Annotated in this window: 75 protein-coding genes (1 of these 75 running past the window's edge); 7 read left to right on the plus strand and 68 right to left on the minus strand. The window is 67.2% G+C overall.

What is annotated here, in order from left to right; all coding sequences use genetic code 11:
* The 3 genes from RZ1_RS20000 to RZ1_RS20010 form a co-directional block, all read left to right on the plus strand.
* Positions 1 to 615, plus strand: the 3' portion of a protein-coding gene (locus RZ1_RS20000; RefSeq protein WP_169918017.1) for a helix-turn-helix domain-containing protein. It extends 222 nt beyond the left edge of the window; the window shows 615 of its 837 coding nt (coding positions 223-837); its start codon lies beyond the left edge, outside the window; its stop codon occupies positions 613 to 615.
* Positions 616 to 770: 155 nt separating this feature from the next.
* Positions 771 to 1,304, plus strand: coding sequence for a hypothetical protein (locus tag RZ1_RS20005; protein WP_072814257.1), 534 nt, complete (start codon positions 771 to 773; stop codon positions 1,302 to 1,304).
* Between the two features lie 23 nt (positions 1,305 to 1,327).
* Complete coding sequence (locus RZ1_RS20010) at positions 1,328 to 1,627, plus strand: hypothetical protein (protein WP_072814258.1); 300 nt, start codon at positions 1,328 to 1,330, stop codon at positions 1,625 to 1,627.
* Positions 1,628 to 1,765: 138 nt separating this feature from the next.
* On the opposite strand, the gene RZ1_RS20015 is transcribed toward RZ1_RS20010, so the two are convergent.
* Positions 1,766 to 1,960 (minus strand): hypothetical protein, encoded by a 195-nt coding sequence (locus RZ1_RS20015; RefSeq protein WP_072814259.1) that lies wholly within the window; start codon positions 1,958 to 1,960, stop codon positions 1,766 to 1,768.
* Positions 1,961 to 2,101: 141 nt separating this feature from the next.
* On the opposite strand from RZ1_RS20015, the gene RZ1_RS20020 reads away from it, so the two are divergent.
* Positions 2,102 to 2,338 carry a hypothetical protein gene (locus tag RZ1_RS20020; RefSeq protein WP_072814260.1) on the plus strand — a complete coding sequence of 79 codons (237 nt, stop codon included), beginning with the start codon at positions 2,102 to 2,104 and terminating at the stop codon, positions 2,336 to 2,338.
* A gap of 232 nt (positions 2,339 to 2,570) precedes the next feature.
* On the plus strand, positions 2,571 to 2,966 hold the full coding sequence (locus RZ1_RS20025) for an Aca2/YdiL-like domain-containing protein (RefSeq protein WP_072814261.1): 396 nt from the start codon (positions 2,571 to 2,573) through the stop codon (positions 2,964 to 2,966).
* Between the two features lie 131 nt (positions 2,967 to 3,097).
* Here the strand turns inward: RZ1_RS20025 and RZ1_RS31685 are convergent, their stop codons facing one another.
* The 62 genes from RZ1_RS31685 to RZ1_RS20315 form a co-directional block, all read right to left on the minus strand.
* Positions 3,098 to 3,232 (minus strand): hypothetical protein, encoded by a 135-nt coding sequence (locus RZ1_RS31685; RefSeq protein ID WP_280522834.1) that lies wholly within the window; start codon positions 3,230 to 3,232, stop codon positions 3,098 to 3,100.
* 10 nt (positions 3,233 to 3,242) lie between these two features.
* Positions 3,243 to 5,009 (minus strand): hypothetical protein, encoded by a 1,767-nt coding sequence (locus RZ1_RS20030; protein WP_072814262.1) that lies wholly within the window; start codon positions 5,007 to 5,009, stop codon positions 3,243 to 3,245.
* Position 5,010: 1 nt separating this feature from the next.
* Positions 5,011 to 5,445 (minus strand): hypothetical protein, encoded by a 435-nt coding sequence (locus tag RZ1_RS20035; protein ID WP_072814263.1) that lies wholly within the window; start codon positions 5,443 to 5,445, stop codon positions 5,011 to 5,013.
* Between the two features lie 30 nt (positions 5,446 to 5,475).
* On the minus strand, positions 5,476 to 5,886 hold the full coding sequence (locus RZ1_RS20040) for a hypothetical protein (RefSeq protein ID WP_072814264.1): 411 nt from the start codon (positions 5,884 to 5,886) through the stop codon (positions 5,476 to 5,478).
* A gap of 62 nt (positions 5,887 to 5,948) precedes the next feature.
* Positions 5,949 to 6,827, minus strand: coding sequence for a hypothetical protein (locus tag RZ1_RS20045; protein ID WP_072814265.1), 879 nt, complete (start codon positions 6,825 to 6,827; stop codon positions 5,949 to 5,951).
* A complete protein-coding gene (locus RZ1_RS20050) occupies positions 6,824 to 7,561 on the minus strand; it encodes a hypothetical protein (protein WP_072814266.1) in 738 nt (245 codons plus the stop codon). Before RZ1_RS20050 ends, RZ1_RS20045 begins: the two co-directional genes overlap by 4 nt.
* A 1-nt stretch (position 7,562) precedes the next feature.
* Complete coding sequence (locus RZ1_RS20055; RefSeq protein WP_072814267.1) at positions 7,563 to 7,871, minus strand: hypothetical protein; 309 nt, start codon at positions 7,869 to 7,871, stop codon at positions 7,563 to 7,565.
* Positions 7,871 to 8,278, minus strand: a complete 408-nt coding sequence (locus RZ1_RS20060) for a hypothetical protein (RefSeq protein WP_072814268.1) — start codon at positions 8,276 to 8,278, stop codon at positions 7,871 to 7,873. Before RZ1_RS20060 ends, RZ1_RS20055 begins: the two co-directional genes overlap by 1 nt.
* Complete coding sequence (locus RZ1_RS20065) at positions 8,275 to 8,613, minus strand: hypothetical protein (RefSeq protein WP_072814269.1); 339 nt, start codon at positions 8,611 to 8,613, stop codon at positions 8,275 to 8,277. The genes RZ1_RS20060 and RZ1_RS20065 overlap by 4 nt, the downstream gene beginning before the upstream one ends.
* Positions 8,610 to 8,918 (minus strand): Acb2/Tad1 domain-containing protein, encoded by a 309-nt coding sequence (locus RZ1_RS20070; protein ID WP_218020472.1) that lies wholly within the window; start codon positions 8,916 to 8,918, stop codon positions 8,610 to 8,612. The genes RZ1_RS20065 and RZ1_RS20070 overlap by 4 nt, the downstream gene beginning before the upstream one ends.
* Before the next feature lie 115 nt (positions 8,919 to 9,033).
* Positions 9,034 to 9,774 (minus strand): peptidoglycan-binding protein, encoded by a 741-nt coding sequence (locus RZ1_RS31425; RefSeq protein ID WP_072814270.1) that lies wholly within the window; start codon positions 9,772 to 9,774, stop codon positions 9,034 to 9,036.
* Positions 9,771 to 9,956 carry a hypothetical protein gene (locus RZ1_RS20080; RefSeq protein ID WP_072814271.1) on the minus strand — a complete coding sequence of 62 codons (186 nt, stop codon included), beginning with the start codon at positions 9,954 to 9,956 and terminating at the stop codon, positions 9,771 to 9,773. The genes RZ1_RS31425 and RZ1_RS20080 overlap by 4 nt, the downstream gene beginning before the upstream one ends.
* A complete protein-coding gene (locus tag RZ1_RS20085) occupies positions 9,956 to 10,555 on the minus strand; it encodes a phage gene 29 protein family protein (protein ID WP_072814272.1) in 600 nt (199 codons plus the stop codon). The genes RZ1_RS20080 and RZ1_RS20085 overlap by 1 nt, the downstream gene beginning before the upstream one ends.
* Positions 10,556 to 10,580: 25 nt before the next feature.
* A complete protein-coding gene (locus RZ1_RS20090; RefSeq protein WP_072814330.1) occupies positions 10,581 to 12,242 on the minus strand; it encodes a Gp37-like protein in 1,662 nt (553 codons plus the stop codon).
* Complete coding sequence (locus RZ1_RS20095; protein ID WP_072814273.1) at positions 12,239 to 13,162, minus strand: hypothetical protein; 924 nt, start codon at positions 13,160 to 13,162, stop codon at positions 12,239 to 12,241. The genes RZ1_RS20090 and RZ1_RS20095 overlap by 4 nt, the downstream gene beginning before the upstream one ends.
* A 1-nt stretch (position 13,163) precedes the next feature.
* The gene (locus RZ1_RS31430; protein ID WP_072814274.1) at positions 13,164 to 17,552 is read right to left on the minus strand and encodes a transglycosylase SLT domain-containing protein; all 4,389 of its coding nucleotides are present in this window, start codon (positions 17,550 to 17,552) and stop codon (positions 13,164 to 13,166) included.
* The gene (locus RZ1_RS20105; RefSeq protein ID WP_139281905.1) at positions 17,552 to 17,920 is read right to left on the minus strand and encodes a hypothetical protein; all 369 of its coding nucleotides are present in this window, start codon (positions 17,918 to 17,920) and stop codon (positions 17,552 to 17,554) included. The genes RZ1_RS31430 and RZ1_RS20105 overlap by 1 nt, the downstream gene beginning before the upstream one ends.
* Positions 17,921 to 17,982: 62 nt before the next feature.
* A complete protein-coding gene (locus tag RZ1_RS20110) occupies positions 17,983 to 18,396 on the minus strand; it encodes a hypothetical protein (protein WP_072814276.1) in 414 nt (137 codons plus the stop codon).
* Between the two features lie 115 nt (positions 18,397 to 18,511).
* Positions 18,512 to 19,414 (minus strand): Ig-like domain-containing protein, encoded by a 903-nt coding sequence (locus tag RZ1_RS20115; protein WP_072814277.1) that lies wholly within the window; start codon positions 19,412 to 19,414, stop codon positions 18,512 to 18,514.
* 99 nt (positions 19,415 to 19,513) lie between these two features.
* On the minus strand, positions 19,514 to 19,948 hold the full coding sequence (locus RZ1_RS20120; protein ID WP_072814278.1) for a phage tail termination protein: 435 nt from the start codon (positions 19,946 to 19,948) through the stop codon (positions 19,514 to 19,516).
* Positions 19,945 to 20,259, minus strand: coding sequence for a hypothetical protein (locus tag RZ1_RS20125; protein ID WP_072814279.1), 315 nt, complete (start codon positions 20,257 to 20,259; stop codon positions 19,945 to 19,947). Before RZ1_RS20125 ends, RZ1_RS20120 begins: the two co-directional genes overlap by 4 nt.
* Positions 20,256 to 20,591 carry a hypothetical protein gene (locus RZ1_RS20130; protein ID WP_139281906.1) on the minus strand — a complete coding sequence of 112 codons (336 nt, stop codon included), beginning with the start codon at positions 20,589 to 20,591 and terminating at the stop codon, positions 20,256 to 20,258. Before RZ1_RS20130 ends, RZ1_RS20125 begins: the two co-directional genes overlap by 4 nt.
* Positions 20,588 to 20,977, minus strand: coding sequence for a Gp19/Gp15/Gp42 family protein (locus RZ1_RS20135; protein ID WP_072814281.1), 390 nt, complete (start codon positions 20,975 to 20,977; stop codon positions 20,588 to 20,590). Before RZ1_RS20135 ends, RZ1_RS20130 begins: the two co-directional genes overlap by 4 nt.
* Positions 20,978 to 20,980: 3 nt before the next feature.
* On the minus strand, positions 20,981 to 21,238 hold the full coding sequence (locus RZ1_RS20140; RefSeq protein WP_072814282.1) for a hypothetical protein: 258 nt from the start codon (positions 21,236 to 21,238) through the stop codon (positions 20,981 to 20,983).
* Positions 21,238 to 22,140: a major capsid protein gene (locus RZ1_RS20145; protein WP_072814283.1), complete on the minus strand. Its 903-nt coding sequence runs from the start codon at positions 22,138 to 22,140 to the stop codon at positions 21,238 to 21,240. The genes RZ1_RS20140 and RZ1_RS20145 overlap by 1 nt, the downstream gene beginning before the upstream one ends.
* A 16-nt stretch (positions 22,141 to 22,156) precedes the next feature.
* Complete coding sequence (locus RZ1_RS20150) at positions 22,157 to 22,531, minus strand: capsid cement protein (RefSeq protein WP_072814284.1); 375 nt, start codon at positions 22,529 to 22,531, stop codon at positions 22,157 to 22,159.
* A gap of 15 nt (positions 22,532 to 22,546) precedes the next feature.
* Positions 22,547 to 23,188 (minus strand): hypothetical protein, encoded by a 642-nt coding sequence (locus tag RZ1_RS20155; RefSeq protein ID WP_072814285.1) that lies wholly within the window; start codon positions 23,186 to 23,188, stop codon positions 22,547 to 22,549.
* 108 nt (positions 23,189 to 23,296) lie between these two features.
* The gene (locus tag RZ1_RS20160; RefSeq protein ID WP_072814286.1) at positions 23,297 to 23,581 is read right to left on the minus strand and encodes a hypothetical protein; all 285 of its coding nucleotides are present in this window, start codon (positions 23,579 to 23,581) and stop codon (positions 23,297 to 23,299) included.
* Positions 23,581 to 25,266 (minus strand): VG15 protein, encoded by a 1,686-nt coding sequence (locus RZ1_RS20165; RefSeq protein ID WP_072814287.1) that lies wholly within the window; start codon positions 25,264 to 25,266, stop codon positions 23,581 to 23,583. Before RZ1_RS20165 ends, RZ1_RS20160 begins: the two co-directional genes overlap by 1 nt.
* A gap of 3 nt (positions 25,267 to 25,269) precedes the next feature.
* Positions 25,270 to 26,877, minus strand: a complete 1,608-nt coding sequence (locus RZ1_RS20170; RefSeq protein WP_072814288.1) for a phage portal protein — start codon at positions 26,875 to 26,877, stop codon at positions 25,270 to 25,272.
* A 9-nt stretch (positions 26,878 to 26,886) separates the two neighbouring features.
* Positions 26,887 to 28,548 carry a terminase large subunit domain-containing protein gene (locus RZ1_RS20175; protein WP_083583801.1) on the minus strand — a complete coding sequence of 554 codons (1,662 nt, stop codon included), beginning with the start codon at positions 28,546 to 28,548 and terminating at the stop codon, positions 26,887 to 26,889.
* Positions 28,532 to 28,978 carry a phage terminase small subunit gene (locus RZ1_RS20180; RefSeq protein ID WP_072814289.1) on the minus strand — a complete coding sequence of 149 codons (447 nt, stop codon included), beginning with the start codon at positions 28,976 to 28,978 and terminating at the stop codon, positions 28,532 to 28,534. The genes RZ1_RS20175 and RZ1_RS20180 overlap by 17 nt, the downstream gene beginning before the upstream one ends.
* Before the next feature lie 52 nt (positions 28,979 to 29,030).
* Positions 29,031 to 29,300, minus strand: coding sequence for a hypothetical protein (locus tag RZ1_RS20185; protein ID WP_072814290.1), 270 nt, complete (start codon positions 29,298 to 29,300; stop codon positions 29,031 to 29,033).
* 11 nt (positions 29,301 to 29,311) lie between these two features.
* A complete protein-coding gene (locus RZ1_RS20190) occupies positions 29,312 to 29,788 on the minus strand; it encodes a hypothetical protein (protein ID WP_218020473.1) in 477 nt (158 codons plus the stop codon).
* Positions 29,789 to 30,199: 411 nt separating this feature from the next.
* Entirely contained in the window at positions 30,200 to 30,496 is a 297-nt protein-coding gene (locus tag RZ1_RS20195; protein ID WP_072814292.1) for an HNH endonuclease, read from the minus strand.
* Between the two features lie 88 nt (positions 30,497 to 30,584).
* The gene (locus RZ1_RS20200) at positions 30,585 to 30,971 is read right to left on the minus strand and encodes a helix-turn-helix domain-containing protein (protein WP_072814293.1); all 387 of its coding nucleotides are present in this window, start codon (positions 30,969 to 30,971) and stop codon (positions 30,585 to 30,587) included.
* The gene (locus RZ1_RS20205) at positions 30,968 to 31,690 is read right to left on the minus strand and encodes a hypothetical protein (RefSeq protein WP_072814294.1); all 723 of its coding nucleotides are present in this window, start codon (positions 31,688 to 31,690) and stop codon (positions 30,968 to 30,970) included. Before RZ1_RS20205 ends, RZ1_RS20200 begins: the two co-directional genes overlap by 4 nt.
* On the minus strand, positions 31,690 to 32,886 hold the full coding sequence (locus tag RZ1_RS20210) for a hypothetical protein (RefSeq protein WP_072814295.1): 1,197 nt from the start codon (positions 32,884 to 32,886) through the stop codon (positions 31,690 to 31,692). The genes RZ1_RS20205 and RZ1_RS20210 overlap by 1 nt, the downstream gene beginning before the upstream one ends.
* 124 nt (positions 32,887 to 33,010) lie before the next feature.
* Complete coding sequence (locus tag RZ1_RS30595) at positions 33,011 to 33,163, minus strand: hypothetical protein (protein WP_169918019.1); 153 nt, start codon at positions 33,161 to 33,163, stop codon at positions 33,011 to 33,013.
* Positions 33,160 to 33,441: a hypothetical protein gene (locus RZ1_RS20215; protein WP_072814296.1), complete on the minus strand. Its 282-nt coding sequence runs from the start codon at positions 33,439 to 33,441 to the stop codon at positions 33,160 to 33,162. Before RZ1_RS20215 ends, RZ1_RS30595 begins: the two co-directional genes overlap by 4 nt.
* A complete protein-coding gene (locus tag RZ1_RS20220) occupies positions 33,438 to 33,686 on the minus strand; it encodes a hypothetical protein (RefSeq protein WP_072814297.1) in 249 nt (82 codons plus the stop codon). The genes RZ1_RS20215 and RZ1_RS20220 overlap by 4 nt, the downstream gene beginning before the upstream one ends.
* 35 nt (positions 33,687 to 33,721) lie before the next feature.
* Positions 33,722 to 34,522, minus strand: a complete 801-nt coding sequence (locus tag RZ1_RS20225; RefSeq protein ID WP_072814298.1) for a DNA polymerase beta superfamily protein — start codon at positions 34,520 to 34,522, stop codon at positions 33,722 to 33,724.
* On the minus strand, positions 34,519 to 35,091 hold the full coding sequence (locus RZ1_RS20230) for a hypothetical protein (protein WP_139281907.1): 573 nt from the start codon (positions 35,089 to 35,091) through the stop codon (positions 34,519 to 34,521). Before RZ1_RS20230 ends, RZ1_RS20225 begins: the two co-directional genes overlap by 4 nt.
* A complete protein-coding gene (gene nrdH / locus RZ1_RS20235) occupies positions 35,088 to 35,411 on the minus strand; it encodes a glutaredoxin-like protein NrdH (RefSeq protein WP_072814300.1) in 324 nt (107 codons plus the stop codon). The genes RZ1_RS20230 and nrdH overlap by 4 nt, the downstream gene beginning before the upstream one ends.
* The gene (locus tag RZ1_RS30600; RefSeq protein WP_072814301.1) at positions 35,408 to 35,755 is read right to left on the minus strand and encodes a hypothetical protein; all 348 of its coding nucleotides are present in this window, start codon (positions 35,753 to 35,755) and stop codon (positions 35,408 to 35,410) included. The genes nrdH and RZ1_RS30600 overlap by 4 nt, the downstream gene beginning before the upstream one ends.
* Positions 35,745 to 36,071: a hypothetical protein gene (locus RZ1_RS20245; protein ID WP_072814302.1), complete on the minus strand. Its 327-nt coding sequence runs from the start codon at positions 36,069 to 36,071 to the stop codon at positions 35,745 to 35,747. Before RZ1_RS20245 ends, RZ1_RS30600 begins: the two co-directional genes overlap by 11 nt.
* Before the next feature lie 109 nt (positions 36,072 to 36,180).
* Positions 36,181 to 36,552, minus strand: a complete 372-nt coding sequence (locus tag RZ1_RS20250) for a hypothetical protein (RefSeq protein WP_072814303.1) — start codon at positions 36,550 to 36,552, stop codon at positions 36,181 to 36,183.
* Positions 36,553 to 36,637: 85 nt separating this feature from the next.
* Positions 36,638 to 36,796, minus strand: a complete 159-nt coding sequence (locus RZ1_RS30605; protein WP_169918021.1) for a hypothetical protein — start codon at positions 36,794 to 36,796, stop codon at positions 36,638 to 36,640.
* Positions 36,796 to 37,281, minus strand: coding sequence for a hypothetical protein (locus tag RZ1_RS20255; RefSeq protein WP_072814304.1), 486 nt, complete (start codon positions 37,279 to 37,281; stop codon positions 36,796 to 36,798). The genes RZ1_RS30605 and RZ1_RS20255 overlap by 1 nt, the downstream gene beginning before the upstream one ends.
* Complete coding sequence (locus RZ1_RS20260; RefSeq protein ID WP_072814305.1) at positions 37,278 to 37,586, minus strand: hypothetical protein; 309 nt, start codon at positions 37,584 to 37,586, stop codon at positions 37,278 to 37,280. The genes RZ1_RS20255 and RZ1_RS20260 overlap by 4 nt, the downstream gene beginning before the upstream one ends.
* A 46-nt stretch (positions 37,587 to 37,632) precedes the next feature.
* Positions 37,633 to 38,034, minus strand: a complete 402-nt coding sequence (locus RZ1_RS20265) for a beta-sandwich lipoprotein (RefSeq protein ID WP_072814306.1) — start codon at positions 38,032 to 38,034, stop codon at positions 37,633 to 37,635.
* 31 nt (positions 38,035 to 38,065) lie between these two features.
* Positions 38,066 to 38,302 (minus strand): hypothetical protein, encoded by a 237-nt coding sequence (locus RZ1_RS20270; RefSeq protein ID WP_072814307.1) that lies wholly within the window; start codon positions 38,300 to 38,302, stop codon positions 38,066 to 38,068.
* Between the two features lie 159 nt (positions 38,303 to 38,461).
* The gene (locus RZ1_RS20275) at positions 38,462 to 39,196 is read right to left on the minus strand and encodes a 3'-5' exonuclease family protein (protein WP_072814308.1); all 735 of its coding nucleotides are present in this window, start codon (positions 39,194 to 39,196) and stop codon (positions 38,462 to 38,464) included.
* Complete coding sequence (locus RZ1_RS20280) at positions 39,193 to 39,486, minus strand: hypothetical protein (protein ID WP_238072041.1); 294 nt, start codon at positions 39,484 to 39,486, stop codon at positions 39,193 to 39,195. The genes RZ1_RS20275 and RZ1_RS20280 overlap by 4 nt, the downstream gene beginning before the upstream one ends.
* Positions 39,483 to 40,085 carry a hypothetical protein gene (locus RZ1_RS20285; RefSeq protein ID WP_072814309.1) on the minus strand — a complete coding sequence of 201 codons (603 nt, stop codon included), beginning with the start codon at positions 40,083 to 40,085 and terminating at the stop codon, positions 39,483 to 39,485. The genes RZ1_RS20280 and RZ1_RS20285 overlap by 4 nt, the downstream gene beginning before the upstream one ends.
* The gene (locus RZ1_RS20290) at positions 40,082 to 40,810 is read right to left on the minus strand and encodes a hypothetical protein (RefSeq protein WP_072814310.1); all 729 of its coding nucleotides are present in this window, start codon (positions 40,808 to 40,810) and stop codon (positions 40,082 to 40,084) included. The genes RZ1_RS20285 and RZ1_RS20290 overlap by 4 nt, the downstream gene beginning before the upstream one ends.
* The gene (locus RZ1_RS30610; protein WP_169918023.1) at positions 40,807 to 40,971 is read right to left on the minus strand and encodes a hypothetical protein; all 165 of its coding nucleotides are present in this window, start codon (positions 40,969 to 40,971) and stop codon (positions 40,807 to 40,809) included. Before RZ1_RS30610 ends, RZ1_RS20290 begins: the two co-directional genes overlap by 4 nt.
* Entirely contained in the window at positions 40,968 to 41,285 is a 318-nt protein-coding gene (locus tag RZ1_RS20295; protein WP_072814311.1) for a hypothetical protein, read from the minus strand. The genes RZ1_RS30610 and RZ1_RS20295 overlap by 4 nt, the downstream gene beginning before the upstream one ends.
* Complete coding sequence (locus RZ1_RS20300; RefSeq protein WP_072814312.1) at positions 41,285 to 41,536, minus strand: hypothetical protein; 252 nt, start codon at positions 41,534 to 41,536, stop codon at positions 41,285 to 41,287. Before RZ1_RS20300 ends, RZ1_RS20295 begins: the two co-directional genes overlap by 1 nt.
* The gene (locus RZ1_RS20305; protein WP_072814313.1) at positions 41,533 to 41,877 is read right to left on the minus strand and encodes a hypothetical protein; all 345 of its coding nucleotides are present in this window, start codon (positions 41,875 to 41,877) and stop codon (positions 41,533 to 41,535) included. The genes RZ1_RS20300 and RZ1_RS20305 overlap by 4 nt, the downstream gene beginning before the upstream one ends.
* Before the next feature lie 163 nt (positions 41,878 to 42,040).
* Positions 42,041 to 42,472, minus strand: a complete 432-nt coding sequence (locus tag RZ1_RS20310) for a hypothetical protein (protein ID WP_072814314.1) — start codon at positions 42,470 to 42,472, stop codon at positions 42,041 to 42,043.
* A gap of 203 nt (positions 42,473 to 42,675) precedes the next feature.
* Positions 42,676 to 42,897 (minus strand): hypothetical protein, encoded by a 222-nt coding sequence (locus RZ1_RS20315; RefSeq protein WP_139281909.1) that lies wholly within the window; start codon positions 42,895 to 42,897, stop codon positions 42,676 to 42,678.
* A gap of 188 nt (positions 42,898 to 43,085) precedes the next feature.
* Here RZ1_RS20315 and RZ1_RS20320 point away from each other — a divergent pair, with 188 nt between their 5' ends.
* Complete coding sequence (locus tag RZ1_RS20320) at positions 43,086 to 43,481, plus strand: hypothetical protein (RefSeq protein ID WP_072814316.1); 396 nt, start codon at positions 43,086 to 43,088, stop codon at positions 43,479 to 43,481.
* A gap of 161 nt (positions 43,482 to 43,642) precedes the next feature.
* On the opposite strand, the gene RZ1_RS20325 is transcribed toward RZ1_RS20320, so the two are convergent.
* The 3 genes from RZ1_RS20325 to RZ1_RS20330 all read right to left on the minus strand — a co-directional run bounded on the left by RZ1_RS20325 (position 43,643) and on the right by RZ1_RS20330 (position 44,697).
* The gene (locus RZ1_RS20325; protein ID WP_072814317.1) at positions 43,643 to 43,996 is read right to left on the minus strand and encodes a hypothetical protein; all 354 of its coding nucleotides are present in this window, start codon (positions 43,994 to 43,996) and stop codon (positions 43,643 to 43,645) included.
* Positions 43,997 to 44,002: 6 nt separating this feature from the next.
* Entirely contained in the window at positions 44,003 to 44,140 is a 138-nt protein-coding gene (locus RZ1_RS30615) for a hypothetical protein (RefSeq protein WP_169918025.1), read from the minus strand.
* A 329-nt stretch (positions 44,141 to 44,469) separates the two neighbouring features.
* The gene (locus RZ1_RS20330; RefSeq protein ID WP_139281910.1) at positions 44,470 to 44,697 is read right to left on the minus strand and encodes a helix-turn-helix domain-containing protein; all 228 of its coding nucleotides are present in this window, start codon (positions 44,695 to 44,697) and stop codon (positions 44,470 to 44,472) included.
* A 119-nt stretch (positions 44,698 to 44,816) separates the two neighbouring features.
* Here RZ1_RS20330 and RZ1_RS20335 point away from each other — a divergent pair, with 119 nt between their 5' ends.
* Positions 44,817 to 45,095: a helix-turn-helix domain-containing protein gene (locus RZ1_RS20335; protein ID WP_083583804.1), complete on the plus strand. Its 279-nt coding sequence runs from the start codon at positions 44,817 to 44,819 to the stop codon at positions 45,093 to 45,095.
* Between the two features lie 101 nt (positions 45,096 to 45,196).
* On the opposite strand, the gene RZ1_RS20340 is transcribed toward RZ1_RS20335, so the two are convergent.
* Positions 45,197 to 46,627 (minus strand): recombinase family protein, encoded by a 1,431-nt coding sequence (locus tag RZ1_RS20340; RefSeq protein ID WP_072814320.1) that lies wholly within the window; start codon positions 46,625 to 46,627, stop codon positions 45,197 to 45,199.
* Positions 46,569 to 47,336 (minus strand): MFS transporter, encoded by a 768-nt coding sequence (locus RZ1_RS20345; protein ID WP_373863698.1) that lies wholly within the window; start codon positions 47,334 to 47,336, stop codon positions 46,569 to 46,571. Before RZ1_RS20345 ends, RZ1_RS20340 begins: the two co-directional genes overlap by 59 nt.
* Positions 47,337 to 47,596 lie beyond the last annotated feature (260 nt).

The raw sequence follows: 47,596 nt of genomic DNA on the forward strand, positions 1-47,596 counted from the left end.
CGTGATGCTCGCTGGTACGCCTGGTCGCTGCTCGTCGCAGGCACGATCCTGTCTGTCGCAGGCAACGGGATTCACGCCTGGCTCACCGCGATGTCGCACATTGCTGTCGGGCTCGCGGTCATCCCACCGCTCGTGACACTCGCTGCCGTGCACCTAACGATCGTGGTCGCGCGACAGGACCACGACAGAACCGCAACAACAGCAGATGAAACCACGACAGAACCCGCCGATCGCGCGACAAACCCGGACCCGACTGTCACACCCGCCGACCCGGATAGGCCGATCCGCGACACCGACCGCGACGAGACACCCCACCACGTCCGCCGACTGCGCGTCGCACCCGCGACACCGGTACAACCTGTCGCAGCACCAGGCGAGACAATCCCTGTCGCGACGCAGCAGACGCTCAGGCTCGACGTCGCACCGGTCGTCGCGGCGAAGCGCCCCGCTCGTCGCAGCACCAAGCACAACGACACAATCCGAGCCGAAGCATTGCAACGCGTCGCGGCGGGCGAGACACTCCGCGACGTCGCGGACCGGCTCGGTGTCTCGAAGGACGCGGTGTGGCGATGGAAGCGCGACGCCACTATGGCGGCGACAGTCGCAGCCGGGTGACGCCACCATCGCGACCGCAGTATCTGTGACCTGTAGTTCCTCACAAAACAGACGTAACGAACCGCGCAGTTCGTTCGATCTCGGGGCAGCGGCAACATTCGTAACGGGTTGCCGCGCCCACCTCTTCTGTTCCAACCCAGGAAAGACACCCGAAAATGACGCAGCCTCCCCAGCAGCCATACAACCAGCCCTACGGCGGGCAACCGCAGTACTACGGGCAGCAGCCCCAGCCGGGTCAGTACCCGAGCAACTTCGCACCCGTTCAGCCTCCGGCGCCGAAGAAGGGAAAGAAGTGGCCGTGGGTCGCGGGCGGTGTGGCAGCGTTCGTCGTCATCGCCGGAGTCGCCGGCGGCGGGTCCGACAAGGACGAGTCCACCACGGCAGCTGCCCCGACCACCACAACCACAACCCAGGCGCTTCCCCCGGTCGCGGCGGCAGCCGCACCGACCACAACCACCGCCGCCGTCGTCGCGGAGGTCGAGCTTCCCGAGGTTGCCGGCCGCAACGGCGAGATCGTTCGACAGGAGCTGGCGGACCTGGGACTGACGAACGTGACCCTCGGGTCGGCCGATCCGAACAGCACTTTGGTGATCATGGCCGCGAACTGGACGGCGGTGAGCATCGAGCCAGCACCCGGCACCATCGTCGCCGGAGACGATCCGGTCGTCGTGACACTGACCAAGAAGTAGCCTCGGCCCGAACGGATTCCGACATGCATGCCTCTTTTCCGTCCCGGCATCCGGTGCTCACCGGGCTCGGGGCGCTACTCGTCCTCGGCTTCGTGCTCGAGTACTGGCCGTTGATCGTGCTCGCCGGGGTGATCGCGGCAACAATGTTCGCCGGCAGCCGCCTGTGGGACCGCCATCTCCAGGTGAAGGCTCAGCAGGAACGGGCACGGGCTGCGCTGGCGGCGCGAGCCGACTACGAGCACCAGCAGTACATCGCGGGCAACCCTGTCGGATTGTTCGGTCAGTACACGCCGCACCCTGACAGCAGGCAGGAACCGCGGTAGCGCTTCACCTCATAGGGCACGGCCCCCGAACCGATGCGGTTCGGGGGCCGTGCCCTATGAGGTACTCTGCCAGAGCCCCGGACGGGCGGTTGCCTTGTTGACACCTGGTCTCCTTGGTCGTCCGGGGCTTTGCTGTCTTTAGGTCAGATCGGTGCGCGCACCCCTGCCGGGCCGGTTCGCCTGCCACTCGTCGACGGTCTCTGGAAGCCAGCCGCGGACATCACCGACCCAGGCGTCGGGCTCGGGGAGCTTGTACTTGCCGAGGGCGCCGGCGTCTTTGAGGCCGATCCGTTCGGCGAACTGCTTGCGGGAGAGGAATCTGAGCGCTGCCATGCCATGACCCTACTCATCCAACAGGTTATGTCGCAAGGTGTATCGCCTGACATCGGCACTTCTTCACGTGTTGACTTTGGTTCGTCAAGTGGGTATAGTAATTCATGTCAACAAGGCAAGACCAACCCGCAGGAGACCAACATGACCAGCATCGAGACCATCGCCCCCGAGCACCTCACCATCTACCCCTCCACCGACGAGGTCATCTACTTCGAAGACTGGATCGCTGGCGGCGCCTTCGACACCCTCCTCGAATGGGCCCGGGAAGAAGGCTTCACCCTGATCCACGACCCCGAATCGGACGAGAAGGTCACCGGGTACTTCATCTGGGACGCGGACGGCAAGCAGATCGCAATGGCCACCCTCACCAACCACTGAGAGCAGGGTGGGGCCGGGAATCCGGCCCCACCCGAGCCCCGCCCCACCCACCGGAAGGCCACCAGAATGACGCCGATCTACTCCACCCTGCTCGCCGAGTACCGCGCCGCCGGCGTGCCCATCACCCTCGTCGACGACGAGGACTGATCACCCCGCCGACTACGCTGCGACGCAGCACCCGTGGCGCCTCACCCATCACCGGGTGGGGCGCCACCCAGCCGAGAGGACCACGATGCGTACCCCCACCGCCACCGGCGCCATGACCGACGCCGAGCTCCGCGTCACCCGAGAGCGACTCGGCCTGTCCGCCGACTGGCTCTCCGATCACCTCGGCGTCCAGATCCGCACCTGGCGCCGGTGGGAGGGCGGCACCGCACCCATCCCCACCGGTGTGCGCGATGCGATCACCGCGATCACCGCGGCTGCCCTGCAGCTCACCGCCGCGCTCGCCGCGAGTGCCCGCGAGACCGGGCAGATCGTGACGTACCGCAACGACGCCGCCTATCGCGCCGCGGAGCCGGATTCGACGTACCCGTCAGGATGGCATCGGGCCGCCGCGGCAGCCGCCGCAGAGTCCGCCGGCACGGACGTGAGCGTCGTGTACCACGACGTCCCCGTCGACCAGTAGCTCCAGACCGAGAAACGACAGCGCCCCCACCGGGAGGTGGGGGCGCTGCCATGTCACGACTCGGGCACACCAGGTTCATTCGTTAACCTAACGAACCCATCCGGTTCGGATCGAAAGACCCCGGATGGGCCTCAGCTCGACGGCCACTGCCACGCTGCCGAGCGCACCTCGGCGTCGTTGGTTCGTACCGTCACGGTCAGATAGCCACCGACCAGCTCGACATCCATTGTGCTGCCATCCACTTCGCTCAGCGTCACGGTCTGCACGGTTCCTCCATCATTCGAAGTACAGGTAGGTGTTGCTCGCGCCGGCCTGGATCGTCGGCGTCCCGGCGTAGGTCGAGGACTCGGCCTCCATGGTCAGGGCGTCCCCGGCCGCGAGAGTGACCGACACCGACCCGGACTGCGTGCTCCCGGACTTCGCAGAGGTGTAGATCACGGTGCCGTTCTTCTTGATCCTGAACGCAACCGCCGGCACGGTGCCGCCTGTGATCGTGATCTTCCCGTACACAGTGACCGTCGCCGGGCCGTCCGCGACGAGTGCGTTCGACACGATCGACGTCGACGGGTACCCGGACCGCGCCGTCCAGCCGGTGACCGGCACGTACGACGTCGGGCACGACTGGGTGCCGGACTTGTCCATACCCATCGGCGACCAGCTCGGCGCCTCGGTTGTCACCGTCGGCGCCAGCAACTCCAGCGCCGTCGTCAACACCGGAGCCTCCACATACCCGGGCGTCGGCGTCAGATCCAGATCACCGAACGCCCAGTTGTCCATGGTCCCGGAATTCGAGAAGTTGGCCCGCTGCAGGGCCAGACCACCGAGCCGCCCCGTCGTCGGGACGACGCTGCCGGTGTCGATCCACTGGATCTTCTCCACCCCGTCGACGTAGCCGGTGTAGACGTTCCCGATCGCGGTGAACCGCAGCCGCTTACCCGCCAGGGTCGTGCCGGACGCGACATCGCCGGTGCGGTTGACACCGCCCGCGCCCTTCCACCCGGTCGTGGTGAAGATCGCGAGATTGGTTCCGATCCAGGTGAGGATCACACCCACACCAGAGGAGCTGTAGCGCAGCATGATTCCCGAGCTACGCTCGCCGCCGGTCACCATGTCGCACTCGGCGTACTGCTCGCTGGTCAGGCACGGATTGACCCAGGTGCACTCGTAGTAGCCGTCGGTGGTGCCACCGACCGCGACCTGGTTACCCGAGACCTTCGGGAAGCTGCTGCCGTTTCGGTACGTCCAGTTCGACCCGAGCACACCGTCGGACCGGTTGAAGTCGTCGGCGTAGTCGACACCCGGGTCGACCGCCGACACGATCGGCGCCGGCATCGTGACGGTGGCCTCGAGAACGGGCGCGGTGATCGTCGCGCCCGCGCGGACCTCGGGCGCCGGCAGCTGCGCCGACACCCCGAGTGCCGGTGCCTGCACGGTCGCGCCGGCGCTCACCGTGGGCACCGGCAACCCCGCAGCCACCTCGAGTACCGGCGCCGCGACAGTGGCGCCCGCGCGGAGCTCCGGCACGGTCAGCGCGGTAGTCAGGGTCAGCACCGGCGCCTCGACGGTGGCCGGCACCTGCACCTGCGGCGCCAGCAACTCGACCATGACCATCATCGGCGGGGCATGGACCGTCCCGGCGACATCGACACCGACACCCGGTTCGAGCAGCTCCACCGTCGAGGACAGCACCGGTGCGGTGATCGTGGCACCCGCACTGACCGTCGGCGCGAGCAGCTCCACCACCGACGTCAGCACCGGCGCGTCGACACCGCCACCGCCACCGGGCACCGGAGTCGGCATCTGCACCCCGGCGACCAGCAGCGGCGCGGTGACGGTCGCCGCGGCCCGCACCGACGGGGCGGGCAGCACCAGCGACGAGGCCAGCACCGGCGCGTTGATCAGCGCCGGTACCGTCCCGTCCCACACCAGATGATCGACACCGTCAGCGTCGACCCAGTGCACCCGCACGACGTGGTTCTCGGTGCCGGCCGCGTCGATCCAGCGCAGCGCTACGGCAGGTTTGCCGTTGCGGAAGATCGCCATGTCACGGCGTCGACTGGGCCAGAATCCCGGCGGGATTCCACACGATCTGGAAAGGCGCGTTCGTCGCCGGGATGTCGGCTTCGAAGTCGACGTACCCGACGAGCGGTTTCGTCGCCGCCGTCGCCGGGGTGTCGTCGTAGATCACCGCGTACCGCGCGGTGAACGTCGACCCGGGCCACACCACGTCGTCGGCGTCGAACTTGAAGGTGTTCGTCGCCGCGTCGTAGGTCGCAGTGACGGTCGCCAATGTCGCACCACCGGCGGTGTACCCGGTGCCGGCCACCTCACCGGTGACCTGCGACTTGTACTGGTGGGTGTCCTGATTCGGTGTGTACGCCGCGGTGCACAGCATCACCTTGAAGGTGTCGCTGTCGAGGTCCACCTCTTTGTTCGCGAGGGACTTGAGGAACAGCCCGAACACTTTACCGATCGCCATAGCATAAAAACCTTTCTCGCACAGCATGATTCAGAACAGGATGTAGAGGGTTTCGGGATCCTTCGGCGCCGACGCGTAGTCGGCAAGCGGCATCGCCTTCCCCCGCGCCAGACCACCGGCGTTGCGCATGAACCCGGTCATCCACGCGGTGTTGTCGGGCTCGGTGGCCGCGTCGATCAGCGGCCACAGCTGCACCGGGGTATCGCTGTCGGGGATGGTGATGCGGTAGTCCGCGCGCATGCCGCCGGACAGGTGCAGCACCGCGGGCCCGGGCTCGAGATCGTCGGTGGTGAGCACCCCGTACTCGGCGGTGTAGCGGCGCGCCCGGATGGTGACGACGCCGCCGCCCAGCCCGCCGCGCACCGTGGGGGTTTCGAAGGTGAACACCGTCGCGTCGTCGACGCCGGCGATGTCGCGGATGTTGCCGGTCACGATGGTCATGTCAGCACCGCCATCTGCAGTAGCCATGCCCACCACCAGATGAACCAGGTCACGTCGCGCTCCTATCCAAGGTCACCGCCGTCGGGTACGTCGTCGGCGTAGTTGATGTGGTTCACATCCCTCGACCAGCGGGTGGCGATCAGCGAGGACCGCTTGGTGCCGCCGAGGATCTTGCAGGTCGTCTCGCTGATCACGCCCTGATAGATCGGCTCGTACCGGATCGCCAACCGCACGTGCACCCAGTGATCGGGGGCCGCCGGATCGTCCTCCGGCGGCATGTTCTCCAAAACGAAGGTGTGCGTGAACGCCCCGGACCGGGGGGCGTTCTGCTGGGCCAGGCCCTGGGAGTTGATGGCGATGTCCGAGACCAGGTCGAACTGCTTGGCGGTGATCACCGCGCCCTGGTCGTCGACGACCTCGAGCGCCACCTTCGGGAAGATCGGACTGTAGGTGTTGTAGAAGATCGGTGTCGTGCCGACGTAGTAGAACTGCAAACCGATCGACATGCCGGTCACGGTGAAGTGGGTGTCGACGCGCCACAGCCCGCCCTTCTTCAACGTGAGCCACCCGGTCCGCTCGTCCGGCGCGGTCACCGCGACCCCTTTCACCGGCCCGAGCTGCGCGTCGAACGGCAACACCACCCACTGGTTGTAAGGGATGTTCCAGTTCTTGCTCATCACCGCCGACCCGTATCCGGATGCCTGCTCGATCAGATCCAGACGGTTGCGCAATGCGTTCTGCCCGTCGGTCATCCACGCCGGTGTCGAGTCCTGACGTTGCTTGAACAGATTGAACAGGTCCACCGCTTCGAGCAGCTTGGCGCGGGGGCCGGCGACCTGCATCTCGATCAGCTGCGCCTGGGACAGGCCGGCCATCTCCTGGCCCATGCGGTCGCCGAACTGCCAGGCCCCGTCCGGTGCGGCCTGGTTCGGGGTCGTCATCCGAGATCACCACCGTCCGGCGCCTCGTCCAGCACCAGCGCGTTCGTGGTGCGGTTGTCCCACTTGTTCACCGACAGTGCACTACGGACGGTGCCACCGAAAATCTTGAGCCGGTTGGTTCGGTTGTGTTTGACCCTCGCCCGCACCACGTAGTTGTTGTCGTCGGGGATCACGAACGTGATCGAGAACGACGCGGTCTCCGACCCGGACGGGGTGAGCACCATGTCGTACTGGTGCTCGGTGAACACCAGGCCCGTGGCCAGGTTCATCACCGACACGTAGACCTCGGCCTGGAAGTTCGAGTTGGTCATCTTGTCGGCGGTGACATGCAGATCAGCACGCCACAAACCTCGCGTCGCCAACCGGATTCCGTTGCCTCCGTGTGGGAAAGCACCCTTCTCCGGACCTAGCTGGGCGTCGAACGGCAGCGTGATCAGCTGGTTCTGCACCACGTTCCAGTTCTTCGACATGAAGACCTGGCAGTAACCCGACACCCCTTCGAGCAGCTCGGTCCGTTCGTTGAGTTCGAGCTGCCCGTCTTGGAACTGGGTGCGGATGTCGTTGAGGTCGAAGACGACACCGTTCCATCCGTTGCTGGCGGTGTTCAGATCGGAACGCGCCTGTCCGGTCATCATGGCGATGACGTCCGCGGTCGTCATCCCCGTGTACTCCTGGCCCATGCGATCGCCGAACTGCCAGGCCCCGTCCGGCGCGTTCTGTCCCGGGGTCGTCACCTCAAATCTCCTCGGTGAGACCCTCGGGGATCACCGGCCGCGTAGCGGGCGGCTGCTGCCCCGGGGCGTGGTGTCCGAGGAACGCATCGAGGTGTTCGATGTGCCGCAGCAGCTGCCGGATGAACCGGATCGCCTCACGGAACTTCGCGCGGTCCTCTTCCCGACCGGCCTTCAGCTCGGCGACTTCGGCCTGCAGCTTCTTCACCACGGTTGCCTGCCGGGCAGTCCACGCACCGAGAACTGTCGTCGCGGCGATGCCCAGTGCCTGGATACGATCGGGCGCGAGCAGCGCGAGCAACCACTCCCCCATCAGCGATCCTTCGGTGGGTCGATCAGACGCTGCACATAGGCCATCACCGCCATCAGCGCTGCTCCCCCGGCCGTGCCGGCGATCGCCTTCCACGCACCGCCGGTCGACAGGTCGAGGGTGCCGGTGCCGAGCAGCTCTGCGACGGCCAGCAACACCGCGATCAGCACAGTGGCGGCCGCGCCCTGGACGGTGGTGCGCAGCGCCCGTTCCCGGGCATCGGTCTTCGGGTCCGGTGCCGGCGCCGGTGCCGGTGGGGCGGGCACGCCGGTGCCCATCCGTGCCGCGACCTCGGCTGCAACCCGCTCGGTGATGGGCACGATCGCGGCCTCCACGATCTTCTCGGCGATGGCGGGCAGGTCCTCGAGGACGCGTTCGGTCACCAAATCGACGACGTTCCTCTCGCTCATGACAGAACCCCCAGCAGCTTCTGCACGTCGGTCTCGGCGGTGGTGCTGCGGTAGGTCAGCACGAACACCGCGGTACCGGCCGCGTCCTTCGCCAGGGAGACCTGAGCGAAGACGCCGGACCATGGGGCACCGTCACGATCGACAGTCACGTTCAGCAGCCGTGCCACCGACTCCAGGGAACCGAAGACACCGTCCATCATCTCGTCCGTTGCCGGGACCTCGATGTCGAGGAAGGTGTCGTTGTCGCGGAACGTGCTGGGCAGTTCCCGCGTCGCCGTGGGCGCGAGGTGCTCGTCCCAGAAAATGTGTGACCGGGTGTCGACGTCGGTGCTCATGCGCTGGTGTCCTTTCGTGTGGCACGGCCGCGTCTGGCCGGCGCTGCGTCGGGCGTGTCCGGTGCGGCGGGATCGCCGGCGCGGGCGATCGCCGCGTTGGACCAGAACATGACCTCCTCGAGGTGGGTCAGCGCCAGCGCCTTCTCGCGGCCGCCGGGCACCCGTGCGTCGAGCGTGTGCGCCAAGGTCTTGCACGCCTCGCGGATGCTGGTGTGCTCGCCGCGTTTCTCCGCGGTGGTGGCCGGGTGGAAGTCGAACCGGTTGTTGATGTCCGCCGCCGAGGTGGGGCTGGAGTGGTCGGTCACGGTAAGGCTCCTTACGTGGGGTAGCGCTCGGACCGGTCGTCGCGCAGAATCCGCGCGTACCGTCGGCCCCAGCAGGTGATGGACAACACGAATGCGAAGCCGACAGCCAGGGGTGTCACTGCACACCGAGCCGCAGCCAGGTGGCCGGGCCGACGATGCCGTCGACGGGCAGGCCGGCGCGCCGCTGGAATTCCCGCACCACCGACTCGGTCGCGGGCCCGAAGTCGCCGTCGACGACGAGCGTCGAGTACGCCGGGTACGCGCGGTTGAGCAGCGACTGCAGGTAGCGCACGTGGTCACCGACCCCGCCGCGGGACAGCGTCGGCCGCGGCGACGTCGGCCCCGGTGCCGGAGCGGGGGCTGGGTCGGCCGGGCCCGGGCTGTAGATGCCGAGGTGCCCGGCGTCCAGCTTGGCCGCGAACGCGGCGATCCGATTGTCGCCCTCCGGGTATCCGATCTGGTAGTGCATCTCGTCGGCGCGTCCCCAATCGGCGCCCCAGAACACCGTGCCCTCGAACAGGCGCAGCCCGGCGCGCACCTTCACGATGCGAGCGCGGGGCATCGACCGCAGACCCCACGGGTACTTCGGCGCATTGATGTCGACCGCGGTGCCGGACAGGTGATTCGAGTTACCGACGGCGTTCTCGTTGGACCATCCCCACACCGGGGAGGTGAGCGGTTCGACGTTGCGGTGGTACCAGATGATCCACGCGTTGAGGATCGTCGCGGCGTCCCCGGCCCGGATCGGCGCGGTGTTGGTGTACGGCAGCGGGTTCGCCACGACGCACTCGTCGCGGTTGCACATCCGCCAGCCGTTCTCGGAATACTTGTTGCCGTACGCGATTCGGAAACTCATCGACTCTCGTCCTCTCCGGGATCGAATGATTCGTTCAGGCGGCGCAGCACTTCGTGGATGCGCTCGCGGCGGCCGGCGTCGGGGACGAGGTAGTCGCACCCGACGCTCAGCACCGGGATCAGCCCCGTCTCGGCGAGACCGTCGGGCACCGGCACGATCCCGCCGGTGGCGAACTCGGCCATCACAGTCCCTTCCATTTCGGATTGCGCAGGATCTGCTGGCGTTTCTTGCCGAGCATCTCGGCGGCGAGGACCCGGCTGCGTTCCGCGTCGTCCGCAGCGCCCCACTCGAGGTAGGTGTTCACCGACGCGACGGTGTGGTCGGACGGGTTGAACGGGGCCCGCGACACACTGGCCTTGTCCGGTTCCGGCTCGGCGCGTTTGAGCACGCCGGTGTAGTACATGCGCTCGGCCATCGCGGCCTGCTCGTGCGGGGTGTGCGCGGCCGGGTCGGGAATGGTGAAGGGCTCCAGGTCCGGCTCGTCCATGTCGCACCAGTCCCCGTGGTTGAGGTAGTGCTGTTGGCCGCGGTACGGCGGCCGGAAGCGCTTGCGCTGCTGGGGTAGCTGGTCGACGTGGATGAACCCGTCCTCGTTCGCCAGTGCCCGGATCTGATCGACGTGCCGGTATCCAGCGTCGTCGAGACGTTGGGACCATTCCGGGATCAGTTTGTGGTCCGGGGTGAACGTCTGGTCCTGCCCGAACGGCAGATCCGTGAACACCCACTGGTGGGCCTGGTCCGGTTTGCTCTGGTCACAGTTGCTCTGCAGCGCCAGGCGCATGGGCGGTCCTCTCTCTGAACACAGGTCACAGGACGCCGAGGTCGCGGAGCATCCCCAGGAAGTCCTGCAGAATCTCGAATGCCTTGAGCACCGGGTCTTCCGGCTCACGCTGGCCGATCTGGATCTGCCACAGCGGCGCGGTCTTGCGGTCCCACGCCAGGCGCAGTTCGGAGATCTGCTCGACGAAGATCCGGCCGGGCAACTCGCGGATGGTGAAACCGACTCGCGTGCCGAGGAAGCAGTGCCCGAATCCGCGCTGTCCGATCCGCCACGGTGCACCGTCGGCCACGGAGATGGTGCAGCGGGTCGTCTCCCTCGTGGCGAACATCGCGGTGCGCATCGCCAGCACCCACGACAGGGTGTACGCCCGGTCCGCACCGTCGGCCCACCGCTCGTGCAGATGGTGCTTGCCCAGCCGTTGCGCGCGAACAATGTTCTTCCACTTACCGAACGCGCCGACGGTGTCCATGTAGATCGGGCGCAGCACAGCATCGATAGCCGGGCCGATCTGCGATTGCCCGATCATCGACCCGAGGAACCCCGCGATGGTGATCACCGTCGCGGAGATCCCCTCGTTGATCCCCGGCATCGAATGACCGCCGCCGACAACACCGACCGGCCCGGCCGGCCGATACGAGAACATCGACGACTGGATCGCCGAATGCTCACCGTCACGCCACACCACCGACGGCACCGACGGATCACTGCCGAGTGCGCCTGCCGTCTTGTACAGATCCGGCATGTTCGGATCCGGTACGGTCTCGGTGGTTTCGGTCTTGCCGTCGCTGCCGATGTTGACCAGCTCGTGCCACAGCCCGTCGAACAGTGTGCCGCCGAACGAGGTTCCGGTGGTGAAGGCACTGTTGTCGACCAGATCCCACACGATCGTGCCGTACGCGATGTCCGCGCCGGGCCACGGTTCAGGATCGCCCGGGAAGTAGCGGCGCAGCTCCCAGGTGAGCTGGGAGTCCTGCACTGCGCGTTTGGTCGCCTCGTACATCGACTTGAACCGCGAGTGGATCACGCCCGCCGGGGACCGGTCCGGGTTGTCGGGCAGGTCCGGTTTGACGACCATCGTCCAGGTCGACTGGTCGAAGTTGAACCAGCCGGCCGGGTCGAGCGGATCGTCGGGCAGCATCCACAGCGACGACTCGAGACGCATGATGTTCACGAGCATCGTGGTCTTGATGGCCCACCGGATGTGCTGGGAGAAGCACATCCACAGCCGCGGGAACTGCAGCTCCGCCGGCAGGAACGGATTGCTCCACGCGAAGATGTGGTGCAGGTGCTGCAGGTCGTGCTTGAAGATCGCACGGACGAAACGGGTTCCGCTGTCCGTGTGGTGGATCTGGATCTCTTCGAGCAGCCCGGTCCAGCGGGCGCCGTCCTTGTCGACGCGCAGGATCGCCTGGGTGGTCTCGCGGTTGTCGACGTCGATGAGCCAGTCCGACAGGTAGTAGTCGACCGGCAGGTCGATCACCGCGGTGCCGACCTCGTTGTGCAGCCACTGGATGTTCGCGGAGATCTCGTTGCGGATGATCGCCCGCAGGTTCGCGTCGCCGTCGTAGATCGACATCTCCGGCGGCGCGAGGCGGGCCTCGGCCTCGTCCTTGAGTTGCTGGACGAGTCCTTCGAATTCGGCGTCGAAGTCGATCAGGTCGACCGGTTCGGCTACTGGAGTACTCATCGACGCAACCCCCACGGCTTGGGCCACGGGCGCGGGCACTCGACCCGCACTCCGACACCGGCCGGCGCGTTCTGCACACCGACCGGTACTTCCACCGGATCCAGATACGGGCGCAGCGGGTACACGAACGCCTTGCCGTCCATCCGCAGATAGATCTGCGTGTCCTTCGTCGAGCGCACCGGTTCCCGCTTGGTGTTCTCATCGGTCTCGATGTCGAGGTGCTCGTCGCCGAGCAGCTCGGGCAGGATCAGCATCCGGTCGGCGTCCTGGACAGCCCGCTTGTATCTCTTGTTGCCCCAGGAGAAGTCGGGCAGGTGCCACTTCACCCCCGGCAGCGGGCCGTCCTGCACGCGCCACTTGATCCAGATCGGGTACGGCGTCGGGTTCGACACCGTCACCGAACCCCACTCGATGTGCCCGTCGGTGGTATCGACCATGCACCGCCAGCGGTCGAAGACCGAGGTCTCCTCGTACCAGAACGGGTCCGGCGCGATGCAGTTCATCGTCACGCGCCCGTACTCACCGAGCCGCGGATCGCGCATCGGCTTGAACTGCATCTCGTTGACCAACCGCACGGCCAGTTTCCGGCGCGAGGACCGCGTCGGGGTGGTGTACCAGAGGAACGCGTCCTGGTCGTCGGTCAGCGCCGTCGCCCACTCGTCGTCCCAGTACTCCCACGGCCGGTCCTTGGTGCCGAAGATGTCGACCGAGAACACCGGGTACATCGACTTGATCCGCTTGCCGTTGTACGTCGAGCCGCGCTCGTAGGCGTGCGCGGTGTAGATCGCCTCGAACGGCGTGTTGTAGAAATCGGCCGGGGCCGTGGCCAGTTCGGCACCACGGTCCCCCATCCCCGGGCCCGAGAGGGTGCGGACGATGCCGTCCGCACCCTCGAGCTCGATCAGCGCGGGCTTACCCACGTCACCTCCTGATGTACGTCTGCATCTCCTGGTGGCGACGCTGGTTCTCCCGGCGCACCGCCTCGGACATGTCCTCGACGTGGTAGTGGGTGTGGTACTCGGTCGGCGCACCCGACACCGCCGCCGACGCACCGGCCATCGCCGGAACCGGAGGCGCGCCCACACCACCGGACGCCATGCGGGCTGCACCCGAGTTGATCGCTTCGAGCAGTGGACGATTCCGCGCGGTGGCCTCGGCGTTGACCATGAACTCACCGCTGGATGCCCAGATCGGCACGACGTCGTCGCGCGGACCGCCCGGGCCGGTGATGAAGCCACCGTTGGCGTAGCCGTGGGCTTGGCCCCACACGCCGTCCGGTCCGCCGTAGCGATGTACGACCCAGGAGAGGCCGCCGGCGATGTTCGACCGCGGATCCCAGATGTCGTCCGGGAAACCCGCCGTCGAGAACTGCGGGTAGAGCATGTCGAACGTCGGGTCGATGACCTGCATCAAGCCCTTCGACGGTGTGCCCGCCGCCGCGTTGGAATCCCAGTTGTTGATCGCCTGGGGATTCCCACTCGACTCGGTGTTCATCTGCGCGAGAGTCAGATCCGCCCACGACGAGGGCATCGACAACGCACTCAGGACGGACTCGACGGTGCCGCGCCACTGCTCGACACCACCGGACGGGTTGTAGACGTGCCCGGTCTCGGCCGGGTTCGGCGCGGCCGACGCGATCGACGGCGGCGGCTGGCTCTGATCCCGCGTCGTCCACTGTCCACCGGCGAGCGGATCCTGCTGCGGGGTCTCCGGCAGATAGGACTCGCCCTTCGGTGGCACACCGTTGCCGGCGCCTTCCTCCGGCGTCCGGTACTTGCCCTGGACCAGACCGACACCGAGCTGCACGACCGGCGGGATCTTGTCGGGCAGCCCGATCACATCGAACGCGTCGGTCATCTGCCCTTCGACGAACGCCTTGGCGGCATCGCCGAACAGCCCGGAGATCGTCGACGGCAGATCACCGCCGCCTGCTCCGGAACCGGGTGGGGTGAACGCCGACTCGTAGTCCGGCAGCGTCGCATACCCGCCGCTGCCGCCGGACAGGTACGAACCGGGTGTACCCGTCGGCCCTTCCGGGATGTTCGGGTCGTACTCCGCCGGAGCGGACGCAGACCCTGGACCTGGGTCCGGCGGGTTCCACATCTCCCGCGGCAGGTAGTAGTGCAGGTTGAACTGCGGGTCGTCCGCGCCCGCGGCAGGCGGGCCGTAGAACACTCCGGCACCGGAGGATTCGACGGGGACACCGGCGAGGGTGCCGGCCATGTGCGAGTTCGGGCCGCCGCCACCGCGGAAGATCCCGACGGACCAGCCGTCCAGATCCATGCCCGGCCGCCAGCCCATGGCCTCGAAGTCCGACTCGGTGTTGAACAACCGTGTGCCGGTGTCGAGACCGAGCAACGCCGCGGTGATCTTCGATGCGAGCAGCGAGCAGTCGACGCCGCCGGTGTAACCGCCGTAGTCGTACGCCTGCCCGTGGTACTGCTGCGCCTGTGCGATACCCCGATCGAGCGCGACCCTGCCGCCGTCGGCGAACCGCGGAACATTGCCGGAGTTGATCGCCTCGAGCAACGGCAGGTTCTGCTCGGTGGCCGCGGCGTTGACGACGTACTCGCCGTTCGATGCCCAGATCGGCACCAGGTCGTCACGCGGACCACCCGGACCGGTGATGTAGCCGCCGGCGGCGTAGCCGTTCGCCCTGGCCCAGGTGACGAGGTTGTTACCCAGGTTCCGGATCGACCCGGCACCGGGCACCCACTCGACCCGCTTCATCATGTCGCCGATGGCGCCGATCGCCTTCGCGATCGTGCTCACGACCTTGTCCCAGACCTCGGAGACGGTGTCGCGCAGGCCGGTGAAGAACCCCGCGATCCCGTCGACCGCGTCGCCGATGAACTGCCGCGCATCGCGCAGGTAGTTCGACATCGACGTGAGCCGGTCACTCCAGGTATCGGCCAGGTCCTGCACCGCGACGATCACCCACGGCAGCACTTCCTTGGCGATCCATTCGAACGCGGTCGTCAGCGGCGGCAGCCACGTCTGCACCAGTTCCCCGAACAGCTCGATCAGCGGGGGCAGCAGCTGTGCGGTGATCTCGGCCAGCTGCGGCAGGAACGGCGCGACGGCCATCACGATCCGGGAGAACGAGTCGACGAGGATCGGCAGGATCGGTGCCAGATCGGTCAGGGCGCCGGCCAGGGCCTGCGCGAGGATGCCCGCCACCTCGGAGATGACCGGGGCCATCTGCTCGAAGATCGGCGCCATCTGCTCGACAAGCTGCTGGATCACCGGGGCTGCGGCCTCGAAGATCGTCGTCAGTGCCGGAGCAAGGGCCTGCACCAGTTCCGAAATGACCTGCGCGACCAGCGGCAGGATCGGCGCGATCGCGGTCACCAGCGAGGTGAAGGCCTCACCGAGCGGACCGATCGCCGGCGCAAGGGCGACCAGGGCCTCCGACAGTGCGGTCCCGACCACCACCAGCAGCTCCGACAGCGGAGGGATCAGCGGGGTCAGAGCGGCCCCGAGGGACGCCAGCAGCTGCCCGAGCACCGGCATCACCGGGGCGAGCCCCTCGGCCAGGGCCGAGATGAACCCGGCCAGGTGCGGCATCAGCTCGGTCAGTGCCCCGGACAGGGACGCACCGATCGTGCCCAGGGCCGGGGCCATCGACGCGAACGCATCCCCGAGGGACGCGAACAGCGGACCGAGGGTCGGCAGCACCTGGATGCCGAGCTCGGTGAACCCGGTCACCAGCCCGGACACCAGCGGCGCGAGCCCGGACATGGACTGCCCGACCGCGGTCTTGAACTGCTCGAACGCCCCCGACTCGACCAACCCGGTCAGGGTCTCGTCGAGCATGCCGAGGGTGTCTTTGAAGGCCCCGTTCATCGACCCCGCGGTCGTGACGAGCATGTCCTTCAGGTAGGGCAGCTGGTTATCGGCCAGGGTGGTGATCGACTCACCGAGCCCCCCGAACAGGTTGTCCTGCACCGCCATCCGCAGGTCTTTCCACTGCGGGCCGAGGGCCTGCATGGCCAGGACGAACTGCTGGGCGTTCGGTGCGAGCTTGGCCAGGGCGTCGGCGAAGTCGTTCGCCGCGGCGTTGCCGGACTCGACAGCGTCGGTGACACCGGCCTGCGCCCGCTCGATCTGCTTGAGCGCATCGGCGTTGGCCTCGGCGACATCGCGCTGGGTGCGGGCCTCCTCGGTGCGGGCATCGAGCAACCGCTGGTCGGCCTCGGCGACCTGCTCCTTCGCTTCGAGGACCCGCTGCGATCCTTCGACGCCGGCGGTGTTCGCCTCCTCCGTCTGCGTCTTGAGATCGGCGGTGCGCTTGCGCTGCTCGTCGAGGGTGACCAGCGCCCGCTGGTAGGTCAGGAACGCGCGCTCCTGCTCTCTGCCCGTCGATCCGTCGGTGCGGGACTTGACCATCGCGTCGTACGCGTCGGCCACGGCGAGCTCGGCTTCCTGCTCCGAGAGCACCTGCGAGCGCAGCGAGTCGTTGAGATCGTCGATGTCGCGCTTGGCGTCCTTGTACGCCGCCGACAGATCCCGCCGCGACTGGAGACTGGTGCGTTCGGCCTGTGCCGTCTCCCGCTGCGCCGACGCGAGCTGTTCCTGGCCACGCACCGCGGTGCGGACAGCGTTCTCGCGAGCGTCGGCCAGGGCCTCCTCGGCGGACTCGACGGCCTTGGCGTTGGCGATCATCGAGTTCGTCGACTGATCCGAGGCGGTCTTCATCGTCGAGAACGCGTCGATGACGCCGGTCGACCCGATCACCCCGGCCGCACCGATCGCCGACAGGCCCGCCGCGGCGCCGCCGGCGATGCCGACGAGACCACCGAGCGCGCCGATCAGCGCGGTGATACCCGACAGCAGGGCACCGAACCGGACCGCACCCATCCGGCCCAGGCTTCCCCGGGCCCGGCCGGCGCCGGTGCTGACACCGTTGAGCTGGGAGTACAGCGCCGCCAGCGAGGTGTGATCGATGTCGACGTTGACGTGGACGGTGGGGTTCATCGCGTCCAGGTGTGCCTGCAGCAGCACCGAGAATTCCTGCATGTTCCCCAGGACCGGCTCGATCTCGATCGTGGCGTCGATCGCCAGCAGACGCGCCTCGAGTTCCTGCGCGAATCCGGCCATGTCGCCGACCACCGGATCCACGTCGATCGTGGCGTGCACCAGATTGAGCTGGTCGCGCAGGTCCTGCGCGAAGGTGCTCGACAGCTCCGGTACGACACCGACTTCCAGCTCTTCGTCGACCGTCGCGAGGAAGGCCTGCACCTTCTTCTGGAAGTCGGTGAACGACGGCCAGACCTCGACGGCGGCGTTACCGGCGGTGTAGGTAGCCATCACTGACCTCCGTTCCCGCGCAGCAGAAAGCGCGTGACAGTGCCCAGCACCGCCGAGGCACGCTCGCGGCGCACCAGCTCGACGCGGGGCTTCGGGCGTTCGACCGGGGTGATGTCGCCCGGTTTGGCGCCGACGGTCGCTGCGTGCAGACCGCGGATCGCGTCGAGCACGTCGTCGAGCTTGCGCAGCAACGGGCCATAGCCGCGCAGGCTCGGCGGCGCGGGCGGTGGTTCGGGAAGGTCAGCGGCCAGTTCGGCGAGCTCTTCGTCCTCGAGCTGCGCGGCAAAGAACTCCGAACCGAAGCGCAGTTGCTCCTTGAGTTCCCAGAACTCACCCCAGTGGCGCTGCCCTCGCAACCACTCGTTCAAGTCCAGGCCCAGCAGATGGTGGAAATCCCACCGCAGCTGGGGCCCGAACTTCGCGATCAGGTCTACGAGGGCTGGGAACCCCCCGGCACGTCGGCACCACCGCGGCCGAGGAAGTGATCCATGATCGAGTAGACGAGGCCCGCGAGGAGCCGGTGCCCGTCCTCCGCGGCGCTGAACGCCTGGAGCACCCGGCGCAGATCCCCGCGCATGAGAACTTCCAGGGCGCCGAAGAAGTCGTTGTTGCGCAGGCAGCGGTCGAGCACGTACTGGTTCTCGAGATCGTCGGGGAACTGCACGACCACGGGAGGGGCGAATCCGTCGTCCGGTCCCAACACGAACGGCTCGATCACCTCGGAGTTGTCGAAGGTGAAGCTGAGATTCGCGGCGCGAGCCCGGAACCGGCTGAACGTCTCGAACGAGGACTCCTTCGCTCTCGGTGCAGCCTTGCGGGCAGTGCTCTTGCGGGGTGTAGCCATTGCTCGTATCTCCCTGTATCCCTTGTCATCCCTGATTCAGCGGTCCGAAAAGGTGCCTGCCCGCGCCGTGCAGGGATGAACGCGGCGCGGGCAGACGATCGGTAGGGCCCGACGATCAGGCGGTGACGGTGACCACGCAGGTGTCGGTCAAGCCCTGGTAGGTGGCGGTGATCGTGGAGGTACCGGCGGCCACGCCGGTGACGACACCGGCCGCGGACACCGTCGCCTTCGTCGGATCCGAGGAGGTGAACGCCACACCGGAGGTGATCGGGTTCGAATCCTGGTCGGCGACCGTGAGAGTCGTGGTCGCCGCGACCACCACCGACGCGGTCGCCGGGGTGAGGGTGATCGCGGTAACCGGCGGCGCGAACCCGGCCGCGGCGGCGATGTCGAGGTTGCCCAGACCGGCCTGGCCGATCGCGACGTACGCGCCGGCGGGCCCGAAGTCGCTGTCCTCGTAGGCGTCGAGGTTGATCGGCATGCCCAGTTCCTTGGCCATGCCGAGCGAGACCGCTCCGGACGAGCCGACAGTCATCTTCGGGAAGATCCAGTACGGCAGGATCGGCCGGGCCAGCGACCCGTCCAGTCCGATCAGGATGATCGACCAGTACATGATGTCCGAGGCCGAGGACTTGTAGAACCGCCACTCACCGTTGTCGTCGATGAAGCAGTTCGACAGGTCCTGGGAGTGGAACAGCTCGAGGTTGAGCTTCTTCATCTCCTGGGTCTGGAAGCTCAGCCGCGCTGTTTCCTCGGTCTTGATCACCCGGCGCGGCACCAGCGAGCCGTAGCCGGAGATCGACTCGGTCTTGCTGTCGCCGCCGACTTCGGTCTTCTCCCGGGAGATCTCGCCGGCCGAACGCCAGCCCGGCGGCAGGGCGATCAGGCCGGTGGCGTCGGTGAGCTTGTCGGGGATCGGGGCCTGCCTCCACGGGCAGGCGAGCACCGCGAGATCGCGGGGGACGATCAGCAGCGAGTCGTCCTTTTCCTTCATGGAGGCGAACGAGACGTTGGCCATGAGTGTGCTCCTGGAATGTTCGGTGCCGACCCGGATCCGGGCAGCACAAGATCCGCGCACCCGGACTGTGGGTGTGCGGTGTGGATCAGCGGATTGGGATCAGCGCGGCCGCTGGACGACCACTTGGAATGCCAGCTGCACCGTGCGCGTGTCCGGGTTCAGACCCGGAATCATCTGCGGCCCGACTTCTTCGGACATGCCGACGATGGTGTAGCCGTCGATGAACGCGCCGTTCTCGGCGGCGGCCACGGCGCGACGGACACCGCCATTCATCACCGCCCACGACCCGGACCGGGTCGAGCCGGTGACCGAAATGTGGATCATCGCGACATCGATGGCGCCGTTCGGGGTGCCGCCACCGGAGCGTTCGATGACGATCACCGGTAGCAGCGACTCGAACAGCGGTGCGCCGGATGCGTCCTGGGCAGGCGGTGTCTCGGTGCAGGTGTGCCCGAACCGGTCGAGGTACGTGCACATCAGGTCCTCGACGTCCGGCCACGCCGGAATGCCGTCCAGAGGCGGGAACTCGTTCATCCGGCCCCGCCCAACTGGGCCAGCACCGCCGGCCAATCGTGAGCGCCGGGACGTCCGTCCGCGCCGAACTCGTGCGAGGCGGCGTGCGGAGCGTGGGCGATGACCCGGGCGCACCAGCGTGGGGTCGGCCCGCCGATGTAGGTCACGACCCGCACCTCCCGCGCCAGCACTCCGGTGCGTTTGGCGACGCGGGCCTGGTACAGGGCCTTGGCGATCTCGGCGCGCTCACGCACCAGTTGCCGCATCTTCGGATCGAGCATCAGCCCGGCCAGGCCGTTGGGGTTCGAGGCCGGTGTGCGCTGGTATCTCATGCGCCCTTCACCCCCTTGAGCTTGACTTCGATCCCGGGGCGCCGGCCGGTCCAGGGGGATCGCCACGGGGCCGGTTTGCCGATGACGTGGTAGCGGTCCCCGTCGGGCAACTTGACCCGATCGATGCTGCGGATGTCCGACCCGGGTGGCAGGTACAGCACGACGTCGGAGACCTCGACTTCGCCGTGGGCGTTGATCTCGCTGGTGCCGGACCAGTTGATGACGACGTTGTCGATGGTGTGCGGGACCTCGGTGACGCCGTCGCCGGGATGGCGGGTGTTGACGTTCGTCGGCCGCAGCACGGTGATCGTCTCGCCGCGGCGCCACATCACAGCCCCCGAGCGGTCATCGACACCGCACCGGAAGTGTTCAGACCGCACAGCTTTTCGAGCAGGTCGAGTTCCTTCTGATAGAGGAACAGGTTGCCCTCGGGATTGCGGAACGCGACCTGGTACTGGAACGGGCCGATCGTTTCCTGGCTCGACGACTGGCCTTCGTTGTCGCCGTTGAGCAGGGCGCGTTTGACCATCGCGCAGGACACGATCACCAGGGCTTCAGCGAGATCGGTGTTGGTGGCTGCGAGCGCCGAAGCCTGGGGCACCCACACTCGCAGCCACACTGCCGCGTCGGCGAGCAGCTGGTCGGCCATGGCCGCGTCCGCGGCGTCGAATCCCTTCCAGCGTTTGGACAGGTCCTCGTGGGTTGCGAACGCGGCCACCGTCTACTCCTCCACTGCGGTCTTGCGCGTGGTCTTGCGGGTAGTCGGCTTCGCCCCTTCGTGCTCCGGTTCCGATGCTTCCGGAGTCTGCTCGGGACTGCCGTCCGCTTCGGGGCTGGGGAGGACGTTGAGGCGGTCGAACCGCTCGACATCGTCCGCGTGCACCTCGATCTCCTGGCCGGCCCGGCCGCGCCGCACAGCGCCGGTGGCGTCGCGGTACACGGCCGAACCGAGCCGGACGATCCGCGTTACGGCGGCCATCAGGCGGCCAGCCCGGTGACCTTGAGGACCGAGTAGGGCTGGGTCACCGCGAACACCGGTCGCACGGACGCCTGTACCCATGTGGTTTCGCGTTCCTCCTCGCGCCACGTCGCGGTCGACAGCGGCTTCTCGAACCGCATCTCGCCGACCTGGCGCTCCGCGACGACGTACGCGCTGCCGGCGGTGACCAGATTCGAGGCGAACATGTCGACGCCCCACGACTGCAGGACAGCCTTCCATCGGTCGCCGTAGATGACCTGGAAGTTGGCGAGCTCCTGCGGGTTGACGAGCCACAGGTTGAACTGGGTACCGAGCTCGAATTCCTCGCCGGTCTTGGAGACCTCCGCAAAATCCGCCGCCGGGAGGGCCGCGTTCGACGTGGTGGTCAGCGTCAGCGCGGCGGCGTCGGACCACGAGGTGCCGGTGATCTGCACGGCCGCACCGGTCGCGGTGATCGAAGCCTCGAGCTGACCGATGGCTTCGGTGTGCAGCTGCTTGAGGATGGTGTTCGAGAGCTTGACGCCCTCGGACTGGATCAGCGACAGGTCGTTGCGGTCGCGGGCCTCGTCGGTGACGTCGAACTTGCCACCCCACTTCTCGACGACGGCGACCTTGGGCTCCGGCCGGTCGAAGCTCACGGTGGGGAACTCGGCGCCGGGTGCGACCTTCTGCACGCCGGTCGTGGCGAACAGATCGTTCTTCGTCAGCTGGGTGTAGACCAGCGCGCCACCGGACACACCGCCGCCGTTGTTGAAGATGCGGTCCGCGAAGAACTTCTTGAGCACCAGGTCAGACAGGTACTGGTTGATGCGCGTGGGTTCCTTGAGCATCAGGTCCACGGTGATGTTGTTGCCGGAGACCGTGGGCGCTCCGAACGGGTACTGCTGCGGGTAGACCGTCATGGTGTTCCCCCCTTTCTCAGTAGAGAGCGATCAGGACGTCGGTGCCGGAGCTGCCGCCGTCGACGGCGTAGCCGACCGCGATGCCGGATGCCAGGGTCACGGCGCGGCCGCTGGCGCCGACCTCGACCTGCGCGCCGGCGGCGATCGTGCCGCCGGCAGTGACCGGCACGATGCCGCCCCGGATGATCGGCACGGTCTTACCGCTGCCCGCGTCGTACGCGGCGACGCCGAAGGCCTTCGCGGCGGCGGTCGCGGGCGCGGCCTTGATCAGGCCGGTGGCGGCGTCCCGATTTCCGGAGACACCGACGAACGTCTTGCCCGTCACGGCAGCGGTGGTCAGGACGGTGACGTCGCGACCGGGCCGGAACAGGGGTGCGCACTCATTTGCCATGAGTCACAGTTCCTTTCACGAGTTGTTTCCGGCGGTGGGGAACCACGACGCCGGGTAGGAGTTGTCCGGCGGGGCCGGAGGGGTCGGCGACGCGCCGGGCGTCAGTCCCTCCAGAGGCCGCTGCGACGGCGGTGCCGGCGGTGCCGGGGTCTGCTGCTGTGTCCGAGCGATCAGCTGACCGACGAGCTGCGCCGATGCCGCGCGTTCCTCCGGCGTGGTACCGGTGACGAGCGTCTGGTATTCGTCGGGGATCTGGTGCGTGGCCACCAGGGCTGCACGCTCCGCTGCCTCGAGTTGTGCGACGAGCTGCGCGTTTTGTTCCTGAGCGCGCTGCAGTTCGGTCTTCTGCGCGTCCTCCAGGTCCCGCTGCGCCTTCGCGAGCGGTTCGAGTTCACGGACCTGTGTGCGGTAGTTCGCGGCCTCGCGGCGGACCTTCTCGAGTTCCTTGAGTGCGTCCTCGTGTGAGAGCGGCTCTTGGGTCTTCGCGGCGGCCGGAGTAGGTGCAGGATCGCCACCGGCCGGCGGCTGGGCTGGCGCGGTGAGCTGCGGTGGGGCGGGAGGCTCCGGTGCCGTCTGCTGGGCTGCCTGAGCTGCAGCGGCGGCCGCGGCCGCGTCGTTCGGAGTCGGGGTCGGGGTCGGGGTCAGTGGTGCGGACATGGATAACCCTCCTGGGGTTGTGTGATGGGCACCCACCGCCGGGGTGGATGCAGGTATGACGAAGCCCCCGCGGGCGATTGCTCACGGGGGCTTGGCGTCAGAGAGTTCCTACGGCGTGGTCGTCGGGCGTATCCGGCTCAGCCAGCGGTTGATGCGGTCCCAGTCGTTGGAGTCGGGATCGAGGTCGGCGAGGGCCTGTTCCACGCGAGCGGTCAGCTCCGCGTCGATCCGGTGGTCGGCGAGCGCAGCGGCCTGCAAGGCGTCGTCGAGTGCGACGAGGTATTCGCCGCCGCCCAGCTCGGTATCGATGATGTCGGTCCAGCCGGCATCGAACGCTGGCCGAAGATCTTCGATGATCCCCTCGGCCAGTTCAATGAACTCGATCTCACCCATCACGATCCCGATTCTAGTCGAAGTAGGCTCCGATCCAAGGGCTCTGGGACCTTCTGCCCCTGTTTGTTTCGGATCACACCGTCGCCGTTCGGCGGGTACGCGGCGTTGAACGTCTCGACACCGTCTATCGGGTAGGACGACACCTCGATGATGACGCCGTCGATCTCGCGGCGGCGGATTGTGCGGTCGCCTCTCACTCGGACGTACTGCGGTTCCGCCTCGGTCAACCGAACCGCAGCTTTGATCCGCTCGTCGTCCCAGTCGGGCGGGAACTCCGTCTTGTTCTCTCGGCCGGTACCCGAGCGGTGACCGCCCTTCTTCGGGTTGTCCGGTTCGCCGTCGAGGATGTGCCGCCACTCCAGCGGCCCGAACTCGAGTCGCGGAGCGCCCCAGTCCTCGGCCGGTCGGGGTTCGGGCACTTCGTCGTCGCCGGCTGGAGGGCGGTGCGGCGGATCGGTCGGCGGCGGAGTGTCGTCGCCCGGGCCGGTGTCCGCGTCGAGTTCCTGCGACGCATCCGGGGCCTGGTCTCCGCGCATACTCGCGGGGACGAACTGGTCGCCGTCCTGTGCACGGGCCTGCGCGAATGCCTCGTTGAAGGCCTTGCGAGCGGACGCACCCGAGTGGCCGATCGTCGAGGTGTTCCAGAGCTGTTCGAGCCGCTCGTATTCTTCACGGCCTTCCCAGTCCCGCCCCTGGAATATCGCACGGGTGATGCAGTCGCAGTTGCGGTGGAATGCACGTCCGCCTGCGGTGCTCGACGCAGTGGCCTCCGACCGGTAGACGGGCCCGCGGGAGGCGAGCATCGCGCAGAACCCGCACGATTCACGCCCGGTGAGGATGCGGGCCCAACCCAGGACCGCGCCTTCGAGCGGTTCCCCGTCGGGTCGGCGCCGGTTGTTCGAGCGATCACGGGAGCGGCTGCCGCTGTGCCGCATCGTGGCACCCGGTCGTTGTCGATCGTCACTGACCGTCCGCCGGGGCCGTTCGGGTTCGCTGTCACCGGTGATGGTCACCGCCGACTGCGAGCGGGCCTGATCGGTGTCGCCGTCGATCGTGACCGTGGCGCGCGATCGTGGCCGCTCCGGCTCGTCGTCTGTGTCCGCGGGCGGCAGCGGGTCGGACTGCGCGACGGTGTCCATCAACATGTGGCGGCCGGCCATCTCCGCATGGCGGGATGCGGCCTGCGTGATCCGGCGGGTAACGACGTCGACGACCTGCGGGTCGCGGCGGTTCTCCTCGGTCACGGGCTCGCGCAGGATTCGGCGAGCGGTGCGCCGGCTGTTGTCGTCGAGCTCGTCGATGGTCACCGTTGCCCGTGACCGGCGCGGTGGATCGTCCGGTGCGGTCGCGGCGGGTTCGTCGTCGTCGAGGTCACGTTCGATCTCGACGTTCGTCTGCGTGGCCTCCTCGAGGAGGGTCACGATCGCCTGATGCCGGTACTCGCGTAGCGGCGCTGGCGTCGGGTCCAGGACCCCGGCGAGGGCGGCTTCCTGCCGCATCTGAGCGACCGCGAGTGCATACGACTGTGCCCGTGCGTGCTGGATGGGCCGCAGCAGCGCCTGTGCCAGTGAGCGCCGCTGACCATCGGTAGCCGGGATGCCCTGGCTACCGATGAGCCTGCGGAGCGCGAGCACGAGCGCGACGATGATGGCGTCCTGCCGCTGGCGTTGCTCGGCAGCATGCACCGGCTACCCCTTGTCTTCGAGGCGCGCCGCGTCCTCTTCCTTCGGGCGCAGCGACACCGGGATCGCACCGGTGAACGGCAAACCTTCGAACCCGGTGTGTGTCGCGGCGGCCTCCGGATCGGCGCCGGCACGCACGAGAACACCGAGCGCGTCGGCCTTCTCCTTGACGCTGGGTCCCTCGTCGCCGGCCGGTGTGGTGTTCGGGTCGCCGTCCTCGTACAGGCCACGCAGCGGATCGCTCTCGGCCGCGGCCTTCTTCACGCGCAGGACCTTCTCCCGGGTCCAGCCGGGGATGTCTTCCCACAGCGCCTCGTACGGCACGTTGAGCATCGTGGCGAGCTTGCCGAGACCGTCGACGGTCTGTGCGAACGAGCGGGCGGTGGCGTCGCGCCACTTCACCTCGGACGCGAAATCGCCTGCGGCCGCGGCGTTGCCGGTGATGTGCGAGCACGTACGCAGCACCTGCTCGAACGACTCACCGAGTGACGTTTCGATCTCGCTGGACTTGCGGTCCTTGCCGGCCTCCAGACCGGCGAGGGTGGCTTCGGAAATGTTCGAGATGCCGTCCACCCCGAGGTTCTGCGGGGGCACCTGCCCGATCGCGGCCAGGTCGCGGATCGCGGCGGACCGCGCCTCGAGGTAGCCCTTCAGATCGGCCGCAGAGAACTGGTCGACCTTCACGTCCTTCGAGGCGAAAAACCACGTGTCGGACGCGGCCTGCCGCAACGCTTCCTGCTCGGACTTCGGCACCCAGCCCACCACGTACCGCTGCACGAACGCGGTGAAGTACTGGGCGACCAGCATCTCCCACGTCGTCTCGTCGAGACGTTCCTGGATCTGGATGAGCGGTTCGATGATGCCCCACGTCTCGTCCTCGTCGTCGACGAGCATGCGGTCACGGAACCGCACCACCGGACACACCCCGACGCCGTGCGACCGCCCTTCGATGTACTCGAAGTTGTTGACCGACATGTACGTCGGGTCACGCCACCCGAGCGTCGTCTGCGGCTGCGCCTTCGTTCCGACGAAGTGCACCTTCTCCTCGTCATAGAGCCGGATCATCGGCCCGCGCACCTCGAGCGCCATGATCGGCCAGTCATCATCGACCGGGCCGCCGGCGCGAGGATCCCATTCGAGGGGCTCACCGTAGAGCGCGGTCATCTGCCGCGCCGAGCGGCCACGGATGAACGCCGCGGGCTCCCGATCGGTGACCTCACGGCCGGGGGTCATCGCGGGCAGCACCGTTGCATAGGAGACGCCGTCGCGCATCGCAGCACGGATGATGCCGGTCTGCCTCGCGTCCATGCCGTTGCGCTGCCACCACTCCCACGCCGGGGCGACGGTCTGGCCGTCCCCGGCGAAGTAGTTGTCGACCTTCATCGACTGGGAGTACACGTCGAGCACGAGTGGCAGCATGTTCGTCTGCGACTTGCGTGCCAGACCGGCGAGCGGATGCGACTCGAGATGCTGGCCCTTGACCTCGACGTGCCGCAGCGCGGTCGTCGCGGTCCACGGCCGCATCGCATCCGCGATCTTCTCGAGACGCTCCGACTCGAACGCACGAGCCTGCAGCAGATGCTGCACAGCTGCGATCGCTTGCTTCTGGTTCACAGCACCCCCTCACAGGAAGAACGCTTCACTCGGTTCCTCTTTCGGGCCGTTGGCAATCACGAGTCGGCGCGCCATGCGGGCGCCGATCATGCAGACGCAGGCATCGATCTTGTCTGGGCTGTTCGGGGTTTCCTTGCGGACGCTGATGCCCCACCGGCCGTCGTGGCGGCGCGCGTTCTGCACGTGATCGGTCAGGTCCGGATGTCCGTCGTGGGTGAACGCGACATCGTTGATCTCCGCCTCGACCAGTTCGGCGGCCATCGTGAATTCGCGGTCGTGCGAACGCATGTCCCATGCGATCGGCTCCTGCGACTTCCCCGACGGGACAGCCCACATCGGCAGGCGGTCGCGGTAGCGCTCGGGCCAGGTGACCTTCGCGAACCCCTCCCACTCCTTCACATCCGACAGGAACAGCACCACGTCGTAGGTGTCCATCGCCCAGTCGACCTTCGCGTCGACCGCGGCGACGTCCACGGTGCCGGCCTCGTCCTCACCGTCGTGCGAGGCGGATGCGTCCTCGACGCCGGGCTTCCACACCCCGATCGTGAACACGTGCCCGTCGGACATGCGGCAGCCGATCAGGGCGGTGTGGTCGCGGCTCTTCGATCCGTCGAAGAACATGACGATCCGCTCGCCGGGCTCGACCCGAATCTCGGGGCGTGCCATCGCCGACCACTTCTGCCAGTCCGCCCACGACGTCGCCGGAGCGGCCCGCCAGTTGAAGTACTTGCGTTTGATGTCGTCCGGCTTGGCCTTCGGCGAATAGATGCGGGTCATCGTCGACTCGAGGTTCTGCCACGGGCAGTCCTCATAGACGAACTCGAGGGCGGCGCGCACCGAGTCCGGATCAGCGAGATCCGTTTCCGGTGGCGCCATCCGGGCGTCGAGCAGGATCTTGCGGTCGTTGCGGGTCTTGCCGTCCTCCTGGTCGCACCACGCCTCGTAGGTCTCCTCGATCACCGAGCCCTTGCCCGGCTTCGGCGCGTTCGCCGTTTCGAGCATCCGGTTCCCGGATTTCGTCAGGTTGTCGATGAGCGTGGACGCGAGCTCCGGGCCGCCGACCGCCGGCAGCCAATGCTCGGTTTCGTCCGCGACCACGAACGTCGCCTCCGCGCCTTCGGCGGACGCTGCCGACGACGTGATCACCTTCAGCTGCCCCTCGGGCATCATGTTGTACTGCAGCCGACCCGGATCGAGCTGGAACTTCTGCACGATCTTGCTGCCCTTGGGGGCCATCGCGCGGATCTGCCGCATCGTGTTCTCGGTCTGCGCCTCACTGGTCGCAGCGATCTGCACGAGCGGCATGTCCACCGGCCGGCCCTTGCACCCACCCGGCCGCTTCGGATCGAAGTCGTACAGCCGGACCGGCGCGCAGAACTCGATCAGCGCAAGTGCTGCCGCGAACGGCGACTTACCCGAGCCCTTCGCCAGTTGCCGCGCCGCGTGATAGAAGAGCCACTGCCCGTCGTCGTCGAGGGAATACCACCACAGGATGAACCGGGCCTGCCCGCTCGTGAACTTCCACGGCTGACGCGCCCGAATCCCGTTTGGATGCTTGAGGTATTCGGCAGCGAACCGGAGGGCTTCCCATCCGAGCGTGAGCTTCGGGATGCCCTCGGGCAAGGTGATCAGTCGGTCGACGGCAGCGGTGTGCTCAACCGCCGAACTCACTGCGGTACTCGTCCATGATCGCGACCGTGGCCGCGGCTTCCGGATCGGCGGTCGGGGTGCGCTCGAGCTCCAGGCGCGTCCGTCGGCGGGCCGCTTCGGTGGTGAGCAGGTCACCCATCATCGACCAGATGGTGTCGATCATGCCGGCGCGCAACGGTGCGCCGCTGTCCTCGTGATCGCGCAGGTGCCGGGTCATCACGTACGCGCAGAACCGGGCGGCCTGCCAGTCGGACGGCTCGAAGAACTGGGCCTGCCCGGACTGCTTGAGCGACCGGTACCAGCCCTTGGCGATGACGTGCCAGTCGCGGTCTTCGGCCGGCGGCTTCACGGCCTTCCCGCGGATCGACACGACCTCGACTGCCGCCGTGCCGTCCTCGGGCTTGTTTCGGCGTCGACGCTGCGACGAGCGCTTCGGGGGTGGACCAGGCATAGGGACACCCCCCTTCGTGCGTCTCCGGGGCGTTCAGCCTCGGGAATCAGGTCTATTCGTCCTCGGCGATCCGCTTACGCAGGCGGGTGGACGCGTACTCAGCCATGCCGAGCATGAGATCGATCGGGACGTCGCCGTCGCGAGGCATCATCGCGTGGGCCGTGAGAGCGTCGCCCTCATCGTCGAACGACCGCGAGCGAGCCAGGACCATGTACTCCGTCAGGATTCCCTTGTCGTCGTCGGGGTAGTACGCGTCCCAGACGCCCCGGATCGCAGCGGTCAGAGCATCATCGGCAGCGACCTGCTCCGGGGTGCGGGCCATGCGAGTCCTTCCTACGACGCGAGGAGCTCGTCCACGACGTCGGTGAGATCAGCCAGGACCCGTGGGCAACGCCCGAACGGCCGGCGAGTGACGGTGATGTACCGGCCGCGGTCGTACACCTCGACGCCGCCGCCGTTCGGCATCTTCAGCATCCGGCCGGTCCCGACCGTCGCGATACCCCACACGTGAAGCCCTGTGCCGGACGGAGACAGCTCAATCCACGTCGGGGGCACCCGACGCAGCAGCCGCTTCGCCCAGGGCTCCAGGGAGCCGTCAGGGCGCACACAGTGGTCGATGTCGATGCACGCGATGCCGTCGCCGTTGAGGACGAAGCCGATACCGTCGCCGCGTGCACCGTCGGCGTCCACGTCCGCCAGCGGGGACCAGGTCCGCTCGTCCGTCGACGAGGCCGGCCTACCCGCCGGGGTGATCGGGCGCTTGCCGTCGCGGCGAACCCAGCGGTCCTCAGCGACGACATCGGCCGGCATCCGCTTGCGATCGCGGTGCGCGGCCACACGGCAGCGCGACGAGCAGTAGCGCGCGGACGGACCACGCGCGCCATTTCGCAGGATTCGGTCACCACACCAGGTGCAAGCCATGCCTCAGTCTACCACGGATGTAACGGGTTACCCCGTCTGACCTGCGTCATTGTCGACATTCCGGGGTCCGACTCCGTACAGGCCCTAGCCTCCGCGGGGGTCCGAATCACCCTCCGGCCGACGCGTTCGCCCGACCTGGGCCAACGTGGGGCGCACCCCCTCTGACCTGCGGCGATTCCCCCTAACCCGTACAGGGCGGCAGGCGGTATGCGAAGCGGGGCGGAACCCGCCCGGGGCGGGGGTCACCCCCCACCCCTACTCGGCGCGAGGGCGCCGGCCCGCCGGCGCCCTCGCGCCGAGTCAGAGGTAGCCGGGGTGGCGCTCGACCGGCAGGCGCCGGCGGGCCGCCCGGGCTCGGACGGCGGCGGCGACCTGGCCTCGGGTCTCCTCGTCATGGCAGGGGACGCACAGGGTCACCAGGTTGGCGAGGTCGGCGGACCCGCCGGCGGCCGCGGCGACCACGTGGCCGGCATGGAGGTCGCCGCGGCCGGTGCCGACGTAGCCGCATCGGGTGCAGGTGTGGTCGTCGCGGCGAAAGACTGCGCGCTGTACCGAGTACGGGACGTGGCGAGTGTTGCTCTTGCGGGACCAGGCCATCGAGCTCACCTCCGCACATCGGCGCCCGGTACGACAATGGCCGAGCGTGCGATGCGCACAGCTCGGCCAGTGGCAGGACTCTAACGCGTTAGACGCGTTGCTGTCCAACCACCCTCGTCGCGGCGCGTCGTCGTCGGGTCCGGGCGACATGGTCGAGCACGTCGCCGGCCCGATAGCGGGTCGATCCGTCCGGTCCTGCGCAGCGCGGCAGGTGCCCGCGGTACGCCCACTGGTAGATCACCTGTGCGGTCACGCCGGCGAGCTCGGCCGCTTCGATCGCGGTGAGCAGATCGTCCATGCCGAAGGTGACGAGTTGCGGTGTGACCCAGTCCTGGCCGTACTCGCGAGCGCGGTCGTCGAGCTGGGCGCAGCGGTCCGGCGCGATCGCGGCGAGAGCTTCGCGGTAGGACTGGGCAATGCGCCGGGCGCGGTCGAGTGGGGTGTCGGCCGGCCACGGCCACGGGTCAGCGGTCACGCGAACTCCCGGTAGTCGTCGGACAGGATGGTGGTCATGCGGCGGTAGTCGGTTTCTGTCCACGCGGATCCGCAGGCGAGGCAGTCGAAGAGCTCCGCGCCGTGCCAGCGGCCGAGCTGCGAATGCTCGCAGTGCGGGCACGGCAGCGGCGAGCGGTCGCGGCCGCGGGTGACGCCGAGCATCGCCGACGCTCGCTGGTGCAGTCCGACGAGCCGCCACGCCAGACCCGGGCCGTCCTGCACGGTCGCGCCCCAGCTTTCGCCGTCACGGTGCCACGCCATGGCCTCATGTTCACCGACGTCGAGGAGCAGCGGAAGGTTCTGCTCGATCAGATCCAGGCACACGCCGGTGGCGTGTTCGGCCGGCGCATCGCGGCCGAGCCGATCGGCGATGCACAATGCGCCACGGTGCGCGGTGTCGGCGATGTCCTGGGCGAGTGCGTCGGCGTGGACGTTGACCGGTACCGCTGGGGTGGGCGATGCGGCGCGCACCCCGGTCGACGGTCCGCGCACGGTGGTGTCCCTGACCGACCGGTGCAGGGTCAGGTAGTCCTCCCACAGTGCGGCCGCCGCGGCCGCAACGGCGCGGATGCATGTCGGGCACAGGAAGCGCGGGCGGAGGGTCAGCGCCGGAAGCCACTGGCCGGACTCGGGGTCGCACTCGCGGCCGCGGCACCCTTGCCCGGCTCGGCACTGGTGACTGGGAGTTGGTGTCGTCATCAATGACCTGGCTTTCGGTTCTTCCCTCTGCGGCCCCGGCGGCGAGGGGTAGGGCTGGGCAGTGAGTGAGTTCGCGAGGGAGGGTTCGGGTCTGGTGGTGGGTTACCTGACATACCGACCCGTCCCGACCCGACCCGTCCCGACCCGGCACTTCCAGATCCTGGAGGCAGGTGTTCTGCGGGATCTGCTGTATCCGGCAGAACCGGTGTCGGGGCTGGTGTCGGCGGGTGGGGTGGGTGTGCGTTGTCCGCGTGGATGGCGGGTCGCTGCGGGGTGTCGCGTTCCCTCACCGGGTGTGAGGTCGCTGTGGTGGTGGCGGTGTCCGGCCGGGTGCCGGGTCGCCGGGTGGGCTCGCGGTGTCCGGCCGGCTGCCGGGTCGCGTCGGTCGCGGTGTCCGCCTGGCCGGCGGGTCGCGGGGTGTCGGAAGCGGTGCCCGTCTGGGTGGCGGGTCGCTGGTACTGCTCGACGATGGTCTTGCGGTCGTCCGGGACGGTACCGGGCGGGATGGTGCGGCCGCGTCGGCTGGTGATGCTGTAGCCGTTGTCGCGCGCCCAGGGGTGCTCACGGATCCAGGTGCGGGTGTAGGGGCTGAAGTACGGCTTCGACGGTGGTGGCAGCAGCGGATACCGCTCGTCGGCGAGCGGATCGTTCTTGCGGCCTGCGTTGCAGCCCGAGCACGCGACAACCATGGTCTCGACCGTCGCCGCCTTGCCGGGCTGGCGGTGGTCGTAGGTGCCGACGATGCGTCCCTTGCGTGCGCCCGGGGCGAACTTCACGACCTTCGCGCAGTAGCGGCAGGCATCACCGTCACGCAGCCGGACGGGGATGATCAGGTCCGGGCGGGAGTTGTCGTTCTTACGCTGGTGTTCCCACTCGATCTCTTCCTTCGAGCGCATGTGGAGGAACTCGGGGTCGTCGACGATCTTCCACACACGTTCGCCGTCGACGGTCGCTTCTTCCATCAGCCCGGCCCGCACGCAGACGTCGAGGAGGCGTGGTGCCTCGTCGCGGGCGATGAGACACGCAGTGCCCCAGGACACGACGTAGTCGGTGGTGTGGGCGGCGGCGAGGGAGGCACACAGCACGAGGAACCCGAACGCTTCGATCACCAGAGAGGTGGACGCGTCGGGGTCGTCGTACACGCGCAGCAGCCGCGGGTTCGTGGCGACGTTGTCGCCGGTGCGGAGCCACGGCATCAGGACGCCCCCGGGCCGGGCTCGGGGGCGTGGGGTGTTGACATCAGGGCGGGGTCCTTCTTCCTGGTCGCGGTCGAGCGTCGGTCGTGCAGGGGGCGCGGCGGGGCGCGGGCGGTGGTGGCCATCAGTGACCGGGCCGGCAGTCTCGGCACCAGCGCGACCCGGCAGCGGCCGGAGCCGAGCAGACGCGGCAGTAGCGCGGTGGTGGGATGTGCGGGCGTTCGGCGCGGGCGATGGCCGCGGCGACGGCGACATGGTCGGTGATCGACTCGGTCACAGCGTTGCCCCCCATCGTGCGCCGGCGGTATCGCGGTGGATCAGCACGATCGCGGGGCGCGGCGAGTGCCCCGGCCTGGCCAGGTAGTGCGTCAGGTGCTCGACGGCTGCCGTCTCGGTGTCGCAGTACTGGAACGGGTGCAGATGCTCGGGCAGACCGGGCCGGGAAGGGACGACCTCTGCGACGCCCCACAGCGCGGTGAGGTTGTCGATCGGGTCAGCGAGTTCGCAACGGCCCCAGTGCGAGACGTGTCCGCAGGGGTGGCGGTGTTCGGTCACCGTGCCCCCTCGTTCGCGCATGCGGTGTGCACGAGGTGCGGGCCCATCGTTCGCTCGACGACGCGGTCACCGACGCGGATCTCGTCTCCACATTCGGAGCAGACCACCGAGGTCCACATCACGGCCCAGGACTGACCCGTGGACGGGTGAATCAGTGTGCCGACCCGGAAGTCATCGGATTTCGCGATGCGACCGCGGCGCGCCGGGTACGTCTTACCCATGATCGCCGCCTCGAATGCGGCCATCGGTCGCCTTCGTCTCGACGCTGGAAGTCGCCACGTCAGACCAGTCCCTTTTGTGCCCACCACGTCTGATAGGTGCTCGTAAGCCACGCGTTGATCTGGTTGCGGTTAGGCCGATCCGGCCAGACACTGGTTGAGGTCAGGCGGTTGATCTGTCCGCGCAGTTCGCTCATCCGGTCGAGGGCTTCGTCGATCGTGTGCTCGCCGTTGCGGAGCTCGCGCAACCACGTACGGTCCGGCTCCGGGATCGGCAGCGTGATCCGTCCGGTGGTGAGCAGTTCGACGCCTTGCAGTCCGAGGCGCACCGCGTGGTACGCGAACTTCGTATCGAAGCCATGAACGTCGATGAGCTCCGGACGGTTGGTGCGCTGGGCACGGAGGCCGAGCATCTTGTCCCGTTGCGATTCGAGGTAGCCGATGAAGCGGTGGCCGGCCTGCTGCGATATGAACATCTCCGGGCGGGCCTGCAACTGCTCCCCCACCCAGGTGTTCGTGACGATCTCGTGTTCGGGCAGGAACAGCAGAAGCAGCACGGTGGGGTTGCCGGCGGCGGTGAGCCGCGCCCACTTGCGGAGGCTGTAGACGACGAGGTCGAGATCGCCTGCGCCCGAGCGGACGCCTTCGGGTTGGGTGCGGAACTGGTACTGCTCGAATCGGGCGTTGCCGATGACGTACTCGGGCGGTTCGATGCACACGCCCATCTCGTCACGGTCGTCGGCACCGGTGGTGACGCCGTGGAGGCCGGAGCCGACCTGGCCGCGGAGGACGGTGTTCTGTTCCGCGATGGCCTGGAACTCGGGGCCGCTGTATGCGACTTGCTTCGTCGTGGTGCTGTTCATCGGCTCTCCTTCGGCGGGGTGAGGGTGACAATCCATCGCTGCACTTGGCCGTCGATCCGTTCTTCGGTGATGGTGTCGAGGTCTGCGACCAGCTCGGTGTAGGTCGCCTCGGCGCCGCGGTGGCGGACGAGTGCAACCTTGTATCCGAGCCGTCCGTAGTCCATGCCGAAGCACAGCGGAGCGGGGCCCGTCGCGGGACTGACTGTGTGCCCGTCCGGGAACTCGCCGAGTGCTGCGCGAAGTGCGCGTCCGAACTCCAGGAAGGTCTCCTTGAGTTCGTCGTTCGCGGTGCGGGAGGTGATGAAGTCGACGGCGGCGATGAGGTGATTGATCGACCGACGGGTCGTCCGGTGGTTGTGGGACTCGTGGACTGCGACATTGATGCGGTCGTCGAGATCGATGCGCAGGTCGTCGACCATGTCGAGGAGCTGCTCTGCGTACGTGCGGGCCCACACGAGCCAGTCGACGTTCGCCGGCCGCGGGTCGTGCGGGTCGGTCGCAGCTTCTTCGGCGTTCCTGGCGTCGAGGAGTGCTCGGCCTTCGTCGAGGTTCACCTTCGGTGGGGTCACTGAGCACCGTCCTGGAGGAGTGCGGTCACGGCGGCTGGTTCGGTGTCGTTCTCGCCCGAGGCTTCTCGTGCTTCCGAGTCGTGGTAAGCGCGGATCAGCGCCTTGACGCGGTCGGGTCGGAATCCGCCCCAGTGCATGTCACCGGCAACGACGACGGGGACGGCCTTGTAGCCGAGTTCCTGGATGAAGGTGAGTGCGTCGGGTCGCTGGGTGACGTCGATGTAGGCGTAGGGGACGTCGCCCTTGTCGAGCGCTCGCGCGGTTGCGGTGCACTGCTGGCAGTCCGGCTTGCTGTAGATGGTGATGATCGGGGTTGTCACCGACCGTTGTCCTTTCGTTGTTCGCTGTACCAGCGGTGAAGGCATTCGACGGCGGAAGGCCAAGTCCGGGTGAACGCGTACGGCGCGGCCAGGTCTGGGGTGATCAGCAACCACCCCGTCGCGCCAGGAATCGGGTTGTGGATGATCAACGGCCGAAGTTCGTTGTCTCGGCGTCGAGTTCGCCAGTCGTGGAACGAATGCCCATATTCGGCGTGCACGTAGGGAAAGGCGTGAACGGTGTGGCCGACGTGGCGGGCCTGCTGGAAGACGCACGCGTGACGGCGTCCGTCCGCGGTGACGTAGCGCGCCTGGCACCGTTCACCCTGGTTCGTTTCACTGGCCATTGCCGGGCACCCTTGCGTCGTTGGGTCGTTCGCGGCCGATCTCGTAGCGGCAGGTCGCGCAGATCACGCGGAGCACCTCGACGGTGAGCGTCTCGGTGCGCAACACCACTCGGCCGCCGGTCCGCGCATCCATGAACTCGCGTGCCGCCAGCACGTCCTCGCTCATCGTCACGACAGCGAAGCGGCGCATGAGGATGACGCCGCCGCACTTCGGGCACGTGGATCGCATTGATCGGGCCTTCGGCAGAGCCATGTACTTCTCGGTGATCTCGGCCTGGGCTTCGGCCTCCGCCTCGGTTGCCGTGCTGGCGCTCATCGCCCGGCCATCCACCACATGATCGCGACGAGGATGACGAGCGCGCCGCCGACGATGAGGATCCCCGCTGCGGCAGCGAGAGAACCAAAGACCACGTCCATAACGAGAGTCACTGTCCGCCTCCGGGTGTCCACAGGACGAGCGCGGGAAGGTCGGACGCGACGATCATGCCGTCGAGCACGGATCCAAGGAACGTGGCGGGACGCCACTTAGTCGATGGCCGGTCCTCGTAGAACTCTGCGACTTCCCCGTGCTTGGTGCGGATCAGCGTCTCAGCCGGCAGTGCGAGGACCTCGGCCATTGTCGTGATCGTGCGGGGCGTGAAGTGCTCGGCAGAGAGTTCGACGGCGAGGTCGATGCATGCCGCGGTGTTGCCGCCGTCGCGAACCGGTGGCACCGGCGTTCCGCGGCCGTGAGTGAGGGCGTGTTCCGGCCAGGCGGCGCGGATCTTGTCGCGCAGCTGCTCGAGCTGGTCGGTCATCGGACCAGTCCTTCCGTGGCGAGGATGAGGATTGGGGTCGTGTAGTGGCCGGCCGCGGCGATCAGTGCGAGCCAGCCGCCGAGCGTCACGACCCGTCCTCCGGCCGGGCCCCGGGGATGTCGAGGCTGGTGTGCAGGGACCGGGCGGCGCGGTCGATGACGACGGCGGTGAGGGCGAGCCAGCCGGACGCGATCATCGCGGTGACGGCGACCGCGGAGGCTGCTGTGGCGGCGGCGTTCTTCACTACTGGTCACCGCCGTCCGTGCCGATGTAGCGGACGTACGCAATCTTGTTGCGGGCGGTGGCTTCGAACGCACCCTTCGGTGCGAAGCCGCCCTTGCCGCTGCGGACGGTGCTGACGAACGTGCTGACGGACTTGTAGGCGTCGTCTCCGGCCGGCGGGTACTCGATCCAGCGACCCGCGTTGGCCTTGGCGAATTCGATTAGGTCGCGGCGGTGTTCGGGAATGGGCCGTCCGGATCGGTTCTCGGCGGAGGGAAGGGTGTCGACAATCCGGAACGTATTCGCGACCCGGGTGGAGAGCTGAGGTCCGGCCGGGCGCTGCGGGCGCGCCGGCGCCGGGCCGGCGGCGACAGCGGGAACCGGCCACCTCTCTGCCGGGGTCGCGTCGGTGGGCGGGAGTGGCACATCGCCGCGGGCAGCTGCGCGGTTCTCCTCGCGCTGCCTGCGTCGCCATTCGCGGGCGTCTTCGTCTTGCAGGCTGCTCATCGGTCCACGCCTTCCGATTCACTGTCGGTGTGGTCGTCGAGGCTGGACACGCCGATGCCGTCGTTGGCGATGTACCGGGCTACCGCGGTCTCACCTGCCGTTCGGGCATCGACGCGGGGACCGTCGTCACCGGCGACGAGACGACGCGCTGCGCGGGAGACGGTGCGGGTCGGGCACGGTGCCGGAACGTCACAGAAGACGCACGTGCCGTTGACTTCGCGGTGCAGGGTGTTGACGGCGATGAGCTGCGCTGCGATGCGTTTGTTCTTGCGGCGTGCGTCGCGGAGTTCGTAGCTGGTTCCCATGGTGGGCTCCTTGTCGGTGGTGCTTGATCGGGTGAGGCAGCGGCGTCTACGGGCGGTCGACGTCGGGGATGACCACTTCCGGCTTGAAGATGACGCGGTAGTGATCGGCGCTGACGTTGGCGCTTTCGATCTGCTCGGCGACGTAGGAGACGTTGTCGCTCAGGCCGAGGAAGTGCTTCTTGTACTCGTTGCCGGCGGTCTTGCACGTGACCTCGAGTTGCCGGTTCTCGTCCTTGATGGAGCAGCGGCCTTCGACGGTGAGGAGGTAGCTGTCGGTGATGCCGTTGAAGAAGACGATGCGGCGTTCGATCTCGAACTGGTCCGCTGCCTTGGACAGGTTCTGCGACACGACGTCTGCGTCGGCGGCGCATCCCGATACGGTTCCGACGACTGCGAGGGCGGCGAGTGCCGCGGCGGCCTGCTTGATCGTGCGAGAGATGTTGCGCATGAGTGCCTCCTGGTGCGGTGGGTTGCTTGGACTACGAGGTGCGGTGAAGGGGGGTCACGGCACCTGTCGGGTCGAGGTCGGCGGCGTCGCCGACGATCGGTTCCCTGCCGGTGACGAAGGACGCTGTGACGATCCAGTGGTCCGGGAGCTGCGGGGCGCGGTAGACGTTGACACTGCCTTCGTCGATCAGGCCCGGGACTTGGATGCCGCCGATGGTGATTCCGTCGGCGTTGATTTCGATCTGCTGGTCGTACGCGTAGTCGGCCATGTCAGTGCCACTCCCCTGTTGCCGTGTTGGCTGCGAGTTCGCCGCGGGCCCGGCGGTTGCTGTCGATTGCTTCGGCAAGGTTGTCGTCACCGAGGCTGCAGAGCGGTTTCCCGCACGGTGCGTGCCGGCGGTCGCCGCAGCGTTGGCAGTTCCAGGTGATCACTGGCCGGTCCCGGTGATGTGGTCGTACCAGCGCTTGACCCAGCGGGCGTCACCGAGCGCGGTGTGGCGTTCTTCCGGGGTGGGCGGTTCGACTCCGCAGGCGCGGGACAGGTCATCGGACCGGTACGGCGGAGTCAGCAGGGCTGAGATCTCACTGTTGATTCGGTCCAGCTCTGCTCGCGCATCGGAGACAGCGGTCGCAGGATCGGTATCGCCGAAGGCGAGGCCGAGGTCCTTTCGCATCTCGCGATCGAACAGAGCCATTGAGGCTTCCTGCCGCTGCTGGACGAGGGGGGCGCTGTAGGGCATCGCGCGGAGCCATCCGGCGGCGTAGGTTTCGATGTCGACGAGCTGGTAGTGCCAGGAGGGGCACAGCCGGTGTCGGCGGAGCATCGCGGCGAGGGTTTCGGTATCGAAGTTCGGGACTGCGCCGATGATGATCGCGCCGCGGGTGGCCTCTTCGACGGCGTGCGCGGCGAGGAATTCGCGGTCGATCTCGACGTTGTCGGGCTTCTGGTCGACGCCGATATTGCGGAAGTACCGTTCGTGGAAGCGTCCGACTTGCAGGCCCTTGAGTTCTGCGGTGGTGAGGTCGACGTCGGAGATCTGGATCAGGCGTTCGGTTTCGGTGCCGTCGATCTCGCGTCGGATCCATGCGATCTCCCACGGGCGGCGGTCGGCGTGCAGGCCGGTGGTCTCGGTGTCCAGGAACACGATCGGGCGGTTGGTCATCGGTTCTTCCTCCAGGTGTCGGCGTGAGGGCAGGTGGCGAAGTGGGACAGGTACAGGGGGCGTTTGGCGGCGCGCAGGCCGTCGCGTTGCGGGCCGGACACGACCCCGGCGTGGAGCACACCGAAGACGAGATCGACGGCGACGTTGCCGCGCTCGGACGGTTCGACGTCGATCGGCATCGCCTTGCCGTTTTCGGTCTGCGCCCACACGATCTGGTGCCTGCAGGATCGGCACTTCTCGGCGGCGGCGCGCATCGCGGTCGAGACGTGGTCGACTCGTAGCCAGGTCACTGGGCGCCGCCGACGATTTCGGTGTACGGCGCGGCTGCGACGAGATCAGAGTTCGGGCCGGCCGCAGCCAGCCACTCGTGCCCAGCGCCAAGGCTGTAAACCCGCATCTCGACAACACCGTTCGCGCCGCGGACGATCGCGACATCCTTGGGAACATCTGCCAGGTTGTCCCACTGCCGCGGGCCCGGTGTGAATTCCGGAAGGGTCCACGTACCAGGCGACACCTTCCACGGATTGACCGGCCAGCGGAGGTATTCGGCGTCGTAGGCGCGGCCGAAGTACAGCGGCGCACCGTCAGGAATCGATACTCCGGGCGCCTTCTCCTCGTCGAGCTTCGCGAGAACGGCGCGGATGCCGGCGCGGACCATCTTCTGGTCTTCCGGATGAAGGTCCGAGTAGTACGCCAGCTCGTGCGCGGCGTCGCAATACGTGCGTGCGAGTTCGTCGATGCGTTTCTCGTCGGCCTGCTCACGCTCGAGTTTCTGTTGGAGTCCGTCGGCGATCACTCGCAAGGATTCTGCGTTCACTGTCGTCCATCGGCCGTCGAGCCAGTCGGCGACCGCACGGATCAACTCCGGGGTGATCTCTGGTGTGCTCACTGGGTTCCTTCGGGGTTGAGGTTGCGGGGCTTCGCGTCCGGCGCCGGGAGACGGTGCCGCCACGCGGTGTTCCACTCGGTGTGCTTGGCCTGTGCCTCGTCGGTGAGGGTGATGGGCATGAGGGCACCGAGGAACGATTCACCGACGGTGATCGACAGTGCGCTGGTGCCGGTGCGTGCCTCGATCAGCACGGGCTCGTCGTAGACGACACCGGCGATGCGGAACGCGGCGAGCCGATCGCCGTTCGTGGCGAATTGCTCGATCCACTTCACGTCGCCGGATCGGTTGCGGGAGATCAGGAGCGGGATGTCGGGGTAGCCGGTGTCGGTGGCGGCGCGGGGTTGCTCGAGGGACTGGCCGTCGATGCCGGGCAAGCCGGAGACGTCGGTGAGTTTCCAGTAGTTGTCGCCGATTTCTAGGCGCAGGATCGCCGACGGTTCGTCGTTCTTGTCCTTCGGTGCCTTGAAGATGTGGAGGATCTTGTCGACCTGCTCGGGCGTGAGGTCGAGGACCGCGTCGGGGTTGATGCTGTCCTCGGGCTGCCAGATCGAGACGATGGCGAGGCCGACGGAGACACGGTCGGTGGCGACGACGGTGACGTTGTGGGCGTCGATTTCGAGGCGGACGCGTCGGAACGTTTCGAGGTCCGGGTGCTTCTCGTGGTGCGGGCGGACCGCCGTGAGTGCACGGCGCAGGTCGTGGGTGCCGACGACGACGGTGGTCATGGTGTGTTCCTGTCGGTGAGCAGCGGGAGCGGTAGGTCGAGTTGGCCGTCGATCGGTATGTCGGTGGGGTGGTCGACGCGGCCGAGCCAGCGGTGGAACGCGATGCGCCGGTCCTCGGGCAGGGAGTCCCACCAGGCGTCCGCGGCGGAGGCTGCGGTCACCAGCGCCGCCGGCGGTGTGACGGCCGCACCGAGGTGACCGCGCGGCGGACGTGGTCGGGCATCGGGTTCGTCGGGCGTCGGGCGTGGCAGGTGTCGCGGTGCGGGACGTAGAGCTTCTCGCTGTTGGCGATGGCGTGGTGCAGGGACTCGCCGGTGAGCACATCCGCCCAGACGCAGCCGTTCTCGTCTCGGGTGTCGCGCTTGCGGACGATGCCGTCGCGGTCGTCCGGGTACAGATCGAGCGCGATGTATGTGCCGCGGCCGGTGGTGCGTGCCCAGGTGATCTCGGCGTTGCAGTCCCTGCACTGTGCCATCAGCAGATTCGCTTCCGTGTGGGTGCGGTGGTGGTGTTGGTGTGGAGGCCGAGTTCGATTCGGATGCGGGCGACGGTGTAGGTGGTCCACCGTGTGTGCGTGGCGATCTGCGCGTCGGTGTAGCCGCGGGCGTGGAGGGCTTCGACGAGGACGCGTCGGTCGTTGGTGGTCAGTGCCTCGCCGGGGATTTCACCGTCGAGTGCGCCGGCGTACTGACCGGGGTAGTCCAGGTGAGGGGCGGTGCGGCTCACGGGGTTGTACCGCCGTTGAGCTTGGCTTCCAGGGTCGACATGGCGCGAGCGCCGATCGCGAGGAGCAGGCGGGGTTGCACGTGGCGGATCGCGGCTTCCAGGGCCAGCAGTTGTCCGACGTTCAGCGCGGCGTTGGTGTGCACCTCGATGGTTGCGTCGGGGTTCAGGACGAGGCTTGCCGATCCGTCGTCGGCCTGCCACACGACCGTCGGTGTATCGGGGATTCGGATCGAACCGCCAGTCCAGTGCGGGGACATGAGGTGTAGCGCGACGGCGATGTCGTCGATGTTGCCGTTGAACACTTCGCGGATGAACTTCTCGAATTCGGCGGTGGGGTCCATGGTTACTCCGTTCGGTAGCTGGTGCAGCGGCACAGGTTCAGGAGGGCCCGGACCTCGTAGCCGCCGTGCTCGTCGGTGGCGCAGCCCCGCGGGTGGTGATGCCGGCGAGGGTGGCCGCACCCGACACAGGGTTCGAGGTGCTCGAAGTCCGGGATCGGCAGACTCATCGACGGCTGAATGACATGGATTCTCTGTTCTTGGCTGCGTTCTCGACTGCGAGCGCGGCCCGGCCTAGATCGGTGACGTAGTAGTGGGAGTGGCTGTCACCTGAAGTGACCGCGGTGGACTTGGTGTGGCGGCGGTCGAGGAGTTCAGCCAGTTCGAGCAACTGCTTTGCCCTTTGCGGGTTGTTGTTGATGAGGAGTTCGTCGACAGCTCCTGCGGCGGCGCGGTCGGCGAGCTCTGCCAGGTTCGGGAGGATCACGATGCCGGCGAGTTTGTCGATCACACCGCGGGTTTCGGTGATGACTTCGGCGAGCTTGCTTGTTTCTACTGGGACGCCGATGGTTTCGATGAGGTCGAGGAGGGTCTGTGCGTGCTTGGCGAGGTTCTCGCGGTTGGTGCGGATGGCTTTTTCGATGTCGGTCTGGTTCACGGGTGCGGTCCTGTCGGAGGTTGTTGGTTCCGGTGGCGGCGTGGTGCGCACATCTGGTGCGCCGGATCAGGACTCCGTTTCACACGCCGCCACCGGTGTTGGGGTGGCGCCGAACCCATCCGGGGGGTGGAGTGGGTTCGGCGCCGTGGGATCCGCGCCGGCCTATCCCCTGTCGGCGTCGCGGATGGTCTGCGGGCGGATGGTCAGCACTGGCCCGATCCGTGTGCGGCGTCGAGTTTGTTCGCGAGGTCGCGCAGCGTCTTGGCCTGTATGGCGAGACAGATCGGCCGGCGGTGCTCGAGATGCACGAAGTCGATGCGGGTTTTCTCGGGGTTGTCAGGATCAACGCCGATGGTCACGATTGAGGAGGCGTAGCTCAGTAGATCTTTGACCTTCGCTTCGGTCGCCTGTTTGATCTCGGGCATCGTCACCACACCCCGGACAACAGGTTGAAGCCTGCGGTGACTGCGATCACGAGGGCCCACGAGGCGACGATCCATGCCCATCGTGTGCGGGTTCGGGCCCGGGTCGTAGGGGCGCCGTGCGACGACCCTACGACCGGCCCATCTCCTACGCTGTGTGCGCCAACAACATCAGCAGAAGGAGAAGAATCGTGAGCGAGTCGATCATCCCCGCCGCCCTCGAGATCGAACACGTCCTCGTGCCCGATGCGGCCGAGGCGTATGTCGGTCGTGACAGGTACATCGTGGTCGCGATCGCTGTGTTCAACAGCATCGTGACAGCGCATGTCATCCAGGCCGTCGGCGGCAGCCCCCGCGGACCCTTGGGTGGGATCATGCTGCGGCTCTTCGACGACACTGACACCGAATACCTGGTTTCCGGCGGTGGAGGAGGGGGCTACATGAATGGTCGGCCCGCAGATATCACTCAGATCTTTTCCCGACCCGCCGGGACCGATCCGAAACGCCTCAAGTTGTTCGCGGAAACCCTCGGTGATAGGGCCGGGCTGCATCCCCTGACCACCGTTGTCGTACCCGAGGGACGGTAGGAGGTTGGTGGAGTAGTTCCCGAAGCAGTCTGTGATTCGGATTTCCCCGATGTCCGGCCGCTGCGTCAGGCGCAGTTCGAACCAGTGGCCGGACAGGACGACCGCGAGGGTGCAGATCCGGGTCGGCTGGAACATGTCGTCACTGACACGAAGCCACGACATCAGATCACCACCACGGCGGCCGGGGCGGTCAGCCAGATGACCGCGGCGATGGTGACGCCGACTGCGAGGATCAGCCACAGGAACCAGGCGGCGCGGTGCCGGTGCACGTTGGTGGTGTCCTCGGGTGTGGTGTCGGATGCCGGTGCGCGGTCAGTGGGGATGGTGGCGAAGTGTGCGTCGAGGTCGTCGCTGTCGTTCGTGTCGTCGACGGTGGCGACCTCGACGTCGGGGGCCTGGGAGCTATCGATCGTGGCATCAGGTGCAGGGGTGCCATCGACGGGGATGGTGGCGAAGTGCTCGTCGAGTTCGTCGAAGATCGGGGTGGCGGGGCGGGGCGGGATCGCGAGTGTCATGTCAGCTCAATTCGTTTCGGACTGGCTGGTGGCCTGCAGGGTGTTGGGCGTGCGCTGCTGCGCGATGCGGCTCTCGCGGCTGCTGCGGAAGAACGCGGCGATTCCTGCGGAGAACCTGGCATCGGCGGGCTGCGGACCCGTCACCGGCGGAGTGAGCTGTGGTGCCCTGGCGGTCGTACCGCTATGGTTGTTGTTCGACATTGGTTTCCCATCTGTGTCTTGCCCCGCTTGGTGTTGTGACCACCGGCGGGGCACTTTTTCGATCAGGCACTTTTTCGATCAGACGGCGGAGGCTTCCGCGGATCGCGCCGCTCGCCGAAATGCGGCAGTCACGATGTCGAGCTGATAGATAGTCAGCGGCTTGCTGTGCGCGAGGACTTCGTCAACCGCGTCCTGCATCGCGGTCGTCCACAGCGGACAATCTGGACTTTCTGGACAGCTGCCATTGCTGCATCCACATGAGGCCCCGACGCTCATCCTGCGATCGCATAGAGCGATTCGGGCGGCACGTCCAGTACGCGCGCCATGTTGATGAGTTCTTCGAAGGTGAAGGATCGCTCGCCAGCGAGGCTGCGCTGCAACGTGCGGTGGGACATTTCCGACATACGGGCAAAGTCCTGCTGTGAAATACCAGCGGCGCGGCGGGCGCGATCCACGATCTCGCCGAGCCGACCCGCAAGATCATCAGTCTGTGCGTTCATAGTGGCCAATTTAGCGCCACATGTGGCGCATTGCAAGCGCCGAAGGTGGCGCTTCGTGCAGTCAGGGCTGGGCCCGTAGCACTTGAAGTTACGCCAAATCAGGCGCTATATTGGACAACATGGACGCTGCAAGTAGCAGAACAGACGCAATTCGAACAGCGGTCGCCAACCAAATGCGCATCCATCGGACAATCAATCGCATGTCACAAGATGAACTAGCAGAGCGCGCAGGCATCAGCCGCCGAACGATTCAACGCCTAGAGAAAGGAGATATCGCCATGGACATCAAACATATGCAGGGAATCGCATCCGCGTTCGGAATTCACTGGCTCGAATTCATGAAGCGCGTGAACGATGACATAGAAGGGGACGGCCACCCAAACTCCAACTCCACCTAGTCCACTCACATGAACCGAAGTGCCCGAATGCCATAGCATTCGGGCACTTCAATATCCGTAGCCTTGGCACGACTGGAATTCGTGAGCAGGCACCGGAATGCTCAGATCAACTTGATAGCGACCGACTTAGGGTTGAACTCTCGGCGCGGCCGGTCTTTCAGGATCGTGACCGAAACCAGAGACCGAATAACCATACGCCGGTCAACCATAGACATTGCTTGCCACTGGCTGCGAGCGTTGGGACCGATCAAGCGTTGCACTTCCGGTGGAACGATCTTCTGCGCCCGACGCTCATGTTTCTCGATCTCGGGTAGCAGGAGTTTTTCCGCGTGCGCGAGCCGCGCCGCCGTCAAGTCCCCTCGGGCAAATTCAGCAACAGCATCATCAAGTCGCTTCCTCAGGTCTCGCGCAGCCTTTTGCGCTTCCTTCTGCTCCGGGTCAGCCAGCTCGTCAACGCTGACGATATTCTCCAATCGTTGCAGAACCGCCTCACGCACCAGAGCATCAACGAGATGTTGCCGGCGACTCACGCATCCGCCTTCGAAGCAGGAATAGCTCGAGTACTCGTAGAAGGTTCGTTCACTGCCATCGCCAGTCCTCTTGCTGTATCTGCCATTGCGACGCCGGCGGATGCGGCCACCGCATTCACCACACACCGCGATTCCTGTCAGCAGGTATTGCGGCTCCACACCATGATGCGTAAGTCGCCGAGGGTCGCTCATGAGGGCAACGATCTGCTCATGCTCCTCAACACTGATCAGCGGCTCCCATTTCCCAGTACCGACCACCACTCCAAGGTGAGTGCGCAGGCCCGCATACGTTGGTCGCTTAACCATCGCGGACAGCGATGCTGCGGTCCACCCCTTCGACTGTTTCGACGTGGAAACCCCGCGATCGTTGAGCTCCCGCGCGAGCGCGTAGAGCGGTTCTCCGTCGAGAACCCGGCGCACCACCTCACGGACGATGGGCGCCTGCTTCTCGTCCGGGACCCGCTTCTCGATCTTGCCCGTGTCCGGATCCCGCACTGCCCGGTACCCGAAGGGGACCTTGCCGTGAGCCTTGCCCTCCTGGGCATTGGCTCGCTGTGCACGTCGAACCCGCTCGACGATCAGATCAGACTCGTGCTCAGAGAACGCGGCAGCGACAACGGAGGAGAGTCGGTCACCCGGCTTGCTCGGGTCGAGCAGTGCACCCGAGAAGCACCACAGGACGCCGCGTTCCGCGCACAGGTCTCGAAGCTCGGCGTACTCACCCATCTTGCGAGTCGCCCTTGACGCCTCCCAACACACGAGGACATCACCGGGGAGAAGAATTTCACTCAGCCGCTTGTACCCAGGGCGTTCCTTCTTTGACCAGCGAGAAGCACTGACGTCGTTGTCCTCGACAACGCACGCAACGTCCCAGCCGTTCCGTTCACAAACCGCACGGCACTCCCGCTCTTGCTCCGCGACCGATCTACCTTGCTTCCCGGGGTCAGAGGACACCCGGGTGTAAATCACCGCCCGACGTACGGCTTGCGCTATGGGACCCATAAATGGGATTGTACGTGTAGACGGCGAAGCACCCGGCGAAGCCGACGGTAGCGACGATCAGCGTCAGCCACACCTGTCGTCGCCGCAACGCCCCGAGTTCGGTGATCGGGTGGGTCACGGGCATCGACACCTTCGGTACCCACGCGGTGATGGCCGCGACGGTCGCGGCGCCGATGATCACCACGAGGCCGAACGCGGTCCGCCAGCCGAGGGCCTGCCCGAGCCACGACGCGGCGGGCACACCGACGACGTTGGCGACCGACAACCCGAGCATCACCTGGGCGACGGCGCGGGCACGGCGCTGCGGGCCGGCCAGGTGCGCGGCGACCAGGGCGGCGACCCCGAAGTAGGCGCCGTGCGGCAGTCCGGCGAGGAATCGGGCGGCCACGAGCAGCCCGTAGCCGGAGGCCGCGACCGAGGCGGCGTTGCCGAGCGTGAAGACCGCCATGAGGGCGGCGAGCAGTGTCTTGCGGGGCACGCGGGCGGCGAGCACCGCGAACAGGGGTGCGCCGACGACGACACCGAGCGCGTACGCGGAGATCGTGTGACCGGCCGTGGGTTCGGTGATCCCGAGGTCGGCGGCGATCTCGGGGAGCAGTCCCATCGCGACGTATTCGGTGGTGCCGATCCCGAAGCCGCCCAGGGCCAGCGCGAACACGGCGAGGGCGCGGTTGCGGACGGTTCCGGACCCGGTCGGCGGGGGTGCGATGTCGGTGAAGGTCACGGGAGCCCATTGTCCCGCGCGCGACGGTGAGGTCGGCGGTGAGGATCCGTGACTTCACTCACCCGGCAGGCGAACCGGTTCGACGGCTCGATTCACGTCGGCTCCGACAGGTCGTCCGGCCGGACTCCGGGCGGGAAAACAGCCGCGGGCAAATACCGAAAGACACCTGTGCGTCTGCCGATGCGAGAGCGGCGGCAGGGTCGACACCCTTGCGTCCCTTGCTCCGAATGAAGTCGGCCAGTCCC

The sequence above is a fragment of the Rhodococcus zopfii NBRC 100606 = JCM 9919 genome (assembly GCF_001895025.1).
Classification (GTDB): Bacteria; Actinomycetota; Actinomycetes; order Mycobacteriales; family Mycobacteriaceae; genus Rhodococcus; species Rhodococcus zopfii.

Coding starts and splice junctions, on each gene's coding strand:
- RZ1_RS20005 (WP_072814257.1), top strand. CDS start 771: ATGACGCAGCCTCCCCAGCAGCCATACAACCAGCCCTACGGCGGGCAA.
- RZ1_RS20010 (WP_072814258.1), top strand. CDS start 1,328: ATGCATGCCTCTTTTCCGTCCCGGCATCCGGTGCTCACCGGGCTCGGG.
- RZ1_RS20015 (WP_072814259.1), bottom strand. CDS start 1,960: ATGGCAGCGCTCAGATTCCTCTCCCGCAAGCAGTTCGCCGAACGGATC.
- RZ1_RS20020 (WP_072814260.1), top strand. CDS start 2,102: ATGACCAGCATCGAGACCATCGCCCCCGAGCACCTCACCATCTACCCC.
- RZ1_RS20025 (WP_072814261.1), top strand. CDS start 2,571: ATGCGTACCCCCACCGCCACCGGCGCCATGACCGACGCCGAGCTCCGC.
- RZ1_RS20030 (WP_072814262.1), bottom strand. CDS start 5,009: ATGGCGATCTTCCGCAACGGCAAACCTGCCGTAGCGCTGCGCTGGATC.
- RZ1_RS20035 (WP_072814263.1), bottom strand. CDS start 5,445: ATGGCGATCGGTAAAGTGTTCGGGCTGTTCCTCAAGTCCCTCGCGAAC.
- RZ1_RS20040 (WP_072814264.1), bottom strand. CDS start 5,886: ATGACCATCGTGACCGGCAACATCCGCGACATCGCCGGCGTCGACGAC.
- RZ1_RS20045 (WP_072814265.1), bottom strand. CDS start 6,827: ATGACGACCCCGAACCAGGCCGCACCGGACGGGGCCTGGCAGTTCGGC.
- RZ1_RS20055 (WP_072814267.1), bottom strand. CDS start 7,871: ATGGGGGAGTGGTTGCTCGCGCTGCTCGCGCCCGATCGTATCCAGGCA.
- RZ1_RS20060 (WP_072814268.1), bottom strand. CDS start 8,278: ATGAGCGAGAGGAACGTCGTCGATTTGGTGACCGAACGCGTCCTCGAG.
- RZ1_RS20065 (WP_072814269.1), bottom strand. CDS start 8,613: ATGAGCACCGACGTCGACACCCGGTCACACATTTTCTGGGACGAGCAC.
- RZ1_RS31425 (WP_072814270.1), bottom strand. CDS start 9,774: ATGAGTTTCCGAATCGCGTACGGCAACAAGTATTCCGAGAACGGCTGG.
- RZ1_RS20080 (WP_072814271.1), bottom strand. CDS start 9,956: ATGGCCGAGTTCGCCACCGGCGGGATCGTGCCGGTGCCCGACGGTCTC.
- RZ1_RS20085 (WP_072814272.1), bottom strand. CDS start 10,555: ATGCGCCTGGCGCTGCAGAGCAACTGTGACCAGAGCAAACCGGACCAG.
- RZ1_RS20090 (WP_072814330.1), bottom strand. CDS start 12,242: ATGAGTACTCCAGTAGCCGAACCGGTCGACCTGATCGACTTCGACGCC.
- RZ1_RS31430 (WP_072814274.1), bottom strand. CDS start 17,552: ATGGCTACCTACACCGCCGGTAACGCCGCCGTCGAGGTCTGGCCGTCG.
- RZ1_RS20110 (WP_072814276.1), bottom strand. CDS start 18,396: ATGGCTACACCCCGCAAGAGCACTGCCCGCAAGGCTGCACCGAGAGCG.
- RZ1_RS20115 (WP_072814277.1), bottom strand. CDS start 19,414: ATGGCCAACGTCTCGTTCGCCTCCATGAAGGAAAAGGACGACTCGCTG.
- RZ1_RS20120 (WP_072814278.1), bottom strand. CDS start 19,948: ATGAACGAGTTCCCGCCTCTGGACGGCATTCCGGCGTGGCCGGACGTC.
- RZ1_RS20125 (WP_072814279.1), bottom strand. CDS start 20,259: ATGAGATACCAGCGCACACCGGCCTCGAACCCCAACGGCCTGGCCGGG.
- RZ1_RS20140 (WP_072814282.1), bottom strand. CDS start 21,238: ATGGCCGCCGTAACGCGGATCGTCCGGCTCGGTTCGGCCGTGTACCGC.
- RZ1_RS20145 (WP_072814283.1), bottom strand. CDS start 22,140: ATGACGGTCTACCCGCAGCAGTACCCGTTCGGAGCGCCCACGGTCTCC.
- RZ1_RS20150 (WP_072814284.1), bottom strand. CDS start 22,531: ATGGCAAATGAGTGCGCACCCCTGTTCCGGCCCGGTCGCGACGTCACC.
- RZ1_RS20155 (WP_072814285.1), bottom strand. CDS start 23,188: ATGTCCGCACCACTGACCCCGACCCCGACCCCGACTCCGAACGACGCG.
- RZ1_RS20160 (WP_072814286.1), bottom strand. CDS start 23,581: ATGGGTGAGATCGAGTTCATTGAACTGGCCGAGGGGATCATCGAAGAT.
- RZ1_RS20180 (WP_072814289.1), bottom strand. CDS start 28,978: ATGCCTGGTCCACCCCCGAAGCGCTCGTCGCAGCGTCGACGCCGAAAC.
- RZ1_RS20185 (WP_072814290.1), bottom strand. CDS start 29,300: ATGGCCCGCACCCCGGAGCAGGTCGCTGCCGATGATGCTCTGACCGCT.
- RZ1_RS20190 (WP_218020473.1), bottom strand. CDS start 29,788: ATGCCGGCCGATGTCGTCGCTGAGGACCGCTGGGTTCGCCGCGACGGC.
- RZ1_RS20195 (WP_072814292.1), bottom strand. CDS start 30,496: ATGGCCTGGTCCCGCAAGAGCAACACTCGCCACGTCCCGTACTCGGTA.
- RZ1_RS20205 (WP_072814294.1), bottom strand. CDS start 31,690: ATGACGACACCAACTCCCAGTCACCAGTGCCGAGCCGGGCAAGGGTGC.
- RZ1_RS20210 (WP_072814295.1), bottom strand. CDS start 32,886: ATGCCGTGGCTCCGCACCGGCGACAACGTCGCCACGAACCCGCGGCTG.
- RZ1_RS20220 (WP_072814297.1), bottom strand. CDS start 33,686: ATGGCCGCATTCGAGGCGGCGATCATGGGTAAGACGTACCCGGCGCGC.
- RZ1_RS20225 (WP_072814298.1), bottom strand. CDS start 34,522: ATGAACAGCACCACGACGAAGCAAGTCGCATACAGCGGCCCCGAGTTC.
- RZ1_RS30600 (WP_072814301.1), bottom strand. CDS start 35,755: ATGGCCAGTGAAACGAACCAGGGTGAACGGTGCCAGGCGCGCTACGTC.
- RZ1_RS20245 (WP_072814302.1), bottom strand. CDS start 36,071: ATGAGCGCCAGCACGGCAACCGAGGCGGAGGCCGAAGCCCAGGCCGAG.
- RZ1_RS20250 (WP_072814303.1), bottom strand. CDS start 36,552: ATGACCGACCAGCTCGAGCAGCTGCGCGACAAGATCCGCGCCGCCTGG.
- RZ1_RS20255 (WP_072814304.1), bottom strand. CDS start 37,281: ATGAGCAGCCTGCAAGACGAAGACGCCCGCGAATGGCGACGCAGGCAG.
- RZ1_RS20260 (WP_072814305.1), bottom strand. CDS start 37,586: ATGGGAACCAGCTACGAACTCCGCGACGCACGCCGCAAGAACAAACGC.
- RZ1_RS20265 (WP_072814306.1), bottom strand. CDS start 38,034: ATGCGCAACATCTCTCGCACGATCAAGCAGGCCGCCGCGGCACTCGCC.
- RZ1_RS20270 (WP_072814307.1), bottom strand. CDS start 38,302: ATGGCCGACTACGCGTACGACCAGCAGATCGAAATCAACGCCGACGGA.
- RZ1_RS20275 (WP_072814308.1), bottom strand. CDS start 39,196: ATGACCAACCGCCCGATCGTGTTCCTGGACACCGAGACCACCGGCCTG.
- RZ1_RS20290 (WP_072814310.1), bottom strand. CDS start 40,810: ATGACCACCGTCGTCGTCGGCACCCACGACCTGCGCCGTGCACTCACG.
- RZ1_RS20295 (WP_072814311.1), bottom strand. CDS start 41,285: ATGGCACAGTGCAGGGACTGCAACGCCGAGATCACCTGGGCACGCACC.
- RZ1_RS20305 (WP_072814313.1), bottom strand. CDS start 41,877: ATGGACCCCACCGCCGAATTCGAGAAGTTCATCCGCGAAGTGTTCAAC.
- RZ1_RS20315 (WP_139281909.1), bottom strand. CDS start 42,897: ATGCCCGAGATCAAACAGGCGACCGAAGCGAAGGTCAAAGATCTACTG.
- RZ1_RS20325 (WP_072814317.1), bottom strand. CDS start 43,996: ATGACACTCGCGATCCCGCCCCGCCCCGCCACCCCGATCTTCGACGAA.
- RZ1_RS20330 (WP_139281910.1), bottom strand. CDS start 44,697: ATGAACGCACAGACTGATGATCTTGCGGGTCGGCTCGGCGAGATCGTG.
- RZ1_RS20335 (WP_083583804.1), top strand. CDS start 44,817: ATGGACGCTGCAAGTAGCAGAACAGACGCAATTCGAACAGCGGTCGCC.
- RZ1_RS20340 (WP_072814320.1), bottom strand. CDS start 46,627: ATGGGTCCCATAGCGCAAGCCGTACGTCGGGCGGTGATTTACACCCGG.